This is a genomic window from Streptosporangiales bacterium (genome assembly GCA_009379825.1).
Lineage (GTDB): Bacteria > Actinomycetota > Actinomycetes > Streptosporangiales > WHST01 > WHST01.
Genome location: WHTA01000006.1, coordinates 1 through 54,865, shown reverse-complemented (window position 1 = coordinate 54,865; position 54,865 = coordinate 1). Strand labels below are relative to the sequence as shown.

General features: G+C 70.5%; 58 protein-coding genes, 3 tRNA genes, 1 other RNA gene and 2 pseudogenes (1 of these 64 cut by a window edge). 35 read left to right on the top strand and 29 right to left on the bottom strand.

Annotated elements, in window-relative coordinates:
- The 6 genes from GEV07_04840 to GEV07_04815 all read left to right on the top strand — a co-directional run.
- Positions 1-237, top strand: partial view of a CDP-diacylglycerol--glycerol-3-phosphate 3-phosphatidyltransferase gene (locus GEV07_04840; protein ID MQA02062.1) — the 3' end only. The gene continues 372 nt to the left of window position 1, outside the view; 237 of the gene's 609 nt are visible here — the last part of the coding sequence; the start codon falls outside the window, past its left edge; it ends in the stop codon at positions 235-237.
- A gap of 8 nt (positions 238-245) precedes the next feature.
- Positions 246-725 carry a nicotinamide-nucleotide amidohydrolase family protein gene (locus GEV07_04835; protein MQA02061.1) on the top strand — a complete coding sequence of 160 codons (480 nt, stop codon included), beginning with the start codon at positions 246-248 and terminating at the stop codon, positions 723-725.
- A 90-nt stretch (positions 726-815) separates the two neighbouring features.
- Entirely contained in the window at positions 816-1,136 is a 321-nt protein-coding gene (locus tag GEV07_04830; protein MQA02060.1) for a helix-turn-helix domain-containing protein, read from the top strand.
- 29 nt (positions 1,137-1,165) lie between these two features.
- Complete coding sequence (locus GEV07_04825) at positions 1,166-2,035, top strand: ferritin-like domain-containing protein (GenBank protein MQA02059.1); 870 nt, start codon at positions 1,166-1,168, stop codon at positions 2,033-2,035.
- A 5-nt stretch (positions 2,036-2,040) separates the two neighbouring features.
- Positions 2,041-2,223: a hypothetical protein gene (locus tag GEV07_04820; protein ID MQA02058.1), complete on the top strand. Its 183-nt coding sequence runs from the start codon at positions 2,041-2,043 to the stop codon at positions 2,221-2,223.
- Entirely contained in the window at positions 2,220-3,035 is an 816-nt protein-coding gene (locus GEV07_04815; protein MQA02057.1) for a hypothetical protein, read from the top strand. The genes GEV07_04820 and GEV07_04815 overlap by 4 nt, the downstream gene beginning before the upstream one ends.
- Before the next feature lie 4 nt (positions 3,036-3,039).
- Here the strand turns inward: GEV07_04815 and GEV07_04810 are convergent, their stop codons facing one another.
- On the bottom strand, positions 3,040-3,837 hold the full coding sequence (locus tag GEV07_04810) for a hypothetical protein (GenBank protein MQA02056.1): 798 nt from the start codon (positions 3,835-3,837) through the stop codon (positions 3,040-3,042).
- Between the two features lie 46 nt (positions 3,838-3,883).
- On the opposite strand from GEV07_04810, the gene GEV07_04805 reads away from it, so the two are divergent.
- Both GEV07_04805 and GEV07_04800 read left to right on the top strand, forming a co-directional pair.
- The gene (locus GEV07_04805; protein ID MQA02055.1) at positions 3,884-4,648 is read left to right on the top strand and encodes an SDR family oxidoreductase; all 765 of its coding nucleotides are present in this window, start codon (positions 3,884-3,886) and stop codon (positions 4,646-4,648) included.
- Between the two features lie 52 nt (positions 4,649-4,700).
- Positions 4,701-6,659 (top strand): MFS transporter, encoded by a 1,959-nt coding sequence (locus tag GEV07_04800; protein MQA02054.1) that lies wholly within the window; start codon positions 4,701-4,703, stop codon positions 6,657-6,659.
- Positions 6,660-6,661: 2 nt separating this feature from the next.
- Here GEV07_04800 and GEV07_04795 read toward each other — a convergent pair whose 3' ends face one another.
- From GEV07_04795 to GEV07_04770, 6 genes are all read right to left on the bottom strand, one after another.
- Positions 6,662-7,009: a DUF202 domain-containing protein gene (locus GEV07_04795; protein ID MQA02053.1), complete on the bottom strand. Its 348-nt coding sequence runs from the start codon at positions 7,007-7,009 to the stop codon at positions 6,662-6,664.
- Positions 7,009-7,377: a DUF202 domain-containing protein gene (locus GEV07_04790; protein ID MQA02052.1), complete on the bottom strand. Its 369-nt coding sequence runs from the start codon at positions 7,375-7,377 to the stop codon at positions 7,009-7,011. The genes GEV07_04795 and GEV07_04790 overlap by 1 nt, the downstream gene beginning before the upstream one ends.
- Before the next feature lie 59 nt (positions 7,378-7,436).
- Positions 7,437-8,708, bottom strand: coding sequence for a hypothetical protein (locus GEV07_04785; GenBank protein ID MQA02051.1), 1,272 nt, complete (start codon positions 8,706-8,708; stop codon positions 7,437-7,439).
- A 2-nt stretch (positions 8,709-8,710) separates the two neighbouring features.
- Positions 8,711-9,175: a SigE family RNA polymerase sigma factor gene (locus GEV07_04780; protein MQA02050.1), complete on the bottom strand. Its 465-nt coding sequence runs from the start codon at positions 9,173-9,175 to the stop codon at positions 8,711-8,713.
- Positions 9,176-9,380: 205 nt separating this feature from the next.
- Positions 9,381-10,088, bottom strand: a complete 708-nt coding sequence (locus GEV07_04775) for a hypothetical protein (GenBank protein ID MQA02049.1) — start codon at positions 10,086-10,088, stop codon at positions 9,381-9,383.
- Between the two features lie 85 nt (positions 10,089-10,173).
- On the bottom strand, positions 10,174-10,854 hold the full coding sequence (locus tag GEV07_04770) for a hypothetical protein (GenBank protein MQA02048.1): 681 nt from the start codon (positions 10,852-10,854) through the stop codon (positions 10,174-10,176).
- Here GEV07_04770 and GEV07_04765 point away from each other — a divergent pair.
- Positions 10,829-11,473 carry a GNAT family N-acetyltransferase gene (locus GEV07_04765; protein MQA02047.1) on the top strand — a complete coding sequence of 215 codons (645 nt, stop codon included), beginning with the start codon at positions 10,829-10,831 and terminating at the stop codon, positions 11,471-11,473. The genes GEV07_04770 and GEV07_04765 overlap by 26 nt on opposite strands.
- A gap of 69 nt (positions 11,474-11,542) precedes the next feature.
- On the opposite strand, the gene GEV07_04760 is transcribed toward GEV07_04765, so the two are convergent.
- The 3 genes from GEV07_04760 to GEV07_04750 all read right to left on the bottom strand — a co-directional run bounded on the left by GEV07_04760 (position 11,543) and on the right by GEV07_04750 (position 13,739).
- Positions 11,543-11,746 (bottom strand): cold-shock protein, encoded by a 204-nt coding sequence (locus GEV07_04760; protein MQA02046.1) that lies wholly within the window; start codon positions 11,744-11,746, stop codon positions 11,543-11,545.
- A 150-nt stretch (positions 11,747-11,896) separates the two neighbouring features.
- A complete protein-coding gene (locus tag GEV07_04755) occupies positions 11,897-12,856 on the bottom strand; it encodes a hypothetical protein (GenBank protein MQA02045.1) in 960 nt (319 codons plus the stop codon).
- Positions 12,857-12,878: 22 nt separating this feature from the next.
- The gene (locus GEV07_04750; GenBank protein ID MQA02044.1) at positions 12,879-13,739 is read right to left on the bottom strand and encodes an SMP-30/gluconolactonase/LRE family protein; all 861 of its coding nucleotides are present in this window, start codon (positions 13,737-13,739) and stop codon (positions 12,879-12,881) included.
- A gap of 65 nt (positions 13,740-13,804) precedes the next feature.
- Between GEV07_04750 and GEV07_04745 the strand changes: the two genes are divergently transcribed.
- The 3 genes from GEV07_04745 to GEV07_04735 all read left to right on the top strand — a co-directional run bounded on the left by GEV07_04745 (position 13,805) and on the right by GEV07_04735 (position 18,123).
- Entirely contained in the window at positions 13,805-15,457 is a 1,653-nt protein-coding gene (locus GEV07_04745) for an FAD-binding protein (protein MQA02043.1), read from the top strand.
- Positions 15,458-15,548: 91 nt separating this feature from the next.
- Positions 15,549-16,763, top strand: a complete 1,215-nt coding sequence (locus GEV07_04740; GenBank protein MQA02042.1) for an FAD-binding protein — start codon at positions 15,549-15,551, stop codon at positions 16,761-16,763.
- Between the two features lie 40 nt (positions 16,764-16,803).
- Positions 16,804-18,123 carry a 4Fe-4S dicluster domain-containing protein gene (locus GEV07_04735; GenBank protein ID MQA02041.1) on the top strand — a complete coding sequence of 440 codons (1,320 nt, stop codon included), beginning with the start codon at positions 16,804-16,806 and terminating at the stop codon, positions 18,121-18,123.
- A gap of 3 nt (positions 18,124-18,126) precedes the next feature.
- Here the strand turns inward: GEV07_04735 and GEV07_04730 are convergent, their stop codons facing one another.
- From GEV07_04730 to GEV07_04720, 3 genes are all read right to left on the bottom strand, one after another.
- Positions 18,127-18,858 (bottom strand): MgtC/SapB family protein, encoded by a 732-nt coding sequence (locus tag GEV07_04730; protein MQA02040.1) that lies wholly within the window; start codon positions 18,856-18,858, stop codon positions 18,127-18,129.
- Positions 18,859-18,896: 38 nt separating this feature from the next.
- Complete coding sequence (locus tag GEV07_04725) at positions 18,897-19,475, bottom strand: PH domain-containing protein (GenBank protein MQA02039.1); 579 nt, start codon at positions 19,473-19,475, stop codon at positions 18,897-18,899.
- A 334-nt stretch (positions 19,476-19,809) separates the two neighbouring features.
- Positions 19,810-20,445 carry a uracil phosphoribosyltransferase gene (locus GEV07_04720; GenBank protein MQA02038.1) on the bottom strand — a complete coding sequence of 212 codons (636 nt, stop codon included), beginning with the start codon at positions 20,443-20,445 and terminating at the stop codon, positions 19,810-19,812.
- A 115-nt stretch (positions 20,446-20,560) separates the two neighbouring features.
- Here GEV07_04720 and GEV07_04715 point away from each other — a divergent pair, with 115 nt between their 5' ends.
- Positions 20,561-20,992 (top strand): nucleoside deaminase, encoded by a 432-nt coding sequence (locus GEV07_04715; protein MQA02037.1) that lies wholly within the window; start codon positions 20,561-20,563, stop codon positions 20,990-20,992.
- A gap of 81 nt (positions 20,993-21,073) precedes the next feature.
- Here the strand turns inward: GEV07_04715 and GEV07_04710 are convergent.
- From GEV07_04710 to GEV07_04695, 4 genes are all read right to left on the bottom strand, one after another.
- Positions 21,074-21,161 (bottom strand) — tRNA-Ser (locus GEV07_04710).
- A gap of 67 nt (positions 21,162-21,228) precedes the next feature.
- Entirely contained in the window at positions 21,229-22,491 is a 1,263-nt protein-coding gene (locus tag GEV07_04705; protein MQA02036.1) for a VWA domain-containing protein, read from the bottom strand.
- A 112-nt stretch (positions 22,492-22,603) separates the two neighbouring features.
- A complete protein-coding gene (locus GEV07_04700; GenBank protein MQA02035.1) occupies positions 22,604-22,900 on the bottom strand; it encodes a type II toxin-antitoxin system VapB family antitoxin in 297 nt (98 codons plus the stop codon).
- A gap of 337 nt (positions 22,901-23,237) precedes the next feature.
- The gene (locus tag GEV07_04695) at positions 23,238-23,510 is read right to left on the bottom strand and encodes a DUF2306 domain-containing protein (protein ID MQA02034.1); all 273 of its coding nucleotides are present in this window, start codon (positions 23,508-23,510) and stop codon (positions 23,238-23,240) included.
- 293 nt (positions 23,511-23,803) lie between these two features.
- Here GEV07_04695 and GEV07_04690 point away from each other — a divergent pair, with 293 nt between their 5' ends.
- On the top strand, positions 23,804-24,625 hold the full coding sequence (locus GEV07_04690; GenBank protein MQA02033.1) for an alpha/beta fold hydrolase: 822 nt from the start codon (positions 23,804-23,806) through the stop codon (positions 24,623-24,625).
- A gap of 16 nt (positions 24,626-24,641) precedes the next feature.
- Here GEV07_04690 and GEV07_04685 read toward each other — a convergent pair.
- Positions 24,642-25,003: pseudogene (locus GEV07_04685) on the bottom strand (hypothetical protein).
- A 131-nt stretch (positions 25,004-25,134) separates the two neighbouring features.
- Positions 25,135-25,740: a hypothetical protein gene (locus GEV07_04680; protein MQA02032.1), complete on the bottom strand. Its 606-nt coding sequence runs from the start codon at positions 25,738-25,740 to the stop codon at positions 25,135-25,137.
- 56 nt (positions 25,741-25,796) lie between these two features.
- Here GEV07_04680 and GEV07_04675 point away from each other — a divergent pair, with 56 nt between their 5' ends.
- From GEV07_04675 to GEV07_04660, 4 genes are all read left to right on the top strand, one after another.
- Positions 25,797-26,519 (top strand): branched-chain amino acid ABC transporter permease, encoded by a 723-nt coding sequence (locus tag GEV07_04675; GenBank protein MQA02031.1) that lies wholly within the window; start codon positions 25,797-25,799, stop codon positions 26,517-26,519.
- Positions 26,516-26,818, top strand: a complete 303-nt coding sequence (locus GEV07_04670; protein MQA02030.1) for a branched-chain amino acid ABC transporter — start codon at positions 26,516-26,518, stop codon at positions 26,816-26,818. The genes GEV07_04675 and GEV07_04670 overlap by 4 nt, the downstream gene beginning before the upstream one ends.
- 73 nt (positions 26,819-26,891) lie before the next feature.
- Positions 26,892-27,551 carry a TetR family transcriptional regulator gene (locus GEV07_04665; GenBank protein MQA02029.1) on the top strand — a complete coding sequence of 220 codons (660 nt, stop codon included), beginning with the start codon at positions 26,892-26,894 and terminating at the stop codon, positions 27,549-27,551.
- Complete coding sequence (locus tag GEV07_04660) at positions 27,548-28,411, top strand: hypothetical protein (GenBank protein ID MQA02028.1); 864 nt, start codon at positions 27,548-27,550, stop codon at positions 28,409-28,411. Before GEV07_04665 ends, GEV07_04660 begins: the two co-directional genes overlap by 4 nt.
- On the opposite strand, the gene GEV07_04655 is transcribed toward GEV07_04660, so the two are convergent.
- The 4 genes from GEV07_04655 to GEV07_04640 all read right to left on the bottom strand — a co-directional run bounded on the left by GEV07_04655 (position 28,353) and on the right by GEV07_04640 (position 30,820).
- A complete protein-coding gene (locus GEV07_04655) occupies positions 28,353-28,877 on the bottom strand; it encodes a hypothetical protein (GenBank protein MQA02027.1) in 525 nt (174 codons plus the stop codon). The genes GEV07_04660 and GEV07_04655 overlap by 59 nt on opposite strands.
- Positions 28,878-28,887: 10 nt before the next feature.
- Positions 28,888-30,183 (bottom strand): hypothetical protein, encoded by a 1,296-nt coding sequence (locus tag GEV07_04650; protein ID MQA02026.1) that lies wholly within the window; start codon positions 30,181-30,183, stop codon positions 28,888-28,890.
- On the bottom strand, positions 30,180-30,467 hold the full coding sequence (locus GEV07_04645; GenBank protein MQA02025.1) for a hypothetical protein: 288 nt from the start codon (positions 30,465-30,467) through the stop codon (positions 30,180-30,182). Before GEV07_04645 ends, GEV07_04650 begins: the two co-directional genes overlap by 4 nt.
- A gap of 268 nt (positions 30,468-30,735) precedes the next feature.
- Positions 30,736-30,820 (bottom strand) — tRNA-Ser (locus GEV07_04640).
- Between the two features lie 41 nt (positions 30,821-30,861).
- On the opposite strand from GEV07_04640, the gene ffs reads away from it, so the two are divergent.
- The 8 genes from ffs (at position 30,862) to GEV07_04600 (ending at position 38,495) form a co-directional block, all read left to right on the top strand.
- Positions 30,862-30,959: signal recognition particle sRNA small type (gene ffs, locus GEV07_04635), an RNA gene on the top strand.
- Positions 30,960-31,180: 221 nt separating this feature from the next.
- Positions 31,181-33,205, top strand: coding sequence for a DNA polymerase III subunit gamma and tau (locus tag GEV07_04630; protein MQA02024.1), 2,025 nt, complete (start codon positions 31,181-31,183; stop codon positions 33,203-33,205).
- A 130-nt stretch (positions 33,206-33,335) separates the two neighbouring features.
- Positions 33,336-33,674, top strand: a complete 339-nt coding sequence (locus tag GEV07_04625) for a YbaB/EbfC family nucleoid-associated protein (protein ID MQA02023.1) — start codon at positions 33,336-33,338, stop codon at positions 33,672-33,674.
- A 10-nt stretch (positions 33,675-33,684) separates the two neighbouring features.
- Positions 33,685-34,290: a recombination protein RecR gene (recR, locus tag GEV07_04620; GenBank protein MQA02022.1), complete on the top strand. Its 606-nt coding sequence runs from the start codon at positions 33,685-33,687 to the stop codon at positions 34,288-34,290.
- A 33-nt stretch (positions 34,291-34,323) separates the two neighbouring features.
- Positions 34,324-34,881 carry a DUF5063 domain-containing protein gene (locus tag GEV07_04615; GenBank protein MQA02021.1) on the top strand — a complete coding sequence of 186 codons (558 nt, stop codon included), beginning with the start codon at positions 34,324-34,326 and terminating at the stop codon, positions 34,879-34,881.
- Positions 34,882-34,952: 71 nt separating this feature from the next.
- The gene (locus tag GEV07_04610; protein ID MQA02020.1) at positions 34,953-36,341 is read left to right on the top strand and encodes an aspartate kinase; all 1,389 of its coding nucleotides are present in this window, start codon (positions 34,953-34,955) and stop codon (positions 36,339-36,341) included.
- A complete protein-coding gene (locus GEV07_04605; GenBank protein MQA02019.1) occupies positions 36,338-37,390 on the top strand; it encodes an aspartate-semialdehyde dehydrogenase in 1,053 nt (350 codons plus the stop codon). The genes GEV07_04610 and GEV07_04605 overlap by 4 nt, the downstream gene beginning before the upstream one ends.
- A gap of 220 nt (positions 37,391-37,610) precedes the next feature.
- Positions 37,611-38,495, top strand: coding sequence for a 5,10-methylenetetrahydrofolate reductase (locus GEV07_04600; GenBank protein ID MQA02018.1), 885 nt, complete (start codon positions 37,611-37,613; stop codon positions 38,493-38,495).
- Between the two features lie 52 nt (positions 38,496-38,547).
- Here the strand turns inward: GEV07_04600 and GEV07_04595 are convergent, their stop codons facing one another.
- Positions 38,548-39,375 carry a helix-turn-helix domain-containing protein gene (locus tag GEV07_04595; protein MQA02017.1) on the bottom strand — a complete coding sequence of 276 codons (828 nt, stop codon included), beginning with the start codon at positions 39,373-39,375 and terminating at the stop codon, positions 38,548-38,550.
- 140 nt (positions 39,376-39,515) lie between these two features.
- Between GEV07_04595 and GEV07_04590 the strand changes: the two genes are divergently transcribed.
- The 3 genes and pseudogenes from GEV07_04590 to GEV07_04580 all read left to right on the top strand — a co-directional run bounded on the left by GEV07_04590 (position 39,516) and on the right by GEV07_04580 (position 43,091).
- Positions 39,516-40,706 (top strand): glycine cleavage system protein T, encoded by a 1,191-nt coding sequence (locus GEV07_04590; GenBank protein ID MQA02016.1) that lies wholly within the window; start codon positions 39,516-39,518, stop codon positions 40,704-40,706.
- A 102-nt stretch (positions 40,707-40,808) separates the two neighbouring features.
- Positions 40,809-41,588, top strand: coding sequence for a helix-turn-helix domain-containing protein (locus GEV07_04585; GenBank protein MQA02015.1), 780 nt, complete (start codon positions 40,809-40,811; stop codon positions 41,586-41,588).
- Positions 41,589-41,605: 17 nt separating this feature from the next.
- A pseudogene (locus tag GEV07_04580) lies at positions 41,606-43,091 on the top strand (aldehyde dehydrogenase family protein).
- A gap of 109 nt (positions 43,092-43,200) precedes the next feature.
- On the opposite strand, the gene GEV07_04575 reads toward GEV07_04580, so the two are convergent.
- The 3 genes from GEV07_04575 to GEV07_04565 form a co-directional block, all read right to left on the bottom strand.
- Positions 43,201-43,815, bottom strand: coding sequence for a DUF305 domain-containing protein (locus GEV07_04575; GenBank protein MQA02014.1), 615 nt, complete (start codon positions 43,813-43,815; stop codon positions 43,201-43,203).
- A gap of 83 nt (positions 43,816-43,898) precedes the next feature.
- Positions 43,899-44,297: a hypothetical protein gene (locus tag GEV07_04570; protein MQA02013.1), complete on the bottom strand. Its 399-nt coding sequence runs from the start codon at positions 44,295-44,297 to the stop codon at positions 43,899-43,901.
- Between the two features lie 31 nt (positions 44,298-44,328).
- Positions 44,329-45,225 (bottom strand): LysR family transcriptional regulator, encoded by an 897-nt coding sequence (locus tag GEV07_04565; protein ID MQA02012.1) that lies wholly within the window; start codon positions 45,223-45,225, stop codon positions 44,329-44,331.
- A gap of 306 nt (positions 45,226-45,531) precedes the next feature.
- Here GEV07_04565 and GEV07_04560 point away from each other — a divergent pair, with 306 nt between their 5' ends.
- The 6 genes from GEV07_04560 to GEV07_04535 are packed head-to-tail and all read left to right on the top strand — an operon-like array spanning position 45,532 to position 53,772.
- The gene (locus tag GEV07_04560) at positions 45,532-47,967 is read left to right on the top strand and encodes an FAD-dependent oxidoreductase (protein ID MQA02011.1); all 2,436 of its coding nucleotides are present in this window, start codon (positions 45,532-45,534) and stop codon (positions 47,965-47,967) included.
- Between the two features lie 14 nt (positions 47,968-47,981).
- On the top strand, positions 47,982-48,914 hold the full coding sequence (locus tag GEV07_04555; GenBank protein MQA02010.1) for a pyridoxal-phosphate dependent enzyme: 933 nt from the start codon (positions 47,982-47,984) through the stop codon (positions 48,912-48,914).
- The gene (locus GEV07_04550; GenBank protein MQA02009.1) at positions 48,911-50,155 is read left to right on the top strand and encodes a sarcosine oxidase subunit beta family protein; all 1,245 of its coding nucleotides are present in this window, start codon (positions 48,911-48,913) and stop codon (positions 50,153-50,155) included. The genes GEV07_04555 and GEV07_04550 overlap by 4 nt, the downstream gene beginning before the upstream one ends.
- Before the next feature lie 13 nt (positions 50,156-50,168).
- Positions 50,169-50,438: a sarcosine oxidase subunit delta family protein gene (locus GEV07_04545; GenBank protein MQA02008.1), complete on the top strand. Its 270-nt coding sequence runs from the start codon at positions 50,169-50,171 to the stop codon at positions 50,436-50,438.
- The gene (locus GEV07_04540) at positions 50,435-53,179 is read left to right on the top strand and encodes a ferredoxin (GenBank protein MQA02007.1); all 2,745 of its coding nucleotides are present in this window, start codon (positions 50,435-50,437) and stop codon (positions 53,177-53,179) included. Before GEV07_04545 ends, GEV07_04540 begins: the two co-directional genes overlap by 4 nt.
- Positions 53,176-53,772, top strand: a complete 597-nt coding sequence (locus GEV07_04535; protein MQA02006.1) for a sarcosine oxidase subunit gamma — start codon at positions 53,176-53,178, stop codon at positions 53,770-53,772. Before GEV07_04540 ends, GEV07_04535 begins: the two co-directional genes overlap by 4 nt.
- A gap of 6 nt (positions 53,773-53,778) precedes the next feature.
- Here GEV07_04535 and GEV07_04530 read toward each other — a convergent pair whose 3' ends face one another.
- Together GEV07_04530 and GEV07_04525 are read right to left on the bottom strand one after the other, a co-directional pair.
- Positions 53,779-54,273: a hypothetical protein gene (locus GEV07_04530; GenBank protein ID MQA02005.1), complete on the bottom strand. Its 495-nt coding sequence runs from the start codon at positions 54,271-54,273 to the stop codon at positions 53,779-53,781.
- 453 nt (positions 54,274-54,726) lie between these two features.
- A tRNA-Pro gene (locus GEV07_04525) sits at positions 54,727-54,800 on the bottom strand.
- Between the last annotated feature and the right edge of the window lie 65 nt (positions 54,801-54,865).

Below are 54,865 nucleotides of genomic sequence, written 5' to 3'. Positions count from 1 at the left end.
GTCACGTTGCTGCGGTTCTGGGTGATCAAGCACGGCGTGATCGCGGCGAGCAAGGGCGGCAAGCTGAAGACCGTCCTGCAGATCACCGCCATCGCCTTGTACATCCTGCCGCTCGGCTGGCTCGCGCTCGACATCACGGAGGCGGTGGTGATGGGCGGGGCCGTCCTGGTCACCGTGGCCACCGGCGTCGACTACCTGTGGCGTGCGCTGCGGCTGCGCCGGCAGGCGGCCAGCTGACGCAGCCGATGGCCGAGCTGTTCGAGGACGCCCTGGCCGAGCTACGGGCCGCGGGCGCGACGCTCGCCGTCGCGGAGTCGTTGACCGGTGGTCTGGTGGGCGCGACCGTGACCGACGTACCGGGCGCGTCCGCGGTGTTCCGTGGCGGCGTGATCGCGTACGCGACCGACGTGAAGGCGTCGGTGCTCGGCGTCGACCGCGAGCTGCTCGCCACCCACGGCGCCGTGCACCCGGAGGTCGCGCGCCAGCTGGCCACCGGCGTACGCGAGCTGCTCCAGGCGACCTACGGGCTTGCGCTGACCGGCGTCGCCGGCCCCGACCCGCAGGACGGCCAACCGCCCGGCACGGTCTACGTCGCGGTCGCTGGACCGGCAGGGACGACGGTGACGGCACTGTCGCCCGAGGGACAGCCGACGCGGCCGCAGGTCAGGCAGGCGGCGACCGAAGCGGCCTGCCGACTGCTGCTGGACGCCGCTGTTCGCTCTTAGAAGAGAGCAGGTACTGGGACGCCAAGCGGCGCGGTGTGCGTATACGGTGGAGAGATGCATGGCCACCACGGTCCGAGGGGAGGGACGCCCATGCTCAGGCAGACACTCGGTGACGTGCTGCGGCAGCACCGGATGCGTCAAGGGCGCACCCTCCGCGAGGTGTCCGGCTTGGCTCGAGTCTCGCTCGGTTACCTGTCCGAGGTCGAACGCGGTCACAAGGAAGCGTCGTCCGAACTGCTCGCTGCAATCTGCGAGGCGCTTGGCGTACGGATGTCCGAGGTGCTCAGGGACGTGAGCGACCTGGTCGCGCTCGAGGAGATGAGCGTGGCGGAGGTGTCCGGCGCGATCACCGGTGCCGGCAGCGGCGGCGAGGACTCCGCGCAGTCGCCGTTGGCAAGCGTCGCAGCCTGACCGCACGCCGTCGATGGTACGAATGAGGGGTGGTCCTCGACATCGATCCGCGCGTGCACGCGTTCACCAAGGTGGAGTACAACGACCTCGACTACGGGTCGTTCCACGCCCGTCCACTGCGTAACCCCACCCTGCGCGCGCTGCGGTACATGTTCGACGTCGAGCGGCACACCATCTGCTTCCTGCGCGACCTGCTGGTCACGCCCACGCACAAGGACGCCACCGCCACCGCGTTCCTCACCCGGTGGGCGTTCGAGGACTTCTGGCACAGCGAGGCCGTCTCCCGGGTGTTGACCACGCACGGCATCGTCATCGACAACGCGCTGATCCAGCGGATGCGGAACGCGCTTGGCCGGCGCGACAGCTTCGCCCCCGTCTACCGCTCGGTGATCGCCAACGTGATCGGCGACGACATCACGGCCGTCCAGATGACCTGGGGAGCGGTCAACGAGTGGTCGGCGCAGCTCGCGTACGACCGGATCGGCGAGCTGGACGACCATCCCGAGCTGCTGAAACTGCTCGATCGGATTCGTACCCAGCGGGTGCGGCACGCCAGGTTCTACGCCGACGAGGCGCGTGCCCGGCTGGCGACGTCACGTCGCGCACGGGCGATCACCCGGACCGCGCTCGACCGGCTGTGGGGCCCGTTGGGGTCGACGATCCACCCCAGGCACGAGACCGCCCTGGTCTTCCGCTACCTGCTCGGTGGCACGGACGCCTGGGAGCGCGTCGACGAGATCGACCGCGCGGTCGGCGACCTGCCGGGTCTCGGCCGGCAGGTGGTCAGGGCCGCCCTGGGCAGGTACGGCATCGGCCCTGAGGCCGGTCGGCGCCCGACGGTGGCGGAGCGGCTGCGGGTGGCCCCGTCGCCGCGCCGCTGGCGGCAGCTGAGCCTCTGACGTCCGTGCCCGGTTCGGCGGAGGAGCGGTGGCAGCTCGCGCAGCAGCTGCTGCACGCGGCCAGGCTCGGCGCGGCGGAGGTCCTCGCTCGGCGCGACCGCGGTGAGATCGCCGTCGAGGTGAAGCAGTACGCCGCGGCCGGCAGGACGCCGGTCGACTTCGTGACCGACGCCGACAACGCCGCCTGATCAACGACTACCTGGCGCAGACCAGGCCGGCCGACGGTTTCCAGGGCGAGGAGAAGGGCAACGACCGGCGCGATACATCCGGCGTAACGCATGTCGTGGACCCGCTGGACGGCACGTTCAACTTCGTGGAGCGCCAGGCACCCGACCTGATCCCGGGCGGGCTCAGGTACGGCAACACGACGGACTACGCGGTGGCGCTCGCCGCCAGGGAGGTGCCCGGCGACTACCTCGCGGCGGCGATCATCAAGCCGGAGACCGGCGAGTTCGCGGTCGGCACCGGCCACCGGGTGCAGACCGGTGCGGTGCTCGACGCCCGCGACCCGGCGAGCGACCTGCAGCACGTCGCGGCCGCGGCGATGGCGCGTCCGCAGGACCTGACCACGACGACGAACATCTCGCGCAAGGTCACGTCCAAGGCGGAGGGCCTACGTGGCTCGCAGGACTGCATCGACATCCTCGAGGGCCTTTCGACGTTCCGTGCGGCCGCCGACACCGGCTCGTCCGCCTGCAACACGCTGAACCTGCTCACCCCCGGCCGCGGCGCGGACGCGTTGTGGTTGCGGGTCAAGGGCGAGCACGACCGGGCTCCGGTGCTTGCCCTCGTGCCAGGTGCGGGCGGAGCGGTCGTCCCGCTCGACCACGGCCCGTACGGGTCGGTGCTCCTCGGGCCCGCGGGCGTCACCCAGCAGCTCGGCCGTCAGGTCCAGGCACGCCTGGACCAGCAGCGCCGGCAGCGCCCCGCCGCCGACCGCACCCGCCTCCGCCGCGATCACGGCGACCGCCGCCGGGACCCCGGCGGCCGCGCCCTCTGACCAGTCACGGGGCGGGCTGGCAGCGCGGGCACCAGTACGTCACGCGGTCCTGCGGTGTGGTGCCCTGGCGTGCGGTGCGGACGGCGGTGCCGCAGCGGTGGCAGGGCCGCCCGGCGCGTTCGAACACCCAGTGCTGCCGGCCGCGACGCGGGTCGCCGGTGGTGACCTGCGGCCAGTCGTCCTTGTTCGCGTGCAGCAGCCGTTGTGCGCGCTCCACGAGCTTCGGCAGGTCGTCGACGTCGCCGACCGGCGTCCACGGTGAGGTGCTGTGCAGGAACAGCACCTCGGTGCGGTACAGGTTGCCGATCCCGGCGAGGTTGCGCTGGTCGAGCAGGGCGAGACCGATCTCGTGGTCGGGCGCGGCACTCAACCGGCGCACGGCCTCCGCGGCGTCACAGTCCTGGCCGAGCAGGTCGGGGCCGAGATGGCCGACGAGCTGCTGCTCGTCCTCGGTAGCAACGACGCGTACGTCGTGGAGTAGGAAGCCGACGGCTTGCCAGGTCTGCGTGTCGAGGACGAGCCTGGCCTGGTGGCCGGGCCGGCGCCAGCGCTCGCCGCGGTGGTAGAGCTGCCAGGAGCCGTCCATGCGGAAGTGGGTGTGGATCGTCAGCGCCCGGGAGCCGGTTGCCTTGATCCGGGTGAGCATGTGCTTGCCCCGGGCGGTGACCTCGCCCACGGTGAAGCCGGCCAGGTCGACGGTCGCCAGGCTCGGTACCCGGAAGTCGGAGCGGGTCAGCTCCTGGCCGGCGAGTGCATCGTGCATGCGTCGCGCGGACAGCCAGACCGTGTCACCCTCGGGCACGCCTCCAGGCTACGGAACCCTGCGACCGGGCCAATAGCCTTCTCCGGTGACCTTTCTGGATGAGCTGTTCGGGTTGGCTGGCCGGCGCGCGGTTGTGACGGGAGGTAGTTCCGGCATCGGCCGTGGCATTGCCGAGGCGCTCGGCCGGGCGGGGGCGAGCGTGCATCTGGTGGCCAGGGACGCGGGCCGGCTGGCCGACACCGCTGGAGCGTTCGTTGCCGAAGGCATCACGGTCGACACCTCGTCGGTCGATATGGCCGATCGCGACGCAGTGGACGCTCTGTGCGCCAGCGAGTCGGTGCGGGAGGCGGACATCCTGGTGACCGCCGCCGGGGTGAACCACCGGCCGCCGCTCGACGAGCTCTCCCACCCGGTGTGGGACGAGACCATTGCGGTCAACCTCGCTGCGCCGTATCTCCTTGGACAGGCGTGCGGCCCTCGGATGGCCGATCGGGGCTGGGGCCGAATCGTCAACATCGGTTCGCAGCAGTCGTGGAGCGCGTTCGGCAACTCCGGCGTCTACGGCGTCAGCAAGGCCGCGGTCGGTGGCCTGTCCCGCTCCCAGGCCGAAGCGTGGTCCAGCCGCGGCGTTACCGCGAACACGATCATCCCGGGATTCGTCGTCACGCCGATGACGCTGCCGACGCTCGAGACGCCCGGACGCGAGGAGGCACTCGCGGCCCGCACGATGGTTGGCCGCAACGGCGTCCCGCACGACTTCGCGGGAATGGCGGTCTTCCTCGCGTCGGACGCGAGCGGCTTCGTGACCGGCCAGATGCTGGCGGTCGACGGTGGGTTCAACGTGCACTGACTTTCCCTCGGGAGGTCACACCCGCCGCCGAGCAGCGGCCCGGTCCGGGACAATGGGCGTAGCCGGGGGAGTTCCAGCCGAACCCGGCGGACCGTCGACGCGTCGTACGGGACAGACATTCCGGAGGAGGCCTGCACGCGTGCCGTACCCACCCGATCCCCAAGCACCGGACCCGCAGGACGGTTCTGGTGGCGACTCCGGGCCGGGCGGGCAGGCGCCGCGGTGGAGGCCCGGGCAGGGCGGTGGACCGCCCATCCCGCCGCCGCCGATGTGGCGCCCGCCGCCACCACCGGCAGGGCCGCCGCCGCACCAGCAAGGCCCGGACGACACCACGCGGGGTCCGCTACCCCCGGACGAGCAGCCGACGACGGCGCAACCGCCACCGGGGGACGAGCGCACCGAGCGGCTCGACCTGAACGGTCAGCCCGGCGACGAGGAGGAGCCGCCGACGGAGAAGCGCGGCCGGTTCGCGCGCGGCGCGCACAAGGCCGTCCGGCTGGGCGGCAAGGGGTTGCACGCGGGCGCGGTGGTCACCGCCCGGCTGACCAAGAAGGCGGGCGTCGCCGCGGACCGCAAGGTCACCGACATGGTCGGCGGGCCGGAGCGCAAGCGGGTCATCGTGGTGCTCGCCGGCGTCCTCGCGCTCGCGGGTGCGGACATCGGAGCCATCGGGGCCGCGTCGCAGTCGCTGCGCACCGACTTCGGGCTGAGCAACGGCCAGATCGGCTCGCTGGTCTCCGTGGTGGCGCTGGCCGGTGGGCTCGCGACGATCCCCCTCGGCATGCTCACCGACCGGATCAACCGGGTGCGCATGCTGGCCATCTCCGTGGTGCTGTGGGGCCTCGGGATGCTGGGCTGCGCGTTCGCGCCCGACTACTGGTCGTTGCTGCTGATCAGGGTCGGCCTCGGCGTCGTGGTCGCGGTGGCCGGGCCGGCGATCGCCTCGCTCGCCGGTGACTTCTTCTTCCCGCACGAGCGCGGGAAGGTACTCGGGTTCATCCTCGCCGGCGAGTTCATCGGTACGGGCATCGGCTACGCGGTCGCCGGGCTGGTCACCGCGGTGTTCCCCTGGCGCGCCGTGTTCGTCGTCTTCGCCATCCCCGGGCTGCTGCTGACGATCGCCGTCTGGCGCATCAGGGAGCCCAAGCGCGGCGGCCAGGACCGGATGGAGCCGGTGGAGCCGGACGGCCCGAAGCACCGGGCGAAGAAGAGGGAAGTCGACGAGCGGTCGGTGCACGAGCGGGTGCGCGACGCCGGCATCACGCCCACGCGGGCGGCGCTGCTCGACGAGGACCCGGCGAAGGTGCCGATCCACCGCGCCATCAAGTACCTGCTGAAGATCCCGTCGAACGTCGCGCTCGTGGTGTCGTCGGCGCTCGGCTACTTCTTCTTCGCCGGGCTGAAGCTCTACGCCACCAGGTTCATCGGGCTGCAGTTCGACCTCGCCAACGCCGTCGTCTCGGTGATCTTCCCGCTGCTGGGGGTCGGCGCGATCCTCGGCATGCTGTTCGGCGGCCGGATCGGCGACTGGCTGGTGAGCAAGGGCAAGTTCTCCGGCCGGATGGTGGTCGGCGCGTCCGGCTACCTGCTGGTGCCGTTGCTCCTGCCGATCGTACTGATCTCGCAGAGCTTCCTGCTGGCCTTCCCGGTGCTGATCCTGGTCTCCGCCGGCCTCGCCTGGCCGAACCCGGCACTCGACGCGGCCCGGCTGGACGTGGTGGAGAACCGGCTCTGGGGCCGCGCGGAGTCGCTGCGTACGGTGCTCAAGACCGGCGCTGAAGCGCTCGCGCCGTGGCTGTTCGGCTTCCTCGTCGACGTGATCGGCGACGCCGCGGGCGCGGAGGCCCTCGGCTTCAGGTGGACGTTCGCCATCATGCTGTTGCCGCTGCTGGCCAGCGGGATCGTGCTGCTGCGGGCACGGAAGCACTACGTGGGCGACGTCGCGGCGGCGGCGCTGACCGAGGAGCGGTTCGTCGACCCGGAGCGGCAGCAGCAGGCCGCCGGTCCCTGACGTCAGGTGAACGGCATCGCCAGCACGGCGCCCACGGCCGCGAGGCAGGAGATCGCGACGGTCAGCGCGGTGATCGCGTGCACGGCGTAGCGGTGGCCGACCAACAGGTGCCTGGTCGGCTGCGTCCGCCGCCTCGTATAGCGGGACGCGGCGAGCAGCCAGACGGCTGCGCTGGCGGCGAGCGCGAGACAGCCGAGCACGACGAGCGCCGCGGCCTCGTCGACCAGCCCTTGCCGCACGAGGAGGGCGCCGCAAGCGGCCATCGAGAACGCGGTACGGCTCCACGCCAGGCTGGTGCGCTCCAGCTGCGCGCCGCGGTCGGTGAGCCGGTGCCCGGGATCGGTGGCCATCAGCGGCCCGCGACGATGATCAGCAGGGTGGCCAGCCCGACGATCACCAGCCCGACGGCCACGACCAGCGGTATCCGCAGCGGCGGCAGCGGCTCGCCGCGGTGTACCGACCGCTCCGACCCGCGCCAGCGCAGGTAGCCGAGGACGGCCACCGCAAGGCCGAGCAGCGTCAGCACCACCGAGAGGCCGAGGCTCAGCGCCGCGACGCTTGGGTGCCGGATGAACTGCGCCACCGCCAGCCCGGCGGCGTCCATCGCCAGCGCCGTCCGTACGTAGGCGAGGAAGGTGCGCTCGTTCGCAAGGGTGAAGCGGTAGTCGGGAAACTCTGCTCCGGTACCTTGCTGGTCGTGCTGTGCGGCGTCGCCCATCGTGCTCCTGCGTCGGTGAGGTCTGACCACCTCATCATCGCGGACCCGGCGTGGCGTGGTCAGTGGGGTCGGACGACGCTCCAGGTGCGGCCGCCGTCCGTGGTGCGCCAGAGCGCGGACCTGGCCGGCCGGTCGAGGACGGCGTACCCGACGGTCGGGGTGGTGAAGCCGATGAAGTCGAAGCCGCCCGCCGCGCCGCTCGGCGTGCCGGCCTGGCGCACCTCGTCGTCGTCGACCATGTACAGGTGCCGGCCGGCGCCGAGTACGGCGGAGTCGGCGCTGCGCGCGCCGGCGACCGTCGAGTTCGGCCAGCCGCCTGCCGGCGTGGCGTCGGTCGGTTGCCAGGAGCGTCCGGCGTCGGTTGACACGTACGGCCGCCCCTGAGTGCCGGTGGGGCAGAACAGCCACAACGCCTTGTCGCTGGCGGAGATGCGGGCCCCGAACGCCGGGTCGCAGGGGCTGTCGCCGGTGCGGAACCGCTGCCCGCCGTCGGACGAGGCGGCGGACACCGCACGGCCATTCGTCGCCCCAGTGACCGTGACGGTGTCCGCCTGGACTGCGAGGTCGGCGGCGGAGTCGTCGAGCTGTACCGGCAGGCGCACCCGCTGCCAGCTGTCGCGGTCCGCCGGCGACCGGTAGAGCTCGTGCGCGCCGCCGGCCCGGACGAGCGCCCAGACGGTGCTGCGGGCGGCCTCCAGGCGCACGACGTTGCCGGGTAGCCGCTGCGGCGACCACGACGCGCCGCCGTCGTGCGTGCTCCACAGCGCGCCGCCGAACGCGAAGCCGTCCATCGCGCTGGCGAAGCGCAGGTCACGTACCGTCCGGGCGGAGCCGTCGCCAGCGGCTACCGGCGCCGTCGGCGCGGACGGCAGCGCGTCGAACGTCCGGCCGCCGTCGGTGGTCCTTGCGACGGTCGTGCACCGGCCGTCGTCGCACTTCGCGGAGCCGAGCGCCCAGAACATGCTGGGGCTCAGCGCGGTGATCGACGCGCTCCTGAAGCCGGCGGGCACCGGGACGGTGCGGTCCGGCTCACCGGTCCTGCGCTGGTTCCCAGGCTCGCTGGTCGCCGACTTCAGCGCCTGCGGCGACCCGGCGCTCTCTGGGGACGCGTCGTCCGCGACCGGCTCGCCGCCGGTCTGCAGCACCGAAGAGACGCCGACCACCGCCACGGCCACCACGGACACGGCGCTGAGGGTGCCGGCCGTCGCCCGTCGCCTGCGGCTGCGGCGGGCCGCGCCGCTGTGCACCCGGTCGAGGGCGTCCGGCTCGGGTTCCAGCCGCCACTTGTCGTCGCGGAGCAGGCGCTCCAGGTCCCTCTCCAGCTCGTCCATGCTCACCCCGCCCCGTCGAGGCGCCGGGTGGCCTCGCTGTCGGCGAACCCGTCGACGTGCTTGCGGAGGTTGGCGATCGCCTTGGCCGCCTGGCTCTTCACCGTGCCGACCGAGCACCCGATGATGTCGGCGGTCTGCTGCTCGGTGAGGTCTTCGTAGTAGCGGAGGACGAGTACGGCGCGCTGTTTCGGCGGCAGCTTGCCGAGCTGCTCCCAGAGGGCGAGGTCACGGCCGGCAGGCGGCTCGGACTGCTCGGGCAGCTCGTCGACGAGCCGTTCCCTGCGCAGCTTGCGCCAGATGCTGATGTTCCTGTTGACCATCGTCCGCCGTACGTATCCCTCCGGGTCACCGCGCCGCGAGACTCGGGGCCAGGCGAGCATCGTGCGTTCCAGTGCGTCCTGCACCAGGTCGGCCGCGGCATGCGGATCGCCGGTCAGTACGTGGGCGAAGCGCAGCAGATGCGGCATCCGGGTACGCGCGAACTCGTCGAACGCACGCCGGGTCTGCTCGTCCACCTCGTCTTGACCATCCCGGTTCTCGTCAACCCTGGACACGTCTGGGCGGCCAGGAAGGTTGCCCGTACTTCGGGGCCGATCATTCCACTGCGGAAACGGAACGGCCGGGGTGGTCGCCACCCCGGCCGTCGCAGGTACTGCTGTTAACGCGGCTGACTCACTCCTGCACGACGATGGTCTTGGCAGCCATGTCGCCGAGCCGCTGCTTCCGCTCGGTCGCGCCCACCAGGATCAAGCCGACGATGCCGGCGTCGATCACGATGTACAGCAGCCACCTGATGGCCAGGTCGCCGCCGCTGAGCGGGCTGCCGTCGAGCTTGACGACGCGCAGGTTCTTCTTGGTCATACCGATGGTCTGGCCATTGTGTGACTTCGCGTAGAACACCTGGTTGATCAGGTTGATCACGAACATGGCCAGGAAGCCGAGGAAGTACAGGAGTCCCCCGACGACTGCGAGGCCGGCGCTCTGGTTCGCGCCGCCGACACCGGCGAGGATCGCGCCCAGGAAGATGAGCACCATGCCCACGCCGTACGAGAGCAGGACGTCCAGGATGCCCTGCACGACACGCGGACCGAGCTCGGCCAGTTGCCCATGCGGCTGGCCGTAGCCCTGCTGCGCGTACTGCTGCATCTGCCCGTACTGCTGCTGCTGTGCGTAAGGGTTCTGCGCCTGCTGCTGCGGGTATCCCTGCTGCGGCTGTTGTGGTTGTTGGCCGTATCCAGGCTGCTGCCCATGCTGTTGCGCGGCGCCCGGGTGGCCGTACGCAGGCTGGCCGGGCTGAGGCTGCTGGTATGGGTTCTGGCCCGGGGGCGGCCCCGGTTGCTGGCCATATGGCCCCTGCGGTGTTGACATGCCGAAAAGCATGCCATGGTGGCCTGCCGCAGTTGTATCCCGCTCCCGGAAATGTCGTCTTCGTGTTCCGACCGCAACCTGGAACCAGGCGATCCCGTCAATTCGGGCGCTGGGTACCCGGCGGTAGTTGAACGACGACGGTCTTGGCGACCATGTCGCCGATCCGCTGCTTGTACCGGGTGGACGCGACGAGGATCAGCGCGAGCAGGCCGCCGTCGACCAGTGCGTACATCAACCAGCGGAGTGCGTGGTCGCCCAGCGTCATGGGGGCGCCTGTGGTCTTGATGACGCGCAGGTCCTTGCGTTCCATGCCGAACGTCTGGTCGCCCTTCTTGTAGGGCCGGTACGCCTGGTGGTAGAAGCTCAGGCCCCAGGTGCCGAACAGCGCGAGGATCACCATGGCGGCGCCGGCGGCACCGAACGCGCCGCTGCCGTACGTGCCGGCGAGCACGAAGAACGTGATGGCGAGGGCGAGCGCCACCCAGTACGGCACCAGCACGAGCAGCAGGTCGATGATGCCCTGGACGACGCGGGCGCCGGTCTCCGCGAGCGGGTAGGGCAGCACGAGCCCGGGCTGTGGCTGCGGCGGATACGGCGGGGCGTAGGGCTGCGGCGGCGGTGCGTACGGCTGGCTGGCCCGACCCGGCCAGCCGGCGCCCGGCTGGTCGGGCGCCTGCCACGGCGACTGCGACATGTCGGCAAGGATGCCACGTCGCCGTCCGCCGCGGGGCGTACCGCGGGACCATGAGTGCGTGTACGAGCAGCTGACGCAGATCATCGCCGACGTCGAACAGGGCCGGTTCCCCGCGGCCGACGCGGGCGTCACCGTGGTCGGGCAGCCGCCGCCGCGGGACGCGGCCGTGCTCGCCTTCACGGCGCACTCCGTGGTTGCCGCGGACGTGGAGCCGGAGTGGGTCACCCGCGTGCTGCCTGACGGCGACCTGTCCGCCCCGTTGTGCCCGCCGTTCCTCGGCGCGCTCACCGTGCGGCTGGGCCGGCGGGTGAGCAACATCGACCTGGTCTGCCTGGCCGAGCCGCTACCGGCCGGTGCGGCGGCGGAGAGCGGTCTGGAGCTGCAGGAGCTGACCGGAAGCAGCCACCCGCGGGTGCTGCGGTCGCGCCGCCACCGCGACGACGTCGCCGTCTGGGGCACCGCGGGCGGCTGGGTGAGCGTCGGCCGCGGCCTCGCCGGGCGCTACGAGGTCACCGTCGAGGTGGACGAGAACCACCGCGGCCTGGGCCTCGGCCGCCGCCTGGCCGCGGCCGGGCGGGCGCTGGCGGGCACGGAACGGCCGGTGTGGGCGCAGATCACACCTGGCAACGCCGCGTCGGTGCGCGCATTCCTGGCCGCGGGCTACCGACCGGTCGGCGCCGAGGCGTTGCTGGTGCCGGAATAGCGAGAGGGGCGCCGTATCGTGGCTACGGCGCCCCTCGGCCAAGTCACCTACTACTAAGAATCGCGATTCTTACAGGGGTGTCACCTGGTCAGCCTGCAGCCCCTTGGGGCCCTGAACGGTCTCGAACTCCACCCGCTGATCCTGTTCCAGCGTGCGGTACCCGCGTGTGGTGATCGCCGAGTAGTGCACGAAGACATCGTTGCCGCCCTCGTCCGGGGTGATGAATCCGTAGCCCTTCTCGGCATTGAACCACTTGACGGTTCCCTGGACCATGTTTCTCTACTTCCTAATGCAACGTGCGGCGCACCTGGTGATGCACCGCGCAGGACTATACGGGGCGGACGCGGGTCTGGCACGTCGGGGCGGCTAGTGCGTGTCGCCGGGCGACCCCCGTGACCCGGCTGTCACCTGGCCTTATGCGTCTCATTCCGGTCGCCAGGAGGTGGCCAGGAAACGATCGACTGCGGCCGGTTCCGGGTACGCGTGACCACCGCGCCGGGTCGAGAACAGGGCCACTGCGACATTTCCGCGCAACGCCGCGCGGCTGGCCGGCCGGCCCTGCGCCAGGTTCGCCAGCAGTACGCCGGTATGCAGGCCGTCCGCGACCGGCCCGGTGACCGGGTCGACGGGAGGCGCGGGCACCTCCACCGGCGGTTGGTCCGTGTCCGTGCCGACCCAGCAGCCGTCCGGCCCGTGCCGGAACACGGCCGTGCTCAACCGGGGCGCGTACTCCCGCAGCGCCCGCCAGGCGGCGGCCGGCCGGCTGGTGCCGACCAGGCCCTTGACGGCCGCCGCCGACAGCGTCAGCACGTCGCAGCGGCGCAGTACGCGCTCCTGCACCGGCCAGGTGATCTCGTCCAGCCGGCCGCCGGGGTCGAAGACAAGCAGGGTCTGCTGCGGCAGGGACTGCAGCCACCGCCCCACGGCGCTGCCGAGCCGGGCGTCGACGAGGTCGCCGCCGTCCAGGTAGACGGCGTCGCCGGCGTCGATGCGCAGCCCGCGGAGCGTGTCGGCGTCGAGCGCGCCCTCGACGCCGCCGCTGGTCACCGACATCCGTGCGCCGCCTGGGCCGGTAAACGCGGTGCGGAAACCGCTGTCGCCGGTGGTGACCTGCGGCAGCAGCGCGTCGACGTGCTCGGTGTCGAGCGCGGTGCGGACTGCGGTGCCGAACGGACCGTTGCCGTACAACCCGCCGTACGCCGCGGGCAGGCCGTGCCTGCGCGCCGCAGCGAGCACGGCGAAGCCGCCGCCGACCTCCGCATGCGCCCGCTCGGCCCGTACGTCGTCGCCGCTGCGCGGCAGCTCCTCTACCCGCAGCACGAGGTCGACGACCAGGCCGCCGACGAGGACGAGCCGGTGGAACCTGGGCGTGGCCGCGGTCATCGCCTCATCATGCCCGGTCGCGTCAGCCGGCGAACGGGCTCACCGGCACGCCGCGGGCGCCCGGCTTGATCGCGAAGATGGCGCCGGCCGCCGTCTGCGTGTGGTGCCTCGGCAGGTTGTAGCTGGACGTCGTGATGTACAGGGTGTCCAGGTCCGGCCCGCCGAACGTACAGGCGGTCACTTGCGTGACCGGCAGGTCGACCTCCGCGTCGAGCTCGCCGTCCGGCCGGTACCTGCGTACGCAGCTGCCGCCGAACATCGCCACCCACAGCCCACCTTCGCTGTCGATCGTCATCCCGTCCGGCCGGCCCTGGCCTTCCGGCACCGTGACCACCGGGCGGCGGTCGCTGAACGTGCCGGTCTCCGGGTGGAACGTGAACGCGTCCACGCGCAGCGTCGGGGTGTCGATGTAGTAGACGACCGAGCCGTCGAGGCTCCACACCAGCCCGTTGGAGATGGTGACGGAGTCGAGCACGGCTGTGGTGTGCCCGTCCGGGTCGAGCCGCCAGAGGGTGCCCTTGCCCGGCCGCTTGTCGTAGGCCATCGACCCGCAGTAGAAGCGGCCCTGTGGGTCGCAGCCGCCCTCGTTCATCCGGACGTTCCTGTCCACCCACAGCTCGGGCAGGGGCGTGTTCTCCTTGGTCTCCAGGTCGAGGAGTGCGAAGCCGCGTTCCACCGCGACCACGTAGCCGCCGGAGACCCGGGGGCGCACGCAGGCGGCCACGCTGTGCACGTGGGTGCATGTCGTATCGCCGGACTCCGGGTCCAGCGTCAACACGTCACCGTCCAGCATGTCCACCGACAGCAACCGGTTCGTCGTCGGATCCCAGACCGGCCCTTCGCCGTGGTGCGCGATCGGGTCGGTCGCCTGCTCTGCATGCAAGGTCCGCTCTCCTCGTCTCCTCAGGTCGAGCCCAACACCCTAGTTCCGGCGGGTACGGAAGTCGGATGCGCTGCAGGGCAGCTACCAGCCGACCGCCCGCGTGGGCGGATCGGGTAATTTCGCCCCGTAGGTCCGACTACCGCTCCGGGTACGTCGGGTACCACCTACTATGCCGCCAACCTTCGCTGCCGTGGGTCCACCGACCCATTGAACTGCGGCCGCGGAAGCGTGAGGATCGATACGTGAGAGCTGAACGAGCGCTGTCCGGTCCGCTGGCCGCTGTCTGCGCCGACATCAGGGCACGAATCGGCGCCGTCAAGGTCATCGACGACCCGACCGAGCTGGGCACCTACGCCTGTGACGGGCTCGCCCACTACCGGGTGCAGCCGGGCCTCGCCGTGCTCGCGGAGAACGCGGCCGACGTGCAGGCGGCGGTGCAGGCCTGCGTGGCCGCCGAGGTGCCGTTCGTCGCCCGCGGGTCAGGCACCGGCCTCTCCGGCGGTGCCCTGCCGCGCGCCGATGGGGTGCTGATCGTCATGGCGAAGATGCGCGCCATCAAGGGGATGTACCCGGACGACACCTGCGCCGTCGTAGAGCCAGGGGTCATCAACCTCGCGGTGACGAAGGAGGCGACCCCGCACGGGCTGCACTACGCGCCCGACCCGTCGAGCCAGCAGATCTGCTCGATCGGCGGGAACGTCGCGGAGAACTCCGGCGGTGCGCACTGCCTGAAGTACGGGTTCACCACGAACCACGTGCTCGGCTGTGAGGTCGTCACGCCGGCGGGCGAGCGGGTGCAGATCGGCGGGCGGGCGGCCGAGTACCCCGGCTACGACCTGCTCGGCGCGTTCGTCGGCTCGGAGGGCACGCTCGGTGTCGCCACCGAGGTGACCGTGCGGTTGACGCCGAACCCGGAGGTCGTACGTACGCTGCTGGCCGGCTTCGACAGTACCGACGAGGCGGGCGCGGCGGTGAGCGCCATCATCGGCTCCGGCGTGGTGCCGGCCGCCATCGAGATGATGGACGCGCTCTCCATCGAGGCCGCCGAGGTCGCCGTCGGCTGCGGCTACCCGGCCGGTGCGGGCGCCGTGCTGCTCGTCGAGATCGACGGGCCGCGGGCCGAGGTGGACCACACCTTCGCGGAGGTGCAGCGGCACTGCACGGAGGCAGGCGCGTTCGAGATCCGGATCGCGGCGACCGACGAGGAACGCACGCTGCTGTGGAAGGGCAGGAAGTCCGCGTTCGCCGCGGTCGGCAGGATCAGCCCGAACTACATCATCCAGGACGGCGTGGTGCCGCGTACGGCACTGCCCAAGGTGCTGCACGCCATGGGTGAGCTCGCCGACAAGGCCGGCGTGCGGGTGGCGAACGTCTTCCATGCCGGTGACGGCAACCTGCACCCGCTCGTCCTGTTCGACGCGAGGAACGACGGCGAGGCGGAGCGCGCGGAGAAGGTGTCCGGCGCGATCCTCGACCTCTGCATCGACCACGGTGGTTCCATCACCGGGGAGCACGGTGTCGGCGTGGACAAGGCGAAGAACATGCCGCGGATGTTCAGTGCGGACGACCTCGACACCATGCAGCGGCTGCGTTGTGCGTTCGATCCGCAGGGTCTCGCCAACCCGGGTAAGGTCTTCCCGACCCCGCGGATGTGTGGTGAGGTACCACGGGTGCACAGTGCCGACGAGACTGCGCCCGAGGGCGCGGAGGTGTTCTGATGCGGGCGTCGTGGACACGGGGTTCCGACTAGTGGGTGCGGACGCCGTGCGGCTGGTCGATGCCGCTGCCGTCGTGGACACCGTCGCCGACGTGCAGGCGCGCTACGTCGCCACGCCGGAGAGCACCGAAGAGGTCGCCGCGATCATGCAGGCGGCGACCGAGCGCGGCATGAAGGTGGTGCCACGGGGCACCGCCACCAAGCTCGAGTGGGGCCGGCCGCCGGAGCACGTCGACCTGTTGCTGGACACCAGCAGGTTGGTCGGCGTGGTCGAGCACAACGCCGGTGACCTGGTCGCGCGGGTCCGGGCAGGCACGCCGCTGAGCCGGCTGGCCGCCACGCTGTTCCCGCGCCGGCAGCGGCTCGCGCTCGCCACCCGCCTCGCCGTGCAGGACGGGTACCTGGGCGGCACCGTGGGCGGGACGATCGCCGCGAACCCGTCCGGGCCGCTGCGCCACGCGTACGGCACCGTACGCGACCTGCTGATCGGCATCACCGTGGTGCTCGCCGACGGCACTGTCGCGCGTGCCGGCGGCAACGTGGTGAAGAACGTCGCCGGGTACGACCTCGGCAAGCTGTTCGTCGGCTCGCTCGGCACGCTCGGGGTGATCACCGAGGCGGTGTTCCGCCTGCACCCGGTGCCCGAGGCCGCCAAGCTGGTGACGGTAGGGGTCGACCAGGGCGAGATCGCCGGCTGGTTCTCCAGCGCGTTGCGGCGCGCGCAGGTCGTGCCGTCCGCCGTCGAGATCGACTGCAGCTCCGACGTGCACTCGCTGACCGTCGGCGTGCTCGTCGAAGGCACCGCCGTCGGCGTGGAACAGCGGACGCGGGCGGTCGCTCGGGTGCTCGGCGTGGACGCGGAGGTCACCGACATCGAGGGACCGTCGCAGCTGCCGTCGTGGTGGCTGCAGCCGGCCGCGGACTCCGCTGGCACCTCGCTGCGGGTCGCCGTACCGGCGTCGATGACCGGCTCGGTGATCGACGCGGTGCGGGCCATCGCGGCGCGCACCGGTCTGCACGTCACCTGCCGCGGCGCGCTCGGCGTCGGGGTCTTCCACGCCGGCATCTCCGGCGAGTACGACGCCGAGCCCGTGGTCGCCGCGATCGAGGAGCTGCGGTCGGTCACCGCAAAGCACGACGGCTCGGTCTTCGTGGAGAGCGCGCCACGCGACATCCACCTCGGCTTGGCCAAGCGCGGTACGGACGCGTTCGGCCCCATCCCGGCCCTCGGCCTGATGGAGCGGGTCAAGAAGGAGTTCGACCCGGGGCGGGTACTCGCGCCCGGCCGGTTCGCCGGAGGGATATGAGATGAGCGACGGCGGGGCAGACACCGAGACTGCGGAGGTACTGGGCATGACGGCGTTCGACGAGCAGAAGCCGCCGTCCGCGCAGCTCGTCGCGGACTGTGTGCACTGCGGCTTCTGCCTGCCCACCTGCCCGACGTACGAGTTGTGGGGGCACGAGTCCGACTCCCCCCGCGGCCGTATCGACCTGGTGAACGCGGGGCTCTCCGGCGCCGAGATGACCGACTCCATGGTGACGCACATGGACCGCTGCCTCGGCTGCATGGCGTGCGTCACCGCCTGCCCGTCCGGGGTGCAGTACGACAAGATCGTCACGGCGACGCGTGCGCAGATCGAGCGCAACCACAAGCGGCCGCTGTTCCAGCGGATGTTGCGTGGGCTGATCTTCGCGACCTTCCCGCACCCCGGCCGACTCCGGGTGATGCGCAACATGCTGCGCGCGTACCGGGGGCTGCGCCTGGACCGGCTGATCAGGAAGGTCCGGCTGCACAGCAAGCTGCCCAGCTCCGTGCGTGCGATGGAGGCGATCGCGCCGCCGCTGTCCGGCTACGAGGGGGTGCCGGCAAGGACACCTGCAGTCGGCACCCGCAGAGCGGTCGTCGGCGTGCTCACCGGGTGCGTGCAGGACGTGTTCTTCTCCTCCGTGAACGCCGCGACGGTCCGCGTGCTCGCCGCCGAGGGCTGCGACGTCATCGTCCCGCCGCGGCAGGGCTGTTGCGGCGCGCTTTCGCTGCACAACGGCCGCTCACCCGAGGCGGAGCGCTACGCCAAGGCGGTGATCGACATGTTCACCGCGGAGAACGTCGATGCGGTGGTCGTGAACGCCGCCGGCTGTGGCTCGGCGATGAAGGAGTACGTCGATCTCCTCGAGGACGACGTCGAGTACGCCGAGAAGGTCGCCGCGTTCCACGCCAAGGTGTACGACCTCAGCGAGTACCTGATCCAGCTCGGCACCGTCGCGCCGCGGCACGAGCTGCCGCTGCGGGTGGCGTACCACGACGCCTGCCACCTGGCCCATGCGCAGGGCATCCGGGCGCAGCCGCGCCGGCTGCTGCAGGGGGTGCCAGGGGTCACCGTCGCGGAGATCCCGGACGCGGCGCTGTGCTGCGGCTCGGCGGGCGTCTACAACCTGCTCGAGCCGGAGGCGGCCGCGGAGCTGGGGGAGCGCAAGGCCACCGCCGTCGCGAGCGTGCGCCCGGACATCCTGGTGACCGCGAACCCGGGGTGCATGATGCAGATCGCCACCAGCCTGCGCGAGCGCGGCACCCCGCTGCCGATGCTGCACACCGCGCAGTTCCTCGACGCCGCGATCAGCGGCACTCCCGCGGCGGAGCTCACCGAGCACGGCTCGTCGGCCGGCTGACGGTCAGTCGCCGTCCGCGCCGCCGCCGGTGATGACGCTCGCGACGCCGGGCACCTCGCCGATGTCGGCCGCCAGCTCGGCCAGGTCGCCCTTGCCGCGGAGGCGCAGGAGCACCGACACGCCGCGCGGTCCGCGCCCGCCTGCCTCGTGCTCCTGCTGCACGCTCTGCACTTCCTCGACGACGAAGCTGCGCCCCGTACAGAGGGTGAGTACCCGGCGCAGTGTGCCCTCGCCGATGTCGTAGTCGATCCGCACGTCGCGCACCGCGTAGCTGCTCTGCGGCAGCTTCCTGGCCACCGGGGATACGCCGTACACGACGAGGAAGTGGCCCGCGGTGACCGCGGCCGCAAGCAGCGGGAGGCCGGCGCCCGCGGCCGCGCCGACGGCGGCCGACAGCCAGACGACCGCGGCCGTGGTGAGGCCGCGTACGGCGTTCCTGCGGACGAAGATCAGGCCGGCGCCGATGAACCCGACCCCGGAGACGATCTGCGCCGCGACCCGCGACGGGTCCAGCATGATGTCGTCGCCGAGTACGTCACCGAAGCCGTACTTGGACAGCAGCGTGAACAGCGCCGAGCCGAGCCCGACGAGGGTCTGCGTACGCAGACCCGCGTCCCGGTAGCGCAGCTCGCGTTCCAGTCCGATGGTCAAGCAGAGTACGGCGGCGACGAGCAGGTTGAGCAGCTGCCACCAACCCTGACCGCCCACCTGCCATGCCGGGTTCGCCCATGTCATGGGCGCACTACTACCCCGGGCGGGGGAGAACTACCGCCTTACGAGCTGGCTGCCGTGTCCTCGGCTTCCTGCTCCTCTTCCTCCACTTCCTCGGGGGTCACGTCCTCGACCCGCTCGGGGAAGATCCACAGGCAGACGCGGCGGTACATCTGCTCCGGGTACGGCAGGTAGGGCACGGACCGCAGCGCCTGGTCCTGACCCGCGGACTCCAGGACGAACTCGCCGTAGCCCAGGATCCGGCCCGCCGGCGACCGCCGGAAGCTCATGTCCGTGACACGCGTGAGCGGCATCATCGCGACCTTCTTCGTGATGATGCCGGTGGTGAGGATGAAGCGCTTCTCCGTGATGGTGAACCAGTCCACCCACCACTGGACGGCGCGGACGACGAACCACCCGACAACCGCCAGCCCGGGGAGCCAGACGAGTGCCTGGACCGGAGACTCCGAGGGCAGCCGGCTGCTCACCGCCGCACCGAGGATGAGCACGCCGATCGTGATGAAGAACGACTTCGCCAGCACCACGGGATGCATGCGCACCGAGATGACCTGCTTCTCGGCAGGGAGCAGGTACCGGCTCACGGACGCCGGCGCGTAGTTACGCGGCGTCAGTACGTTCATCCGAGGCTACTCAGGAATCTGCCGACGCCTTCGAACCCGCCGGCGATGCCACCGGCGATACCGCTGACGATTCCCGCGGCCTGCGTCGGCTGCGTGACCAGGTAGAAGACGAGGAAGGCTATGAGCGCCCAGATGGCAATCTTTTTAGGCATGGTCTTGGGGGCACCTCCTCCAGCGGCCCTGCCTGGTGACTCCGGGTAAATGACACACTACAGCAACTCTATGTCCGGCACCTATGACTTCGGGAATCTCCCTGCCGCACCCGGTGCACTCTAACTTGTTCCGCTCGGGCGCGGGGGGATCCGCACTACGCCGCACCACGGCGTGCGGCGCTCTACCGTACCGCGCCGTAGAGCCGATCGCCCGCGTCACCCAGCCCGGGCACGATGAAGCCGTGCTCGTTCAACCGCTCGTCCACCGCGGCGGTGACCACGGCGACGTCCGCGTCGCCGAGGTCGTCGGCCATCCGGGCGAGCCCCTCGGGCGCGGCCAGCAGGCAGACGCAGGTGATCTGGCTCGCGCCCCGCTCGAGCAGCAGCTGGCAGGTGGCGGCGAGCGTGCCGCCGGTCGCGAGCATCGGGTCGAGCACGTAGCACTGCTTGCCGTCGATCCGGTCCGGCAGCCGCTGCGCGTACGTGGACGCGGTGAGCGTCTGCTCGTCCCTGATCATGCCGAGGAAGCCGACCTTGGCCATCGGCAGCAGCCGGATCATCCCGTCCAGCATGCCCGCGCCGGCACGGAGCACGGGCACCACGAGCGGCGACGGCCGGCACACCCGCTGTCCCGTGGTCGGCGCCACTGGGGTGACGATCTCGGTCTGCTCGGTGCGTACGTCCCTGGTCGCCTCGTAGGCGAGCAGCGTGACGAGTTCGTCGGTGAGGCGGCGGAAGGCCGGCGTCTCCGTGGTCTCGTCGCGCAACGCGGTGAGCTTGTGGGCGACGAGCGGGTGATCTACGACGTGCGTGCGCATGGCGGTCACCGTACCGGTTTCGCATGCCGCGGCCGGTCCGGCAAGACTGTGCGTCATGACACCGCAGCTGCCGCCGAGCCCGCCGCCGGCGCGGGTGGAGGAGTACGAGCCCGGCATGCGCGCCGCGTTGGCCGAGGCGGACCGGGCGGCCGCCGCCGGCGAGGTGCCGGTCGGGGCGGCCGTGTACGCCGCCGAGGGGGAGCTGCTCGCCACCGGCCGTAACGCCAGGGAGGCCGACCAGGACCCGACCGCACACGCCGAGCTGATGGCGTTGCGCGCCGCCAGCGCCCGGGCCGGCAGCTGGCGGCTGGACGGCTGCGTGCTCGTGGTCACGCTGGAGCCGTGCACCATGTGTGCGGGCGCCACGGTGCTCGCCCGGATCGCCACCGTCGTGTACGGCGCCGTCGACCCGAAGGCCGGCGCGGCCGGCTCGCTGTGGGACGTGATCAGGGACCCGCGGCTGAACCACCGGCCCGAGGTGCTCGGCGGCGTGCTCGCCGACGAGTGCGGCCGGCGACTACGCGACTTCTTCGCCGACCGGCGCTGACGGGGCCTCTTACATCGAGATCGCCCGCGTCTCCGGGGAGACCGTGAGGTCTTCGACCAGCGGAGACGCGGGCGACCGCCATGGCGGTGGCGGTGGGATTTGAACCCACGGAGGGCGGACCCTCACACGCTTTCGAGGCGTGCTCCTTCGGCCGCTCGGACACGCCACCGTGCGGCAGCCTACCTGAGACCAGTAGGCCGGTGCGCGCAGGTTTCCGGTAGCCGCGCGCGGTCGGTTCAGTCGGCCGAGCAGGGCACGTTGTTGGCCTTCAGCACGGCCCGCCCGTTCTCCGTCTTCTCCAGATAGCTCATGATCTGCTTGACCTCGGCCGAGTTCGGCGTGAAGTTCTTCGCGGCGCCGAGACCCCTGCTGGTCAGCGTCTTCAGGTAGTAGTTCGCGGTCTGGTTCATCTGCCGCTGCAGCTGGTCGGCCTCGGTGTCCTTGCCGGCCGAGCGCAGCCGCTTCACCTCGGCGTCGAGCCTCGACTTGGCCTTCTGCCACCGCACCGCCTGGCAGCTGGCGTAGTCCATGAACTGCTTCGCGACGCACTCGCTGAGCTGCGCGGTGGCCACCCAGTCGCCCAGCCGGCCGTTGAAGTACGACTCCAGCCCGGCGGTGTCGCTCACCGGGGTGTACGTGCCGCCGGTGGCGTGCGCGACCCCGCCCAGCTGCTTGCCGGTCGGGTTGCCGCCGCCCTTCACCCCGATGCCGACGACGTCGATCTCGACGTTGAACCCGGAGCGGCGGAGCTTGCGGGCCTCGGCCTGCGGGTTGCCGCCGCACTCGTCGATGCCGTCGCTGACCACGACGATCTTGTTGACCCGGTTGCGCTCGCTCGCGAACCCCTTCGTCGCGGCCCGGATCGACGCGCCGAGCGGGGTCCACCCGGTCGGCTCGAACTGGTTGAGCGTGCCGCCGACGTTGTCCTTCGTCAGGCTGCCGACCGACTCCAGCGTGTCGATGCCGCGGCAGCTCATCCGCCGGTCGGACCGCTGGTTGCTGCCCTCGTGCCCGAACACCATGAGGCCGAGCCGTTCGGTGGACTGCGGCGCGTTGTCGACGTAGTTACGGATGGCCTTCTTGGCCGCGGCCATCCGCGTGGTGCCGTCCTTTGTCTTGCTGACCATGGAGCCCGAGCTGTCCAGGATGATCATCGTGCTCGTGCCCCGCACGATCTTCGCCATGTTGGTGGCTCTGGCCTTCTCCTCGGCCTTGCAGACCTGGGAGGCGCACTTGTCGCCGGCCGGGTCCTCGCCCATCTCCTGCTGCACGCGGTCGGGGATGCCGTCACTGTCCGAGTCGGCGAACAGGTCGTCGAGCTCGTCGGCTTTCGTCGTGGCCTTCTTGGTCGGCTTCGAGGACTTCGACTTCGTCGGCTCGGTCGGTTTCGTCACGGGCTCGCCGGTGCCGCAGGCGCCGAGCAACAGGCTGGCCAGCAGCACGAACGTCACGGGAACGAGCGATGCGCGGCGGTGCGATCCAGGCGGCAGTACGGGCACGTGAAGACTCCTCGTTGGCACTCGACAACACTGTAGGAGACGAGCAAGGTGCGTGGTTGGCTCCAGGACGCCCGGATTGTGACCGGCTCGCTACCTGGCCGGCTCGGGCCGGTCAGCTCTCCAGGACCAGCACCCTGGCGTGCAGCACGTTGCGCTGATGCAACGCGCTGCGCAGGGCCCGATGCAGTCCGTCCTCCAGGTAGAGCTCGCCCTGCCACTCCACGACGTGCGCGAACAGGTCACCGTAGAAGGTGGAGTCGTCGGCGAGCAGCTGGCCCAGGTCGAGGTTGTTCTTCGTGGTGATCAGCTGATCGAGGCGAATCTGGCGTGGCGGTATCTCGGCCCACTGCCGATGGCTGTAGCCGTGGTCGGGGTAGGGGCGCCTGTCGCCCACCGCCTTGAAAATCATCGCTGGTCAGTGTATGGGAGATACCGGCACCAACTGGATACCGGCGTACGGGAACCGGGTTGCCGGCAGCGCCGTCCAGGGGCGGACAGCGAGAGAGAGGACTGTGCGTGCAGCCGAACGAAGCCGCGAGCGCGCCCGCCGGGGCCGAGTCGCAGCCGTCCCGCCCGCCGGCCATGACGACGGTGCCGGCGCCGGTCTTCAAGTCGCTGATCAGGTCCACCGCCGTCGCGGCGAGCCGGATGATGTCGCACTCCCTGTTCAAGGACGCGAAGTAGCGCGGCGCCGCAGCACGTACCATTCGGCGAAAAGCACGTGCACGAACAACGCCAGCCACGTGCTACCGCTCGCCACGTCGTGCAGCAGCGCCGCCGCGGCGTCGCCCGCGTACATCGTGTCCATCTGCGGCACCGCGGCCAGCATGAGTGGCGGTATCAGCAGCCGGGTGGTGATCACGCTCGCCGCTCCACCGGTGCACGGTCGGGTACCGGCTGCGCAGCCACGGCCAGAACTGCAGCGGGCCGGTGAGCGTCGCGACCGACGCGGTGAACACGTGCGCCGCAAGCACGGCGAGGTGGAACTCGCTGCGCGGTTCGATCCGGCTGGGCTGCATGTCCGGCGGCAGGTAGGCGGGCAGCGAGAGCACGACCTTGGCGAGGCAGGCGACCCCGAGAGCGACCAGCCATCACTGCCGGCGTCGGCTGCCTTGGTTGGGTGCCCGGGTGGTCGGGGTGGTGCTCGTCGCGGTGGTCATGGCAGCTCCTCGCCTGTGGTCGGTTCGACCTTGGCAGGGCGGGTGAGCGGGCACACGGTGGTCAGGTCCCGTTCTGTGGTGGTGATGTGTCCGCGGGTGTGGTGGGTGACGTCCACCGAAAAGTGGTTGCGATGTCTGGCACGATCCCCGGCATGGAGTTGCGCGAAGAGTTCGGCTGGCGCGGACGGCGGGTGCGGTGGGGTCGACAGGGCAGTGGTGAGCCCGTGGTGATGTGCCACGGCACGCCCTGGTCGTCGGTGCTGTGGCGGCCGTACGCCGAGGCGCTCAGCCGCGAGTACACCGTCTACCTGTGGGACATGCCCGGTTACGGCACATCGTCGAAGGACGCCGGGCACCCCGTGTCGCTGGACGTACAAGGCGAGCTGTTCGCCGCACTGCTCGAGCACTGGGAGCTGGACCGGCCGCACGTCGTCGCGCACGACTACGGCGGCGCCGTGACGCTGCGCGCCCACCTGCTGCACTCCGCCGAGTACGCGTCGCTGGCCCTCGTCGACGTGGTCGCTCTCGCGCCCTGGGGTTCGGACTACTTCCGGCTGGTGAAGGAGAACGCGGACGTCTTCACCGCGCTGCCCGCAGCGATCCACGAACCGGCCGTACGTGCGTACATCGCGGGCGCGAGCCACCGCGGCCTCACCGACGACCAGCTGGACGAGCTGGTGCAACCGTGGCTGGGGGCGGAGGGGCAGGCGGCGTTCTACCGGCAGATCGCGGCGGCCGACCAGCGGTACACCGACGACGTCCAGCCGCGGTACGGCTCGCTCGACCTGCCGGTGTGCGTGCTCTGGGGCACCGAGGACACCTGGATCCCCGTGGACCGCGCACACCGCCTCGCCGAGACGATCCCCGGGGCGGAGCTCGAGCTGATCGAAGCCGCCGGCCACCTGATCCAGCTGGACGCGCCGGTGGCCCTGACGAGCGCCCTGCACCGCTGGCTCGCGCGCCAGACCAACTGACCCCGCCGGCAGCCTGCTAGCCCTGGTCGCCGAGCCCGACCAGGAGTTTGCGCAGCAGCCGGGTGAGCTGTTCCTGCTCCCGGGGAGCGAGGCCGGCAAGCAGCCGGTCCTCGTTCTCCAGGTGGGTCGCCACGAGCTGGCCGGCGGTGAGCCGGTAGGGCGGGCCTGCCCGGCGTAGCGAGGCGAGCACGTCGTACTCCGCGACGGCTGCAGGTCGTGCGCGGCGAAGTGCTCGCGGGTGCCGCGTTAGAGCAGCCGCGACGCCCGGGAGATGCGCCCGACCACCTCCATCGGGCGGGTGTCGACGTCAGGGCGTTCGACCTGCCATTGCTCCCGAAAGCTCTGGCAGCGGATGCGCGCGCTGCCGTACGTGTACATGGCGCCCACGCTCGTCTCGGTGTCGCACGCGCGTGCGGTCTTCCTGCCGGAAGGGGGACGACGTCGAGCTCGAGACCTGTGGCACCTCGTCCAGGAGTCGTACCGGCACGCGGCGGGGTAGCCGGCGTCGGTCAGGGCTGCTTGCGTGCGTAGTGCCGCCGCGCGCGCTCCCGGTTGCCGCAGTCCGCCGAGCTGCACCAGCGGCGGGTACGGCTCCTGGTGCGGTCGAGGAACAGCCAGCCGCAGCCGTCGTCGGCGCACTGCCCGAGTCGGTCCAGCTCCGTCGAGCGCAGCAGCTCGTCCGCCTGCAACGCCATCAGGTCCACCAGGTCGGCCGGTTGTCGTGCGTCGACCGTCCAGCGCAGCGGCAACTCCGCTGCCGGCTCGGCGCGGCCGATCGCGTGGCTCAGGTCGTTGTGCAACGCGGTCAGCGTGTCGAGGTCGGGGGTGCGCTGCGTGGGCACGGCAGCGAGAACGGCGTAGAGGCGGTCGCGCAGCCCGGTCAGCCGGGCGAGAGCGCGCGCGGCGTCGGCCGGGTCGGCCGCGGCGAGCCGCCGGCCGGCGGCGGCGTCCAGCACGCCGGCGGCCGTCGCCCACCGCAGCGCCGCAGGGAAGTCCGCCAGCCGGTCCACGGTCTTCGCGGGTACCGGTCGCCAGGAGACCGTATTCGTCAGGTCGAGCACCGGATGCCCGCCGACCAGCTCGAACTCGTGTTCCTTCACCGTCACCACCGGCATCGTCGCGTAGGTAAACCTAACATGCTATTGGCTCTTTGAGTGTTAGGATCGACGGGATGTCACAGGCCCGAGAAGACACCCCGTCCGGTCCGTCGAGTACGCCGCCGCGCGGCCTGCGCGCGGGCGTGCGGATGGGCGTCGGTTTCGGTGCGGCCGGGTTCCTGTTGGCCGTGGCGTTCGGCGCGACGGCGCTGAGCCACGCCTGGAGCCCGGCGCAGATCATCACGTTCTCCATGCTGACCTTCTCCGGCTCCGCGCAGTCGGCGGCGCTGACCGCGCTGACCAGCGGCAGCGGTGTGGTGATCGCGGTCGCCGCGGCCGCGTCGATCACCGCCCGCTTCGTCCCGCTGGGGATCGCCGTCGGCTCCACCCTGCACGGTGGCCGGCTGCGGAAGGCGCTCGAGGCGCAGGGCATCGTGGACGCCTCCTGGGCCGCCGCCCACCTCGGCAACGGCCGCTTCGACCGCGAGCTGATGATCGGCGCCACCATCCCGCAGTGGCTGGCGTGGATCGCCGGCACCGTCGTCGGCGTGCTCGTCGCGCCCGACCCCGACCTGGTGGAGACCATCGGCCTGGACGTCGCCTTCCCCGCGTTCTTCCTCGTGCTGCTGTTCGACGAGGTACGCAAGGCGCCGCGCGGTCCCGTGGTCGCCGTGCTCGCAGCCGGCTGCGCCGGCGGGCTGCTCTTCGTCGCACCGCCGGGCATCGCGCTCATCGTGCCGTTGCTCGTCGCGTTGATCGGACTCGTTCCCCGGAAAGTGGAGGCAGATCCAGCATGATCTGGTCGACCATCGCAGGCGTCGCCCTGGTGACCATGTTGTCGAAGGCCGTGGGGCCGGTCGCGCTGGGTCAGCGCCTGCTGCCCGACCGCGCCACTTCGGTGATCGGACTGATGGCGCCCGCCCTGCTCGCCGCCCTGGTGCTCGTCCAGGTGGCCGGCCCACACTGGTCCGACTTCGACCCGGCGATGCTCGTCGGTCTGGCCGCCGCTGGCGGTGCCTGGTACCTGCGTGCTCCGCTGCCGCTGGCCGTCGTGGCCGGTATGGCCGCCGCCGCGGCGCTGCGCGCCCTCGGCTGACGCCGGAAAACCCTGGCGCGGGCCCGTCCCGCCGGGCCGAGCAGGGGGGAGCGCAGCCCGACGGGCGGGTGCCTTGAGCGTATGTCGTGATCCCCGTCTGTGGGCTACCCGATGCACATTTCGTTACCCGCGGCAGTTCGCCGTGCACGGTTTCAAGGGCGCGACGGTGCGGGGCATCGCCAAGGACGCCGGGGTCTCGCCCGGCCTCGTGCAGCACCACTTCCCGTCCAAGCAGGCGCTGCGCGACGAGTGCGACGGGTACGTGTTTACGCTCATCCGCGAGGCGAAGGCAGAGGCGGCCACCACGGGTGCGCTCCTGGACCCCGCGTTCATCGGGTACGCGCACGAGGCGTCCGTGGCCGTCACCAGGTACGTGGCGATGGCGCTCGCCACCGACGCGCCGGCCGCGAGCACCTACTTCGACGCGTGCGTCGACATGACGTACGAGACCTTCACCGGCGGCGGCGAGCTCGGTCCGGCCCTGCCGCCGACCGAGGAGACCCGCACTACGGCCGTGGTGCACAGCGCCATGCTCCTCGGTCTCTCGCTGCTGTTCGGACAGGTGCTGCGCGCGCTCGACCTGGACGCGGACGACCCGCAGACGGCCGTCCGCCTCGGCCGCGCCCAGCTGTTCCTCACCACCGACCGCATCGTCGGCGACGAGTTCGCCGACCGCATCCGTGCCGGCCTCGACCGCTACGAGCAGGCGGGCCGCCGAGACGAGGCGACATGACGACTGGCAACGTCGACTTCACCGGCGTCAAGATGACCCTGCTCGCGACCCTCTACGCCCGCGCGGTGGAGAGTCGGGAACCGCGCCCCATCCTGGGTGACCGGATCGCCGCCGAGATCCTCGACAAGGTCGACTACGACTTCACGAAGGTTCGTAAGGCCGCCGGCGACCGCTACACGGTCGCCATCCGGGCGAAGCAGCTCGACGTGTGGACGACCGAGTTCCTGGCCGAGCACCCGGACGCCACGGTCGTGCAGCTCGCCTGCGGCCTGGACAGCCGGGCGTTCCGGCTCGACCTGCTGCCGGCCGTCCGTTGGTTCGACCTGGACTTCCCCGACGTGGTCGAGCTCCGCTGGCAGGTCTACCCGTCGCGGGCCAACTACCAGCTGCTCGGCGGCGTCCGCGACCGACGCCGGATGGCTCGACGACGTGCCGGCCGACCGGCCCACACTGATCATCGCCGAGGGCCTGCTGATGTACCTGCCCGAGGACGACGTCCGGCAGCTGCTGCAGCGGGTCACCGACCGCTTCCCGACCGGCGAGCTCCTGTCCGACGTCGCAGCGCCCTGGCTCGCCCGGCTGGTCCGTATCCAGCACTGGGGGCTGCGCGACCCGCACGAGGTCGAGCGCTGGCTACCGCGCGCCCGGTTCGTCGCGGAGGCCAGCATCGTCGGCTCGCCGTACGCCGCCGCCATACCCACCCCCGCCTACCGGCGGATGTACCGCGTACTGCAGGCGATCTCCCCGCTGCGCGACATACTCCGCCTCGAGCGCTTCAGTTACTGACCGCGGGCGCGGTGGTCAGTCGTCCGCCCGCCAGATCTCGCCCAGTGGGGTGCCGGACATTCGTAGGCGGGTGAGGATGGCTTCGCCGGCTTCGGCGGACTCCTGCAGCACGACGTGGAAAGGGCGGCCCGGCCGGTCCCACCATTCGCCGTCCTGCACAGGTTGGGCCCACTCCTCGCCGGCCTCGTCGAGCAGGCCGAGCAGCTCGTCGAACGCCTGCTGGTCCTCGTCGGCGAGCAGTTGGCTGGTGTGGCGGACGATGACGACGTAGCCGGGTACGTCGTAGCCCAGCCAGTCCAGGTCGGTGAGGCACTCGTCGAACGCGGCCCAGTTCTCGCCGAAGTAGTCGGGGAACTGCAGGGCGGCAGCGAACTCGTCGTAGACGCCCTGCATGACGCGCATCTTCTGGCCCCGCACCGGGCGCACCACTTTGCCGGACCCCAGCAGCGGGTAGACGATCTTCTCCGACGCTTTTGCCGGCTCGTCGGCCAGCAGGTGCAGGTGCGGTCCGGTGAGCTTGTCGAGGCTCGAGAGATCCATCGGTGGCAACCTAGTCCATGGGTACGAACGTCTGGTAGTGGTCCTTCGAGTACCAGGAGGAGACCGGTACCTCCTTGCCGTTGCGCTCGATGTAGCCGATGACGACGCGTTCGTCGTCGCGGCCCACTGACTTCGCGTTGACGTCGTACTCCTTGTACTTCACCGGTTCGCCGTTCTCCCAGTGCCGCCTGGGCAACGTCTCGCCGAGCGGGTTGTTGGGGTGCTCGTCGTGGCGCAACTTCTTCGGGTCGTTCTTGTACGTCTTGCCGCCCTTGATTCCGGGCGGCGGAGAGCCGTTGTGCTTCACGATGTGGTCGCGGATGTCGACCGCGCGTTTCGGTGCCGCGGCCGGGCCGGCCGGGACCTTGGGATACTGCCCTCGCTCGGCGCGAGCGTTGCGACCGGTCGTGCCGAAGGCTCGGCGCGTCCGTGCGGCCACGCGGCCGGCGGTCCTGGTGCCGTTGACCGCCGCCCTGCCGGCCTTGCCCAGCAACTGACCGGCCTTGCCGAACGGAATGAACCACGTTGCGTTGACGCCGAGGAAGCCGAGGACGTCGCCTTCCTTGAGTTGGTCCACGCCCACCAGTGACCCGAGGAAGTCCAGGAGGTCGTTGAGTATCGGCTCGGCGTCGTCGACGGCCTGCTGGTGTCTGGCGGTGGCGTCCTCTTGCAGCCCCCGCAGCAACAGGACCGACTCGCCGAACAGCTCGTACGCGTAGTCGTTGGCCGCGTCTGCCCTGGCGGCGATGGTGGCGTCTGCCCGCACCATGATGTGCAGCTCGGTGTCCAGCCGCTGCAGCAGGTTGGAGCATCGCCGGTCCGCGTTGTTCGCCCGTTCGAGCGCGGCGTCCATGAACGGCTGTAGCCGGTGCTTGCCGAGGATTGCCTGCTGCTGTTCGCGCGCGTGCGTACCGACAGGGTTCGTCGGGTCGTCGTGGATCTCCGGCTTCGGCCACAGCTCGCCGTCCGGCTTGACGTACAGGTAGTAGCCATCCGCCTCGGCGGCGATCTTCTGCGCGGCCTGCTTGGCGGCCGTCAGCTCCACCGCAAGAGTCACCGAGGCCGTCGCCGCGGCGTCCATGATGGTCCCGGCGGTGTCGAACGCGAGGCTCATGGTGCTCAGCACCATGTTGGCTTCGTAATGCCCCGGGCCCTTCCACACCTCGCCAGACCGCGCCGGTGCGACCACCTCGGTGTCGTACGGCGGTCGCCCGCTGAGCTGGTGGTCGGCCGCTTCGTGCAGGTCGGTGCCGACCGAGTTGAACACCTGCGGTTGCAGCGTTCGCAGCTTCTCGTAGGTGATCAAATGCCGGTACTTCCCGGCAGCCGCTCGAACGCGGCAGCACCGTCCTGGTCGGCGTTGCCGTGCAGGTTCGCGGTCGTCACCAGCTTCTCGCCGACGAGCTGTAGTGCCGAGGACTGGGCGGCCAGTTTCCCTTGCCAGGCTTGCCGCCACTGCTGAAGCGCGGCCGACGACTGCAACCCGTCACACGACAGGTTCTCCACCGCGGAGCGCGCCTTCCTGTTCGCCCGCCTGGGGACGTTATCGAAGTCCTGCGCAGTCCCGCCGACCCGCCGCAGTTCGCTCAACCATGCCGTGGCTCCCATGCGTTTCCCCCTAATGCCAACCGCCCTACCGACGCCTGCACCCTGCGCGTGGTTCCTGGTTCCGCCGAGACGGAACTCGTCAGGGGGTCGGCCCTCATTGACGATCTCGCGTAGCGACAGGGCCTGCATGACGCGTCCTGGCAGGCGGACCGCACGGTGATGGACCCGATCGGCTGGGCTACGACAGGAGCGCCAGAACGGGCCGACCCTGCATGGGTCGACCCTCGGCGTTTTGCCTGGTCAGGCGGGGCGGAGGATAAGGGATTCGAACCCTTGAGGGGTTGCCCCCAACACGCTTTCCAAGCGTGCGCCCTAGGCCACTAGGCGAATCCTCCCGTGCGGATCCGAGCGTACCGGCCAATCTGTTAGCGTTGTTTCAGGCCCCTCGCGCGGCGTCACCCAGCTCAACTCCCCCAGGGCCGGAAGGCAGCAAGGGTCGGCAGGCTCTGTCGGGTGCGCGAGGGTGCCGTTACCTTCCCCTGTTCGTCGGTCCTTCGGAACCGACTTTCCGGCGGTCACGATTCCTACCGGGGGCCGAGCCCCCGGACCCCCACGTTCCCTGGTCGTTGTGGAACCGAGTTCCCTCGGGGGGCTTCGCTTCGCTTGGCACCAGGACTGTGGTGGTCGGTGTTGGGGCGGTGACCAGACTTGCGGCTGGGGGTTCGGGTGTCGGGGGTGGGAGGTAGGGTCGGGGCGTGTCGCTCGCGTTGTACCGGAAGTACCGTCCCGGGTCGTTCGCTGAGGTCGTCGGGCAGGAGCACGTCACTGACCCGCTCCAGCAGGCGATCCGCAACGGCCGCGTGCACCACGCCTACCTGTTCAGCGGCCCGCGCGGCTGCGGCAAGACCACCTGCGCGCGGGTGCTCGCCCGGTCGCTGAACTGCGCCGCCGGTCCCACCCCTGAACCGTGCGGCAGCTGTGACTCCTGCGTCGCGCTGGCGCCCAACGGGCCCGGCAGCATCGACGTGATCGAGATCGACGCCGCGTCGCACGGCGGCGTCGACGACGCGCGCGAGCTGCGCGAGCGGGCGTTCTTCGCGCCGGTGTCGTCCCGGTTCAAGGTGTACGTCATCGACGAGGCGCACATGGTGAGCAAGGACGGCTTCAACGCCCTGCTCAAGCTCGTCGAAGAACCGCCGGAACACGTCAAGCTGATCTTCTGCACGACCGAGCCGGAGAAGGTCATCGGCACGATCAGGTCGCGCACCCACCACTACCCGTTCCGGCTCATCGCACCGCAGGTGCTCCGGTCGATGCTCGCCGGCATGTGCGAGCAGGAGGGCATCGAGGTCGAGCCCGCCGTGCTGCCGCTCGTCGTACGCGCCGGCGCCGGCAGCGCGCGCGACGCGCTGTCCGTGCTCGACCAGCTGCTCGCCGGGGCCGGCGCGGGCGGCGTCTCGTACAAGCAGGCCGTGGCGCTGCTCGGGTACACCGACGAGAACCTGCTCGACCAGGTCGTCGACGCGCTCTCCGCGAGCGACGGCGCGACCGTGTTCGAGACGGTCGACCAGGTCATCTCGTCCGGCAACGACCCCCGCCGGTTCGCCGCCGACCTGCTGCAGCGGCTGCGCGACCTGGTCGTGCTCGCCGCCGTGCCCGACGTCGAGCACAAGGGCCTGCTGGACGCGCCCCCGGACCAGCTGGAGCGGATGCGCGGCCAGGCCGACCGCGGCGGCGCGGCCGCGTTGACCAGGGCCGCCGACATCGTCAGCGCCGCCCTCACCGAGATGCGCGGCGCCACCTCGCCGCGGCTGCTGCTCGAGCTGATGTGTGCCCGGCTGCTGCTCCCGGAAGCCGTCGGCGGGGAAGCCGCACTCGCCGCCCGGCTGGACCGGATGGAGCGCAGGCTGCGCTTGGTGAGCGCCTCCAGCACGGACGCGCCCCCGCCGGCCGCCACCGCACCGGCACCCCAGCCGGCGGCCAAGCCCGCCGCATCGGCGCCGCCCGCGGCGACGACCACCACCCCGGCCGCAGCAGCGCCGGCGCCTCGGCCGGAGGTCGAGCCGGCCACCCCGACTGCCGCGGCACCGGCACTCCAGACGGAGGCCGAGCCAGCCACCCCGGTCGCACCGGCACCGCCGGCCGAGCCGACGCCAGCGGCGACCACCGCGCCAACGCCCGCAGCCGAGCCAACGCGGCCGGCCGAGCCGACGCCCGCGGCGGCCACCGAGCCAATACCGCCGGCGCCCAGTCAGCCGGCCGAGCCGGCGCCCGCGACCCCGGCGCGTGGGCTCACCGACGTCAGCGAGCTGCGCCGGATGTGGCCCGAGGTCCTCGAGGCGGTCAAGGCGCGGCGGAAGTTCGCCTGGATGGTGATCAAGGACAACGCGCAGGTCGCGTCGGCCGACGGCAACGTGCTCAAGCTCGCGTTCTCCCGCGAGGGGGACGCGAAGGGGTTCGCGAACAACGGCTGCGAGCCCGTACTCAGGGAGGCGCTGGCCGAGGTGCTCGGCATGGACTGGCGGATCGAGACCACGACCGGCGCCGGTCAGCCGCCGCCGGCGGCGGCTGTCGGCGCGCCGGCCCAGGTGAGCGGGCCGAGCGCCCCGGCCGAGGCACCCGAGCCCGACCTCCCCGAGCCGGTCGACGACGCCGTCGACGACCCCTCCGAGCTCGACGCCGCGCAGCCGGCCGATGATGGCCTCACCGGGCTGCCGCTGCTCGAGCGGGAGCTCGGCGCCAGGGTCATCGACGAGCCGCCGGACTCGCCGACCGGATGACCGCAGGACGAGCCGCCCCGCCCGTCCCGATGCCGACACCACGCTGCCGATATGACGGGCGTCATCGTAGGCTCGATACCCACGACCCGCGTGCGGGAACCGCACGCAACCGCGAGCGTCAGGAGGGCACGTGATCCCAGGCAACCAGAACATGAACGAGCTGCTGGAGCAAGCGCAGCAGATGCAGCAGCAGATGATGGCCGCCCAGGAGGAGCTCGCCGAGTCCGAGGTCGTCGGCGTTGCCGGGGGTGGCCTGGTCCAGGCGACCGTGACCGGCACCGGTGAGCTGAAGTCGCTGGCCATCGACCCGAAGGCGGTCGACCCGGACGACACCGAGACGCTGGCCGACCTCGTGGTCGCCGCGGTACGCGACGCCACGGCCAACGCGCAGGAGCTGCAGACACAGCGGCTTGGCCCGCTGGCGCAGATGCTCGGGGGCGGTGCCGGCCCGGGCATGCTCGGCGGCTGAGCGCCACACGATGTACGAAGGTGCCATCCAGGACCTCATCGAGGAGCTCGGTCGGTTGCCCGGCATCGGGCCGAAGAGTGCGCAGCGCATCGCCTTCCACATGCTCGCCGGCGACCCCGCCGACGTGAAGCGGCTGGCCGAGGTGTTGGTCGCGTTCACCGAGAAGGTGCGCTTCTGCAAGATCTGCGGCAACGTCTCGGAAGAGGACGAGTGCAGGATTTGTCGCGATCCGCGCCGGGACGCCCATTTGATCTGCGTCGTCGAGGAACCGAAGGATGTCCTGGCGATCGAGCGGACCAGAGCGTATCGGGGCAAGTACCACGTGCTCGGTGGCGCGATCAGCCCTATCGACGGTGTCGGCCCGGACGACCTGCGTATCGCGGGGTTGCGCGAACGGCTCAGTGACGGCACCGTTACCGAGGTAGTGCTGGCGACGGATCCGAACTGGGAGGGTGAGGCGACGGCGACGTACCTCTACCGGGAGCTGCTCCAGCCGCTCGGCCTCCGCGTGACGCGGATCGCGAGCGGGCTGCCTGTCGGTGGCGACCTGGAGTATGCGGACGAGGTCACGTTGGGGCGCGCCTTCGAGGGACGGCGTCAGCTCGACAGCGCATGAGCGCGTCGGGGCAGAGGACTTGAGGGGGCAAGGATGAACACCGACTGGGAGAGCGTCGCCGACGAGGTGGCGAAGCACGTGGCGAACTACCTCGACGGCCTGCAACGCGTCGCTTCCGGCGACGGCAACGAGGGCCTGGTGCCGTTCCTGCTGCTTGAGGTCTCGCAGATCTCCTTCACCGGTGCGCAGCTCGGGGCGAGCGAGGACGTCGTACCCGACGGCAACGTGGAGCCGCCGCACGCGCTCGAGGGCGACGTGGACGCGCTGCGCCAGGGCCTGGCGACCCGGCTGAAGGACGTGGACGAGTACGTCGAGGTGTTCGACCCGTACGGCGCTCAGCCGGACCTCGACACCTACCGGCTCTCCGACGACCTGGCCGACATCGCCGCCGACCTGACCCACGGCCTGCGGCACTACGAGGCCGGCAACCGGGTCGAGGCTCTCTGGTGGTGGCAGTACTCGTACTTCAACCACTGGGGCAACCACGCGGGCGCCGCGTTGCGGGCCCTGCAGTCGATCGTCACGCACGCCCGCCTGGACGTGGCGGAGGACGTGACCGTCGGGGTCGCCGACGAGGTCGGGGTTTCCTAGCACCACGTGGCGAGGTGAGTGGCGCCGGTCACCGCGCGTTGGCATCGGCGTGCGATCCCGGCTAACGTCGAATGGGGCCTCGGTGCAGCGTCGCGCCGACGGATATTCCCTGTCTCGACCGCACCGGCGACCGTAGACTGACGGTTCCGCCCATTTCCCTGCTCGGAGGCGTGCGCGTCTTGTTGATAGTGCAGAAGTACGGTGGCTCCTCGGTCGCCGATGCCGAGGGAATCAAACGAGTCACCCGGCGAATCGTGGCGACCCGCAAGGCGGGGCACGACGTCGCCGTCGTGGTGTCGGCGATGGGCGACACCACCGACGAGCTCTCCGACCTCGCGGAGCAGGTGTCGCCGGTGCCGCCCGCGCGGGAGCTGGACATGCTGCTCACCGCGGGGGAGCGGATCTCCATGGCGCTTGTGGCGATGGCGATCGCGAACCTCGGGTTCGAGGCGCGGTCCTACACCGGCAGCCAGGCCGGCGTGATCACCGACGGCAGCCACGGCCGGGCCAGGATCGTCGACGTCACGCCGGGCCGGATCAGGGAGGCCCTGGACGCCGGCGCGATCCCGATCGTCGCCGGGTTCCAGGGGGTCTCGCAGGACACCAAGGACATCACCACGCTCGGCCGCGGCGGCTCGGACACGACCGCGGTCGCGCTGGCCGTCGGGCTCGACGCCGACGTCTGCGAGATCTACACCGACGTCGACGGCGTGTTCACCGCGGACCCCAGGATCGTGCCGACCGCGCGCCGGCTGGAGACCGTGACGTACGAGGAGATGCTCGAGCTGGCCGCGTCCGGCGCCAAGGTGCTGCAGGTACGCTGCGTCGAGTACGCGCGCAGGTACGGCATCCCGGTGCACGTCAGGTCGTCGTTCTCGGACCGGGAAGGTACCAGGGTGGTCGTCAAGCCCGAGCAGGGCGCTGAGGAAAGTGCGGGCATGGAGAACGCAATCATCGCCGGTGTGGCGCACGACAGGAGTCAGGCCAAGCTCACGGTCGTGGGCGTGCCGGACAAGCCGGGCGAGGCCGCCGCGATCTTCCGTATCGTGGCCGGCGCCGCCATCAACGTGGACATGATCGTGCAGAACGTCTCGCAGGCAACGACCGGTCGCACGGACGTCTCGCTGACGCTGCCCGAGGCAGACGGCGAAGCCGCCATGAAGGCGCTCGCCAAGGCGAAGGACGAGATCGGCTACGAGAGCCTGCTCTACGACGACGCGATCGGCAAGGTCTCGCTGGTGGGCGCGGGCATGCGCGCGCACCCGGGCGTCTCTGCGGCGTTCTTCTCCGCACTCGCGGACGCGGGCGTCAACGTCGAGATGATCTCCACCTCGGAGATCCGGATCTCCGTCGTCGTCCGTGGTGAGGACGTGAACGCCGCGGTGAGCGCGGTGCACAGCGCGTTCGACCTGGACGCCGACCAGGTGGAGGCCGTCGTGTACGGAGGTACCGGCCGATGAGCAAGCCGACCCTCGCCCTCGTAGGTGCGACCGGCGCGGTCGGCACCGTCATGGTCGACCTGGTGTCGACGCGGGAGGACGTCTGGGGCGAGGTACGCGTGGTCGCCTCGCCGCGGTCCGCCGGCCGCAGGCTCACCGTCCGCGGTGAGGAGCTGACCGTGCAGGCCCTGTCACCGGAGGTGTTCGACGGCGTCGACGTCGTCGTCTTCGACCTGCCGGACGCCGTGGCCGCCGAGTACGCGCCGATCGCCGCCGCGCGGGGCGCCGTCGTGATCGACAAGTCCGGTGCGTTCCGGATGGACCCACAGGTGCCGCTCGTCGTGCCCGAGGTCAACCCGGAGGCGCTGCGCGACCGGCCGCTCGGCATCGTGAGCACCCCGAACTGCACGACCCTGTCGATGATCGTCGTGATCGGCGCGCTGGAGAAGCAGTACGGCGTCGAGGAGCTGGTGGTCGCCTCGTACCAGGCGGCGTCCGGCGCCGGCCAGGAAGGCATCGACACGCTGTACGCACAGCAGGAGAAGGTCGCCGGTGACCGCACGCTCGGGGTGAACCCCGGCGACGTGCGCCGTGCCGTCGGCGACGACCTCGGCCCGTTCCCCGCGCCGCTGGTGATGAACGTGGTGCCGTGGGCGGGCTCGTTGAAGGACGACGGGTGGAACTCCGAGGAGCTGAAGGTACGCAACGAGTCGCGGAAGATCCTCGGCCGGCCGGACCTCCGGGTCTCCGCGACCTGTGTCCGGGTGCCGGTGATGCGGACCCACTCGCTCGCCATCCACGCGAAGCTGGGCGCGGAGGTCGACGTCCCCGAGGTGCGCAAGGTGCTCGATGAGGCGCCGAGCGTGCTGGTGTGTGACGACCCGGAGCAGGCGCAGTACCCGACGCCGGTCGACGTGACGGGCACCGACCCGACCTGGGTGGGCCGGATCAGGCGTGCGCTCGACGACCCGAAGGCGCTGGACATGTTCTGCTGCGGCGACAACCTGCGCAAGGGCGCCGCCCTCAACGCGGCGCAGATCGCCGAGTTGGTCGCGGCCGAACGCGGCTAGCGCCGAGCAGCTCTCTGCCGCGGAGCCCCACGTCGCGATGCGATGCGGGGCTCTCGCGTACCCGGTGACGGAACTCGCGAACCCCACTATGTGGAACTTCCTCCCATGTTACGGGCACGGTCGGGATTGTGTTGCACCCACTGAAAGCGCCCCATTGTCGACCCGGGTGGCCAGAGCTAGTCTCAAAATCGCTATTGCGTATTGAGAGATTGGTTGACGCATGCGCAACGGTGTTCTGGTGCCTCGCACATCTGCCACAGTGCCGACAACGACCCGTACGGGTATCGCGGGCCTGCTCGCGACGCCCAGGTACGAGATCATCCCCGCCGCTGCCGCCGAGGCGGCCGTGGTGGCGAACGTGCCGACGGACGTGCGCATCTCGATCACCGCGTCGCCGACCAAGGGCCTGGAGCCGACGGTCGACGTCGCGACGCGACTCGCGCGCGCCGGCTACCAGGCGGTGCCGCATCTCTCCGCGCGGCTGATCGCCGACGACGTGCATCTCGCCGAGCTCATCGTGCGGCTGCGCACGGCCGGCGTCACCGAGGTGTTCGTGCCCGCGGGCGACGCCGACCCGCCGGCCGGCGAGTTCGTCGGGGCGCTCGACGTGCTCACCAGGCTCACCGCGATGGGTAGCCCCTTCGAGGAGGTGGGCATCACCGGGTACCCGGAGTCGCATCCGATGATCGCCGACGACGTTACGGTTCAAGCGATGTGGGACAAGCGTGCCCACGCCACGTACATCGTGAGCAACCTCTGCTTCGACCCCGCCGTGCTCGCCCGCTGGGTCGCCCGGGTGCGAGCGCGCGGTATCAACCTGCCCATCCAGGTCGGGGTGACGGGTCCGGTCGAGCGGGCGAAGTTGTTGGCCATGGCGACGAAGATCGGCGTCGGTGAGTCGACCAGGTTCCTCGGCAAGCATCCCGGCATGTTCAAGCGGTTCGCCGGCCCGAACGGCTTCTCGCCCGAGCGCTATCTGCAGCGCGTGGTGGACGCGCTGGATCGGCAAGGGACGCCACCGGCGGGTCTGCACATCTACACGTTCAACCAGGTTGCGGGGACTGAGCGATGGCGACGGCGAATGCTCGGCTCTGCGGATCGTTAGGGCGATCCCGGTGAGCGCACCGCTGCCCGTGCTCCGGCGGGCGGCCGACCGGTCAGGCCGCGCCTTCCTTGCTCCCCTGCTGCGGCCGGAAGCCGAGTTGGCGCGACAGTCGACGGGTCTCGTTCAGCAACAGCTGACCCAGGTTTGTAGTCCGGTCCGCCATCCGGGTGACCGGGCCAGTGATCCCGATGGCGGCGATCGTCGTGCAGTCGCGGGTACGCAACGGCGCGGCGACGGCGGCCAGCCCGGCTTCCAGCTCCTCCACGGAGACCGCGTATCCCTGCCGCCGCACCTGCCTGAGCTCCCGCTGCAGTGCCGCGGGCTCGGTGATGCTCTGCGGGGTGAGCGGTTCCAACGGTTCGTCCGGGGGCGTGAGAGCGCCGTACGCGTACAACACCTTCCCCTGGGCGGAGCAGTGCGCGGGAACGTCGGTGCCGACCCAGTTGGTCGCGCCGAGGAGGTACGTCGAGTCGATCTGCGCGACCTCGATGACGAGTCCGGCTCGCGGTACCGCAAGGTTCACCGTCTCGCCGGTCTCGTCAGCGATACGGCGCAACGTCTTGGAGGTGATATCGACAAGTCCGTCGGTCGGTTCGTGCCGCAACGCGTAGAGCGAGAACAGGGGACCCGGTCGGAACAGGCCGGCGTCGTCGCGCAGCAGCAACCCGTGTCGTTCCAACGCTTGCAGCAACCGCGAGGCGGTCGACTTCGCCAGTCCGGTCTCGTGCGCGAGATCGGTGAAGCTGCGCGCTTGCGTCGATTCCACCACCAAGGAGAGCAGCTCGGCTGCTCGGTCCACGGACTGTGTGCCTGTCGTAGGCGGGACCACGGAGCACCTCCAAGTGCCTGGCGAAGAGAGTTCTACAATATGAGAACACATCCCACATAATGAGGGTAGGCTCCCATCTATAAGAGGTCAAGAAGTCTTCTTCCTCGCATCCCCCCACATTGATTTCACTCACCAGTGGTCTATCGACCTCACATCCACGAAGCAGGAAGGGAGTTACCGCGTTGTCTCAGGTGAACGAGAACCCGGGCGTGCTGCAGTACTCACGGCTCCGGAAGTCCCCGTACTTCTACTCTTCCCGGAAGCACGGGGTGCAGCTCTACAGCGTCTACAACCACACCTACCACCCACGGCACTACGGTGACCCCGTGCAGGAGTACTGGCACCTGCTCAATGGTGTGACGCTCTGGGATGTCGGCGTGGAACGGCAGATCGAGATCAGCGGGCCGGACGCGTTCGACTTCACGAACATGTTGATCCCGCGCGACCTGAGCAAGTGCAAGGTCGGGCAGTGCAAGTACGTCTTCCTGACGCTGCCGGACGGCGGGATCATCAACGACCCCGTCCTGCTGCGGCTGGAGGAGAACCGGTTCCTGCTCTCGCTGGCGGACAGTGACGTCGAGCTGTGGTGCAAGGGTGTCGCCTACAACTCGGACTTCAACGTGGAGATCAAGGAGGTCGACATCGCGCCGGTGCAGGTGCAGGGCCCGAAGTCGATCGACGTAATGCTCGACCTGTTCGGGGAGAGCATTCGCGACGTGCCGTACTACTACGTCCGCGAGTACGAGATCGACGGTCTGCGGGTGCTGGTCTCGCGTACGGGCTACACGAGCGAGCTCGGCTACGAGATCTACCTGTACGACGCCGCGAAGAACGGCAACGCCGACCGGCTGTGGGAGAAGGTGCTCGAAGCCGGCGAGCCGCACGGCATCGAGGTGATCGGCCCGTGCCACATGCGCAGGATCGAAGGCGGCATGCTCTCGTTCGGTGCGGACATCTGGTACGACACCAACCCGTTCGAGGTCGGCATGGGCTACCACTGGATGGTCGACGTCGACCAGGAGGCCGACTTCATCGGCAAGGAGGCGCTCAAGCGGGTCAAGGAAGAGGGCGTGCTCCGCAAGCTGGTCGGCGTCGAGATCGGCGGTGAGCGGCTCGGCTCGTACAACGACGGCTCCATGATCGACGTCTTCCCCGTGTACTCCAACGGGGTGCTCGTCGGCAAGGTGACGTCGGCGTGCTACTCGCCGCAGCTGGAGAAGAACATCGGCCTGGCGATGGTGTCGATCGAGCACACCGAGCTGGGTACCGACCTCGAGGTGGAGGCACCGTCGGCTCGGGTTCCCGCGGTCGTCGTGGAGAAGCCGTTCGTCGACAAGGAGAAGGCCGCGCCGAAGCAGCAGCTGGCGGTCACCACCGCTTGACGAACAGGGGAGCGGACCTCGAGTCCGCCCGAGGCCCGGCCGCCGCGGCGGCCGGGCCTCGCTGTTTGCGAAAGGGCGGTACCCGTGGTCTACGGTTGCTCCATGGGCAACCCCGCCGAGACCACCGGAGTTCAGTCGGTCGACCGGGCCGTGACGATCATGGAGATCATGGCCAGGGAGGGCGACGTCGGCGTCACGGAGATCGCGGCCGAGCTCGGGGTGCACAAGTCGACGGCGTTCCGGCTGGTGGCGACCCTCGAACGACGCGGGCTCGTGGAGCAGGACAGCGACCGCGGCAAGTACCGGCTCGGGGTGGGGCTGCTGCGCCTCGCCGGTGCCACGAAGAAGCAGCTCGACCTGGTCCAGGAGAGCAGGACGGTCATCGAGGAGCTCGCCGGCGTCGTCGGTGAGACGGTCAATATCACCGTGCTCTCCGAGGGTGCGGCGCTGTACATCGACCAGGTCGCCGGTCCGTCCGCGCTGCAGATCCACAACTGGGTGGGCAGGCGCATCCCGTTGCACGCCACGTCGAACGGCAAGGCCCTGCTCGCGTTCCACGCGTACCGCCGGCTCTCCGACCTGGTAAGAACTCCGCTCGACCGGTTCACGGAGTACACGATCACGTCGCTGCGGGAGCTCGAGGCAGCTCTCGGCGAGGTGCGGGAGCGTGGGTACGCGGTCGCGGTCAACGAGCTCGAGCTGGGGCTGACCGCCGTGGCCGCGCCGGTGTACGACTCGCAGGGCCGGGTGACGGCGTCGGTCAGCGCGTCCGGTCCCGGGTTCCGGCTGGAGGGCCGGGTCGAGGAGGTCGGCAAGGCGGTCGTCGACGCGGGTGAGGCGATCTCGCGCCGGCTCGGTTGGCACCCGCCACGCGCCGTCTGATCACTGCGGAGGTAGCTGTGCCCACACTGTTCATCGGCGGTGTCTGGACGTCGGCGGCGGCCGGCGCGAGCCGGGAGATCAGGTGTCCCGCGGACGGCCGGCTGGTCGCCACCGTGGACGAGGCCGGGCCTGCCGATGCGCAGGCCGCGGTCGCCGCCGCACGCCGTGCGTTCGACGGCGGGCCCTGGCGGTCGTGGACGCCGGCGGAGCGCGGTCAGCTGCTGCACCGGGTGGCGGACGCGCTGGAGGCGGAGACGGAGCGGGTCGCGACCGCGGAGTCGCTGGACACCGGCAAGCGGCTGGTGGAGGGCCGGATCGACGTAGCGGACGTGGTGAGCGTGTTCCGTTACTACGCCGAGCTGGCTCCTGGCACCGGGGGAAGGGACGTGGCGATCGGCGTCGAGGGGCGTGCACAGCAGGGTCGTCAGCGAGCCGGTCGGCGTGTGCGCGCTGATCACGCCGTGGAACTTCCCGCTGCTGCAGACGTCGTGGAAGGTGGCGCCGGCCATCGCCGCGGGCGACACGTTCTGCCTGAAGCCGAGCGAGCTCACCCCGTCGACTGCGATCCTGCTGACCGAGATGCTCGACGAAGCTGGCCTGCCCGCCGGCGTCGGCAACCTGCTGCTCGGTACCGGCGCCGCGGTCGGTGCGCCGTTGGTCGACCATCAGGACGTCGACCTGGTCTCGTTCACCGGCGGGCTGGAGACCGGCAGGCGGATCATGGCGAGCGCGGCGGCGACGGTGAAGAAGGTCGCGCTCGAGCTCGGCGGCAAGAACCCCAACGTCGTGTTCGCCGACGCGGACTTCGAAGCCGCCGTCGACTTCGCGCTCACGGCAGTGTTCCTCGACTCCGGGCAGGTGTGCTCCGCCGGCGCGCGGCTGATCGTGGAAGAGAGCCTGCACGACAGGTTAGTCGACGAGGTCGTTCGGCGGGCGGGGCAGATTCGCCTCGGCGGCCCGTTCGACGGCGACGCGGACACCGGAGCGCTCATCTCCGCCGCCCACCTGGCGAAGGTGGAGAAGTACGTCGCCGACGGGCTCGCCGAGGGCGCGGTCCTGCGCTGCGGCGGGCAGCGTCCGGACGATCCAGAACTCGCGGCGGGCTACTTCTTCCCGCCGACCGTCCTGGACGGGTGCCGTAGCGACATGACGGTGGCGCAGGAGGAGTCGTTCGGCCCGGTGCTGACCGTGGAGACCTTCCGCACCGAGGACGAGGCCGTACGGATCGCCAACGACACGAGGTACGGGCTCGCGGGTGCGGTGTGGACGGAGGACGCCGACAAGGCCGACCGCGTCGCCGCGCGGCTGCGGCACGGCACCATCTGGATCAACGACTACCACCCGTACGTACCGCAGGCGGAGTGGGGCGGTTTCAAGCAGTCGGGTGTCGGCCGGGAGCTTGGACCGGCCGGGCTCGCGGAGTACCTGGAGCACAAGCACATCTGGCGGCGGCTGGACACGAAACCGGACTACTGGTTCCCCGACCGCGGATCGGCTCGGTGAACGGGCGCGGGTACTAGGCGGGTGCCGACGGTGAACCCGATGCTCACCGTCCTGATGGTCGGCGAGCGGGCGGCGGACCTCGTACGGGCCGCCGCCCGCTGACCGGACGCTAGTCGTCCAACAGCTTGTTCATCCGCGCGATCTCGGCGCGCTGCGTGGTGATGATGGTGCCGGCCATCTTCTTCGCCGGGCGGTGGGAGCCGGACTTCTGTTCGGTCTTCGCCATCGACACCGCGCCCTCGTGGTGCTCGATCATCATCTCGAGGAACATGGTGTCGAACTTCGCCCCGGACGCCTTACGCAGCTTCTTCATGTCCGCGTCGGACATCATCCCGGACATGTCGTGGCCCTCGTGGCTCGAGCTCTCGCCCTCCTTCGGCACCGGCTGCCCCCAACTCCTCAGCCAGCCGGACATGGTCCTGATCTCCGGCGCTTGTGCCCGCTCGATCTGCGCAGCGAGCTTCTCGACCTTGGGTGACGCGCTGCGGGTCTCGGCGAGCTCGGACATCTCCACGGCCTGCCGGTGGTGCGGGATCATCGACCTGGCGAACGTCACGTCGGCATCGTTGTGGTCGGCCCGTGCCTCGGACGTGCTCGCCGAGCTGGACTCCCCGTCGTGGCCCTCGTGGCCGCTGGAGCCGCCGCAACCGGCGAGCGCGAGCGCGGCGAGGAACGCGGCCGCGGCAGCGGTGGTTCGGCGTACGGGCATGCGGAATGTGGTCATGACTGTTCTACTCCTGCGTGGTGTGACGATGTCTGGACGCGTTCGAGTGGCGGCCGACGCGCGTGCGCCGGCGCCACGGGCATCTAGATCCGCAGGAGTTGCAGCTCGCTGAGCGACGGTGGATCACGGCCGACGGCGGCGGCCGTCGTCACCACACCGGCGGCGGCGCGGTCGGGAACGGCGTGCCGTGGGTCCGCCGGGCGATCGGGCAGGGTCGGTGCGCTGCCGACGCCGCCAGACTTGCAGGACGCGTCATCGTGGTCGAGGTGGCCGCCGTCGTGTGTCGGGAGGTGCTGGCAGCCGTCCGTCACCTGGGCCGCGGCCGACATGTGGTGCTTGGTCGTCAGCGACGCCTCGCGGACGTCGACGACCTGGCCGAGGCCGTGCATGGCGAGCAGACCGGCGAGCACGGAGATCAGCAGTGCGAGCCACCACCACCGGTCGCGGTCAGCCAGGTTCAGCGGACGCGACCCGGGTGCCATGTCGCCAAGCGTAGCGGCGGTCCGCCAGCCGTCAGCCGAGCGCCACGTTCGTCGCAGTGTCCAGGAACTTCGTCACCGCAGGGGCGGCCTCCCGGTCCGGGCGGCAGACCACGGAGATGGTGGAGAGCGCTTCCTTGTCGTCGATGGTCAGGTAGCGCAGGTCGGGCAACCGCAGTGCGCGCAGCGAGTCGGGCACGATGGTGATGCCGAGGTTGGCGGCGACCAGGCTGAGCAGGGTCGGGAACTCGATCGCCTCCTGCGTGGGCTCGAGGTGGAACCCGGCCTGGTGGCACAGCGACGCAATGTGGTCGTAGAGCCGCGACACCTGGCGCCTGGGGAACACCACGAACTGCTCGTCGCCGAGCTCGCGGAGCCTGATGGTCTTGCGCTTGGCGAACTGGTGCGACTTGTGTACGGCGACGACCAGCCGTTCCTTGAGGATCGGCCGCACCACGAGTCCCCGTGCGGTGCTGACTTCCCGGACGATGCCGATGTCGAGGCCGCCGGACTTCACCGCGTCCAGCTGCGGCCCGGTCGTCGACTCCTTCAGCTCCACGTGCAGGTTGGGCCAGGAGCGGTGCAGGGCGAGCACGATGCGCGGCATGATGCCGAGCGCAGCGGTGCTGACGAACCCGATGCGCAGCGTCCCCAGCTCGCCGTGCGCGGCCTGCGAGACGGCATTGGCTGCGTGTTCCGCCCCGGCGAGGACCTGTTTGCCCTCGCTGAGCAACACCGAGCCGGCGTCGGTGAGCTCTACCCCACCCTTCGTGCGATGGAACAGCGGGGTCTCCAACGCACTCTCGAGCTTGGTGACGTGCTGACTCAACGTCTGCTGCGACACGTGCAGCCGCTGTGCTGCACGTCCGAAGCCGGCGTCCTCGGCGACGGCGACGAAGGACCGAAGCTGACGTAACTCGAAGTCAGTCATGTACCTGGCCTATCAGATGCGGGGCGTTACGAACACAGCCGCACCGGGCTGCGCGTCAAGACGTTGTGCATCGGTGACAACGGCCGTTGCCGCCCGCCGCGGTGTCGGTGCACGCGCCGCGGTCCGTCCGTACCGGCCGTTCGTCGGCCAGGCCCGTGCCGTGTGGTGGCCCGTCCGTGCAGTTCAACGCGGCCTTGCAGGTGCTGCAACTGCTCCCTTGACACCGGTCAACGCCAGAGTCACTGTGAGCAGTGTGTTGCGGTATATGCCGCACGTTGCGAATAACGAAACGTTCCGGGAGTCGGTATGAGCTCTCCCAAAGTTGTCATCATCGGTGCCGGCGTGGTTGGCGCAGCGTTGGCCGACGAGCTGACGGCACGCGGTTGTACCGACGTGACGGTGCTCGACCAAGGCCCGCTGTTCGCGACCGGTGGCTCGAGCTCCCATGCGCCTGGGCTGGTGTTCCAGTGCAACGGGTCCAAGGCCATGACCGAGTTCGCCAGCTACACCGTGCGGAAGATCGCCGGCCTGGAGCTGGACGGCAAGCCGTGCTTCCACTCCGTCGGCGGGCTCGAGGTGGCGACGACCCCGGAGCGACTGGCCGAGCTGCACCGCAGGCGCGGCTGGCTCGAGGCGTGGGGTGTGGAGTCCAGGCTGCTCGACCCCGCGGAGTGCGTACAGCACTACGACCTGCTCGACCGCGAGCTGGTCTACGGCGGCCTGCACACCCCGTCCGACGGCATCCTGAAGGCCGTATGGGCGGTCGAGGCGCAGGCCCGCGCCGCGATCGCGCGCGGCGCGCAGTTCATCGAACGGCGCGAGGTGCTCGACGTGCTCACTACAGGCGGGCGCGTCACGGGGGTGCGCACGGACGCCGGTGACGTACCGGCCGACGTCGTGGTGTGCTGCGCAGGCATCTGGGGGCCGAAGGTCGCGCGGATGGTCGGCATGACGCTCCCGCTGACGCCGCTGGCACACCAGTTCGCGTGGACCAGCCAGGTGCCGGCGCTGACCGGCCAGACCGCCGAGGTGATGCGGCCGATCCTGCGGCACCAGGACCACGACCTCTACTACCGCGAGCGCGGCGACCTGATGGGCATCGGCTACTACGGGCACCGGCCGATGCCGCTGACCGCCGACGACCTGGTGCCGTACGACGACGCCGAGATCATGCCGAGCGTGCTGCGCTTCACCGACCAGGACTTCGAACCCGCCTGGACGGAGTCGCAGCGGCTGCTGCCGAGCCTGAGCGAGGCGAAGGTGGACGAGGGCATGAACGGGGTGTTCTCGTTCACTCCCGACAACATGCCGTTGATCGGCGAGTCCACCCAGGCAGCGGGTTTCTGGGTCGCCGAGGCGGTCTGGGTGACGCACTCGGCCGGCGTCGCGAAGGCGGTGGCGGAGTGGCTCGTCGACGGCAAGCCGTCGGCCGACCTGCACGAGTGCGACGTGAACAGGTTCGAGAAGCATCAGCTCGCGCCGGACTACCTGCTGGCGCGGGACTGCCAGAACTTCGTCGAGGTGTACGACATCCTGCACCCGCTGCAGCCGATGGACGACCCGCGGCCGCTACGTACGAGCCCGTTCTACCCGCGGCAACAGGAGCTCGGCGCGGTGTTCCTCGAGGCGAACGGCTGGGAGCGCCCGCACTGGTACGGGGCGAACGCGGACCTGGTCGACGGCCGGACGGTGCCGCAGCCCGACCCGTGGGCGGCGCAGTTCTGGTCGCCGATCGCCGCCGCCGAGGCGCAGGTGACTCGCGAGCGGGTCGCGCTGTACGACATGACGGCGTTGAAGCGGCTCGAGGTGTCCGGGCCCGGCGCGCTGGCGTTCCTCGACCACGTCACCACAGGGAAGATGGACAAGTCCGTCGGCGCGGTCACGTACACCCTGTTGCTGGACGAGACCGGCGGCATCCGCAGCGACGTCACCGTCGCCCGGCTGGGGCACGACGTGTTCCAGGTCGGCGCGAACGGCAACCTCGACCTCGACCGGTTGCACCGGCTGGCACCTACCGACGGCAGCGTGGTCATCCGCGACACGACGCCCGAGACGTGCTGCGTGGGCGTGTGGGGGCCACAGGCCAGGGACCTCGTGCAGGCGCTGTGCCAGGACGACCTGTCGAACGCTTCGTTGAAGTACTTCCGCGCGAAGCAGACCTACGTAGGAATGGTGCCGGTGACGGTGCTGCGCCTCTCGTACGTCGGCGAGCTCGGCTACGAGATCTACGCGTCGGCCGACATGGGCCTGAAGCTGTGGGACACGCTGTGGCAGGCCGGTCAGGAGTACGGCATCGTCGCCGGCGGCCGCGCCGCGTTCAACGGGATGCGGCTGGAGAAGGGCTACCGGTCGTTCGGCACGGACATGACCTGGGAGCACGACCCGTACGAGGCGGGCGTCGGGTTCGCCGTGCGGATGGACAAGGGCGACTTCATCGGCAAGGCGGCGCTCGCCGCGCGCGACCCGGAGCGGATCGAGCGGAAGCTCACCTGCCTGGTGCTCGGCGAGAACGACGTGGTGATGGGCAAGGAGCCTGTCTACGCCGGCGACGAGTGCGTCGGCTACGTCACCAGCTCCGGTTGGGGGTACACCCTCGGCCACGGCATCGCGTACGCCTGGTTGCCGGCCGAGCTGGCGACGACGGGGAACACCGTGCACATCGGGTACTTCGACCGGCGGGTGCCGGCGCGGGTGGCCGACGAGCCGCTGTTCGACCCGGACATGACCCGGCTGCGCGGTTGACGGTGGTGGTCGCGATGACTGAACTGGCGACACCACCGGCGGTCGGTGCGGCGACCAGTGTGCTGGACGTGATCGGCGATACACCGCTGGTGCGGCTGGACGGGGTGTGGGTGAAGCTGGAGTACCTCAACCCGTCCGGCTCGATCAAGGCGCGGCTGGCGAAGTACCTGATCGAGCGCGCCGAGCGCGAGGGCCTGCTGCAGCCAGGCGACACCATCGTCGAGGCGAGCAGTGGCAACACCGGCAACGCGATGAGCATGGTCGCGGCGGTCAAGGGCTACCGGATGCTCGTCGTGATGCCGAACGGGATGAGCAAGGAGCGTACGGCGATCTCGCGCGCGTTCGGCGCCGAGGTGCGTACGGTCGGCGACTTCCACGTCAACGACGCGCTCGCGTTGGCGAAGCAGATGGGCGAGCAGCCCGGCTACTACGCGCCCGCGCAGTTCGACAACGAGTGGAACGTGGACGAGAACCGGGAGTGGCTCGCGCGTGAGGTGCTCGACCAGCTGCCCGCCGGCGTGCTGCCCGACGCCGTGGTCAACGGGGTCGGCACCGGCGGCACGATCGTCGGCGTAGGGCAGGGGTTCCGTGCCGTGAACCCGCAGTGCCTGGTGGTTGCGATGGAGCCGGACGAGTCGTGCACCATCAACTGCGGCGAGGTGTGCAAGCACCTGATCGAGGGCATCGCAGACGGCTTCGTCCCCGGCATCGTCGCCAGGCACCTCGGTGAGATCGATGAGTTCACGGCGGTCAGCAGCGACGCGGCGGTCGCGGAGATGCGCAGGATCGCCCGCGACCACGGCATGTTCGTCGGGCCGAGCTCCGGCGCGCACCTGCTCGCTGCGCGGCGGCTGGTCGAGGAGCGCGGCCTCGACAACGTGGTGACGTTCTTCTGCGACGAGGGCGAGAAGTACATCAACGATCACTTTGTGGGTGGGCACGTATGACTTCAGCGTGGCATGAACCGGCGGGCTCGTTCGAGCTGCCGCGACACGATGTGCCGCACTGGCGGGACGTCGACCCGAAGCGTGCGTACGAGGTGGTGATCGTCGGTGCCGGCGGGCACGGGCTCGCGACGGCGTACTACCTGGCGAAGAACCACGGCATCACCGACGTCGCCGTGGTCGACAAGGGGTGGCTGGCCGGCGGGAACATGGCCAGGAACACCACCATCATCAGGTCGAACTACCTCTGGGACGAGAGCGCGGCGATCTACGAGCATGCGCTGAAGCTGTGGGAGGGCCTGGAGGAGGACCTCGGGTACGAGCTGTTGTTCAGCCAGCGTGGTGTGCTGAACCTGGCGCACAACCTGACCGACGTGCGTGAGGCGAAGCGCAGGGTCAACGCGAATCAGCTCAACGGTGTCGATGCGGAGTGGCTGGAGCCGGAAGAGGTCAAGAAGCTGGTGCCCATCATGGACACCTCCGCCGACGTCCGGTATCCGGTGCACGGCGCGACGTTCCAGCCGCGGGCCGGTATCGCGAAGCACGACTACGTCGCCTGGGGGTTCGCGCGCGCCGCGTACGAGCGCGGGGTGCAGCTGATCCAGAACTGTGAGGTGACCGGCATCTCCGTGCGCGGCGGCCGGGTCACCGGAGTAGAGACGACGCGCGGGAAGATCGCCGCGAAGCAGGTCGCCCTGTGCGCGGCCGGGCACACGACGGTGCTCGGCGACATGGTGGGTCTGCGGTTGCCGATCCAGAGCCATCCGTTGCAGGCGCTGGTATCCGAGCTGCTCGACCAGGTGCTCGACACGGTGGTCATGTCGAACACGGTGCACGTGTACGTGAGCCAGGCGCACAAGGGCGAGCTGGTGCTCGGTGCGGGCATCGACTCGTACAACGGTTACGGGCAACGCGGTTCGTTGCACGTGATCGAGGAGCAGCTGTCCGCGGCGCTCGAGCTCTATCCCGTGTTCGCGCGGGCACACGTGCTGCGTACCTGGGCCGGCATCGTGGACGTCTGCCCGGACGCCTCACCCATCCTCGGGCTCACCCCCGTCGACGGGCTGTACGTCAACGGCGGCTGGGGAACCGGCGGGTTCAAGGTGACCCCGGGCGCCGGCTGGGTCTACGCGGACACGATCGCGAACGGTCGCCCGCACCCGCTCGCGGAGCCGTACGCACTCGACAGGTTCCGTACCGGCGCGCTGATCGACGAGCACGGCGCCGCGGCCGTGGCTCACTAGAGGGGGTCGTGCTGTGCTGTCCATTCCCTGCCCGTGGTGTGGTGACCGCGACGAGACCGAGTTCAGGTACGGCGGCGAGGCCGAGGTGGCGTACCCGGCCGACCCGGACGCGGTCGACGACCCCGCCTGGAGGGAGTACCTGTTCGTGCGTGCGAATCCGAAGGGCTGGTTCAAGGAGCGCTGGGTACACACCGCCGGCTGCCGGCAGTGGTTCACCGTGCACCGGCACACGGTGACGTACGAGATCCGCGATCCGCAACCGATCGGGGAGGGCGCCCGATGACGCGGGCCCGGTTGTCCAGCGGTGGCGGCGGCATCGACAGGATGCAGCCGATCACCGTCAACTTCGACGGTGTCGACTATCCCGCGTACGCGGGTGACACGCTCGCTTCCGCGTTGCTGGCGAACGGAGTGTGGGTGGCCGCGCACGGCATCTACACCGGCCGACCGCGCGGCATCGTGGGCGTCGGCATGGAGGAGCCTGGCGCCTACGTGCAGGTCGAGTCCGGCGCCGGCGAGCCGATGGTGCCGGCGACCACGGTGGAGGCGTACGACGGGTTGCGCGCCCATTCCCTTGCTGGCAAAGGGAAACTGCTCGGCCTCTCGGACAGCGCGCGTTACGACCACGTGCACGCGCACTGCGACGTGCTCGTGGTCGGCGGCGGCATCGCGGGCCGCGGTCATGCGTTGGCGGCCGCACGTGACGGCGAGCGGGTCGTGCTGTGCGATGCAACGCCGCCGGGCGCCCGCGCGGTGGAGCTGGACGCGCTTGCCCGTTACCCGGACACCAGGGTGCTCGCCCGTACGACCGTCGTCGGTGCCTACGACCACAACTACTTCGTCGCGCACGAACGGCGTACGGACCACCTGGGTATTGCGGCGCCGGACATTGCGCGGCAACGGCTGTGGCACATCAGGGCGAAGCGGGTGGTGTTCGCGACCGGTTCGGTGGAGCGGCCGTATGCGTTCCCCGACAACGACCGGCCCGGCGTCATGCTCGCCGGTGCGGCGGCCGCGTACGTCACCAGGTACGCGGTACTGCCCGGCAGTCGCGCCGTGGTCGCGGGCGTGCACGACGGTGCGTTGGAGGCGGCCGTGACGCTCGTCGACGCGGGCGTCGATGTGGCGGCGGTGATCGACGTGCGGCCGCTGGTGGCGGGCCACTGGGTCGAGGAGCTGCGTAGGCGCGGCATCGAAGTGCGTGCGGGAGAGGCCATCTGCGGCACCGAGGCGGACGAGAGCGGAGTGCTCGCCGCCGTGCGGATCGCGAGCGTCGACGGCAACGGTGTCGTGCAGGGGCCGGCGTCGCGGGTGGAGTGCGACCTGCTGGCCGTCTCCGGCGGCGTGGAGCCCTCGGTCGCCTTGTTCAGCCAGCTCGGCGGCGGGCTGGCCTGGTCGGTGAGTGCAGCCGCGTTCGTGCCGTTGGCCGGCGAGCGCGACGGCGTCGAGTGCGTCGGCGCGGCTGCCGGCGGGATCACCGAGGGCGGAGGCACGTCCGCGGGCGCGCTGTTCGCCGTCCGCAACGACGACGCCGACACCGCGGACCGTACGTTCGTCGACCTGCAGCGCGACGTGACGTTGGCCGACGTGGAGCGCGCAGTGCGGGTCGGCATGGTCGGTGCCGAGCACGTGAAGCGCTACACCACCATCGGCACCGGCCCGGACCAGGGACGCACGGTCGGCACGCTCGCGCTCGGTGTGCTCGCCGGCCTGACCGGGCGGTCCATCACGGAGATGCGGCCGACCACGTACCGACCGCCGCTCATGCCGATTCCGTTCGCGCTCATGGCCGGGCGGAACCGGGGCCGGCTGGCGGATCCGGAACGCGTGACGGCCATGCACCCGTGGCACGTGCACGAGGGCGTGCCGTTCGAGGACGTCGGCCAGTGGAAGCGGCTGTGGTACGCGCCGAAACCCGGCGAGGACATGCCGACCGCCGTGCGGCGGGAGTGCCGTGCCGTGCGCGAGTCCGTCGGCATGATGGACGCGTCGACGCTGGGGAAGATCGAGCTGCAGGGCCGTGACGTCGGTACGTTCCTCGACCAGATGTACACGAACACGTTCTCCACCCTGAAGGTCGGCCGGATCAGGTACGGCGTCATGTGCCACGCCGACGGGATGGTGTTCGACGACGGCACCACGGCGCGACTGACCGACGACCGTTGGCTGATGAGCACGACGACGGGCAACGCCGCCGCGGTGCTCGACTGGCTGGAGGAGTGGCTGTTCACCGAATGGCCACACCTCGACGTGCGGTGCACGTCGGTGACCGACCACTGGGCGACGGTGGCGGTCGCCGGGCCGAGGTCGCGGGACGTGCTCGCCGCCGTCGCGCCCTCGCTGGACGTCAGCGCGGGCGGGTTCCCGTTCATGTCGGTGCGGGAGGCGGAGGTCGCCGGCCGGCCCGCACGGGTGATGCGGATCAGCTTCTCCGGCGAGCTCGCGTACGAGGTCAACGTGCCGGCCTGGTACGGCATGGCGCTGTGGGGGGCGCTGCTCGACGCCGGCGCGCCGTACGGCATCACCGTCTACGGCACGGAGACGATGCACGTGCTGCGCGCGGAGAAGGGTTTCCCGATCGTCGGGCAGGACACCGACGGCACGGTCACACCGCAGGACCTCGGCATGAGCTGGGCGGTGTCGAAGAAGAAGTCGTTCGTGGGCAAGCGATCCTACGCACGCGCCGACAACCTCCGCGACGACCGCAAGCAGCTGGTGGGCCTGTTCCCCGAGGGCGACCAGGTGATCGAGGAAGGCGCCCAGCTGGTCGTCGACCCGAACCTGCCGCCGCCGGTGCCGATGGCCGGGCACGTGACGTCGAGCTACTGGTCGGTGCCGCTCGACCGGCCGTACGCGCTCGCGCTGGTGGAGGGCGGCGCGGCCAGGCACGGCGAGCAGCTGTACGCGGTGCACGACGGCCACGCGGTGCCCGTCACCGTGACCTCGCCGTTGGTGTACGACCCGGACAACGAGCGCAGGGACGGTGCGCAGCCGTCCGGTGAGATGAGCGGAGCCGCCCGATGACCACCGCACTCGACCGTAGGCGTAGCCCGCTGGCCGTCGTGAGCGACCGGTTGGCGGCGACCGGGAGCGCGGACACCGTGACGTTCGCCGAGCGCCCGTTCCGGGTGCAGCTGGAGGTTCGCGCCGGCGCGATGCTGCGGCCGGGCGTGCTCGACGACGCGCTCGGCCTGCACCCGCCGGCCGAGGTGGGAACGGTGGCGCGGCGCCGCGAACGGCACGTGCTCTGCCTGGCGCCGAGCTGGTGGCTGGTGACCGACGAGCCGGAACGCGAACCGCGGTTGGAGTGCGCGCTCGCCGAGCTCGTGCGCACGGCCGGCGGCATCGACGTGTCCGCCGTGGACGTCTCCGCCCAACGCACCACGATCGACGTCGCCGGCCCGTCCGCGCGCGACGTGCTCGCCCACGGGTGCTCGCTTGACCTGCACCCGTCCGCGTTCACCGTGGACAGCTGTGCACAGACCACGCTGGCGAAGGCACAGGTGGTGCTACAGCAACTGGACGACGCACCGACCTACCGGGTACACGTACGCGCCTCGTTCGCCGACTACCTCGCGCACTGGCTCCTCGACGCCGCAACGGAGTACGTCCACTGACGGTGCTCACAGCAACTGGAGGGCAAGCCCGATCACGCCGACCGTAGCGCTCACGACGGTGCCTACGGTGCTGATGAGCGTGCACACGACAGCGAGCCCGTCCGTACCCGATTTGTCGATGCTGAGGCCGTCATCCGTGGTCGCCGGCCGGCCGCCCCCCGCCGGGGCGGCTGTCGGCCGCGCGACGCGCCTACCCAGCTGAGCCGCGGCACGCCGGAACCCGATGCGTGCCAACCAGACCGCGCGCTTCTGCCGCTTGTGGTACCGGCACGCCCGGAGCCGGCCACGGACGGCGTTGCCGCAGGGGCTGCCGTCCGTCTTCGTGATCATGTCGCACGTGGTGCGCATGAAGAGGAGCACCCAGATCGCGACGACCGCGACCAGGTAGAGGATGACGAAGGCCACGAGCCAGCCGGTGCGGTTCTGGGCATGCAGCGATCCGGCTACGAGCAACGGTGGCACGACGACCAGGAACGCTCGCGTGCTTCCTCGGCGCGCCATCTCGACCGCTCCCACCCCGACTTGAGAGCAATGGCGGTCATAGCATCACATGTGGGTCGTGGGCCTGTCAGGAGAATGCGGAAATCTGACTGACGGACGAGGAGCGGCGGTCGCGGGCGGGTATCGAGCCGGGGAGGTTCCGTAGTCGCAGGACGGCTGCCTTCGCGATCGTTGCGGGGGCCGTCAGCGCCTGGGCGCCGCGTCCGTACAGCGGAATCGGCATGGTGATCTTGCGGGCCGTGCTGTGCGGCCTGTTCGGGGTCGGCCAATACCTAAACAACAACGACGTCATCGACGTCCAGGCAAAGGTGAGTAGGCAAGTGCCGAGCGAAGCGAAGGCCCCAGGGGAACTCGGTTCCACCAGGACCAGGGAACGTGGGGCTCGGCCCCCGGTGGAATCGCGGCCCGCGGGAAGGTGCCACCGAAGGGGCACCGAACAGGCAGGCCTACACGTCGGGCTGGCGGGATTTGAACCCACGACCTCGTCGACCCGAACGACGCGCGCTCCCAAGCTGCGCCACAGCCCGTGACTACAGGGAGTCTAGCGCCTCGGTTGGCGCCGTCGCGCGCGGGTTTCGCCTGGTGCGCTCGG

What these genes read in the sequence shown, in the direction of transcription:
- GEV07_04835 (MQA02061.1), top strand. Translation starts at nt 246, where the DNA reads ATGGCCGAGCTGTTCGAGGACGCCCTGGCCGAGCTACGGGCCGCGGGC.
- GEV07_04830 (MQA02060.1), top strand. Translation starts at nt 816, where the DNA reads ATGCTCAGGCAGACACTCGGTGACGTGCTGCGGCAGCACCGGATGCGT.
- GEV07_04800 (MQA02054.1), top strand. Translation starts at nt 4,701, where the DNA reads ATGGGCGTAGCCGGGGGAGTTCCAGCCGAACCCGGCGGACCGTCGACG.
- GEV07_04795 (MQA02053.1), bottom strand. Translation starts at nt 7,009, where the DNA reads ATGGCCACCGATCCCGGGCACCGGCTCACCGACCGCGGCGCGCAGCTG.
- GEV07_04790 (MQA02052.1), bottom strand. Translation starts at nt 7,377, where the DNA reads ATGGGCGACGCCGCACAGCACGACCAGCAAGGTACCGGAGCAGAGTTT.
- GEV07_04785 (MQA02051.1), bottom strand. Translation starts at nt 8,708, where the DNA reads ATGGACGAGCTGGAGAGGGACCTGGAGCGCCTGCTCCGCGACGACAAG.
- GEV07_04780 (MQA02050.1), bottom strand. Translation starts at nt 9,175, where the DNA reads ATGCCGCATCTGCTGCGCTTCGCCCACGTACTGACCGGCGATCCGCAT.
- GEV07_04775 (MQA02049.1), bottom strand. Translation starts at nt 10,088, where the DNA reads ATGCTTTTCGGCATGTCAACACCGCAGGGGCCATATGGCCAGCAACCG.
- GEV07_04770 (MQA02048.1), bottom strand. Translation starts at nt 10,854, where the DNA reads ATGATCTGCGTCAGCTGCTCGTACACGCACTCATGGTCCCGCGGTACG.
- GEV07_04760 (MQA02046.1), bottom strand. Translation starts at nt 11,746, where the DNA reads ATGGTCCAGGGAACCGTCAAGTGGTTCAATGCCGAGAAGGGCTACGGA.
- GEV07_04755 (MQA02045.1), bottom strand. Translation starts at nt 12,856, where the DNA reads ATGACCGCGGCCACGCCCAGGTTCCACCGGCTCGTCCTCGTCGGCGGC.
- GEV07_04745 (MQA02043.1), top strand. Translation starts at nt 13,805, where the DNA reads ATGCGCTGCAGGGCAGCTACCAGCCGACCGCCCGCGTGGGCGGATCGG.
- GEV07_04730 (MQA02040.1), bottom strand. Translation starts at nt 18,858, where the DNA reads ATGACATGGGCGAACCCGGCATGGCAGGTGGGCGGTCAGGGTTGGTGG.
- GEV07_04725 (MQA02039.1), bottom strand. Translation starts at nt 19,475, where the DNA reads ATGAACGTACTGACGCCGCGTAACTACGCGCCGGCGTCCGTGAGCCGG.
- GEV07_04720 (MQA02038.1), bottom strand. Translation starts at nt 20,445, where the DNA reads ATGCGCACGCACGTCGTAGATCACCCGCTCGTCGCCCACAAGCTCACC.
- GEV07_04715 (MQA02037.1), top strand. Translation starts at nt 20,561, where the DNA reads ATGCGCGCCGCGTTGGCCGAGGCGGACCGGGCGGCCGCCGCCGGCGAG.
- GEV07_04700 (MQA02035.1), bottom strand. Translation starts at nt 22,900, where the DNA reads ATGATTTTCAAGGCGGTGGGCGACAGGCGCCCCTACCCCGACCACGGC.
- GEV07_04695 (MQA02034.1), bottom strand. Translation starts at nt 23,510, where the DNA reads ATGCAGCCCAGCCGGATCGAACCGCGCAGCGAGTTCCACCTCGCCGTG.
- GEV07_04690 (MQA02033.1), top strand. Translation starts at nt 23,804, where the DNA reads ATGGAGTTGCGCGAAGAGTTCGGCTGGCGCGGACGGCGGGTGCGGTGG.
- GEV07_04680 (MQA02032.1), bottom strand. Translation starts at nt 25,740, where the DNA reads ATGCCGGTGGTGACGGTGAAGGAACACGAGTTCGAGCTGGTCGGCGGG.
- GEV07_04675 (MQA02031.1), top strand. Translation starts at nt 25,797, where the DNA reads ATGTCACAGGCCCGAGAAGACACCCCGTCCGGTCCGTCGAGTACGCCG.
- GEV07_04670 (MQA02030.1), top strand. Translation starts at nt 26,516, where the DNA reads ATGATCTGGTCGACCATCGCAGGCGTCGCCCTGGTGACCATGTTGTCG.
- GEV07_04660 (MQA02028.1), top strand. Translation starts at nt 27,548, where the DNA reads ATGACGACTGGCAACGTCGACTTCACCGGCGTCAAGATGACCCTGCTC.
- GEV07_04655 (MQA02027.1), bottom strand. Translation starts at nt 28,877, where the DNA reads ATGGATCTCTCGAGCCTCGACAAGCTCACCGGACCGCACCTGCACCTG.
- recR (MQA02022.1), top strand. Translation starts at nt 33,685, where the DNA reads ATGTACGAAGGTGCCATCCAGGACCTCATCGAGGAGCTCGGTCGGTTG.
- GEV07_04615 (MQA02021.1), top strand. Translation starts at nt 34,324, where the DNA reads ATGAACACCGACTGGGAGAGCGTCGCCGACGAGGTGGCGAAGCACGTG.
- GEV07_04610 (MQA02020.1), top strand. Translation starts at nt 34,953, where the DNA reads ATGGGGCCTCGGTGCAGCGTCGCGCCGACGGATATTCCCTGTCTCGAC.
- GEV07_04605 (MQA02019.1), top strand. Translation starts at nt 36,338, where the DNA reads ATGAGCAAGCCGACCCTCGCCCTCGTAGGTGCGACCGGCGCGGTCGGC.
- GEV07_04600 (MQA02018.1), top strand. Translation starts at nt 37,611, where the DNA reads ATGCGCAACGGTGTTCTGGTGCCTCGCACATCTGCCACAGTGCCGACA.
- GEV07_04595 (MQA02017.1), bottom strand. Translation starts at nt 39,375, where the DNA reads ATGTGTTCTCATATTGTAGAACTCTCTTCGCCAGGCACTTGGAGGTGC.
- GEV07_04585 (MQA02015.1), top strand. Translation starts at nt 40,809, where the DNA reads ATGGGCAACCCCGCCGAGACCACCGGAGTTCAGTCGGTCGACCGGGCC.
- GEV07_04575 (MQA02014.1), bottom strand. Translation starts at nt 43,815, where the DNA reads ATGACCACATTCCGCATGCCCGTACGCCGAACCACCGCTGCCGCGGCC.
- GEV07_04570 (MQA02013.1), bottom strand. Translation starts at nt 44,297, where the DNA reads ATGGCACCCGGGTCGCGTCCGCTGAACCTGGCTGACCGCGACCGGTGG.
- GEV07_04565 (MQA02012.1), bottom strand. Translation starts at nt 45,225, where the DNA reads ATGACTGACTTCGAGTTACGTCAGCTTCGGTCCTTCGTCGCCGTCGCC.
- GEV07_04560 (MQA02011.1), top strand. Translation starts at nt 45,532, where the DNA reads ATGAGCTCTCCCAAAGTTGTCATCATCGGTGCCGGCGTGGTTGGCGCA.
- GEV07_04555 (MQA02010.1), top strand. Translation starts at nt 47,982, where the DNA reads ATGACTGAACTGGCGACACCACCGGCGGTCGGTGCGGCGACCAGTGTG.
- GEV07_04550 (MQA02009.1), top strand. Translation starts at nt 48,911, where the DNA reads ATGACTTCAGCGTGGCATGAACCGGCGGGCTCGTTCGAGCTGCCGCGA.
- GEV07_04540 (MQA02007.1), top strand. Translation starts at nt 50,435, where the DNA reads ATGACGCGGGCCCGGTTGTCCAGCGGTGGCGGCGGCATCGACAGGATG.
- GEV07_04535 (MQA02006.1), top strand. Translation starts at nt 53,176, where the DNA reads ATGACCACCGCACTCGACCGTAGGCGTAGCCCGCTGGCCGTCGTGAGC.
- GEV07_04530 (MQA02005.1), bottom strand. Translation starts at nt 54,273, where the DNA reads ATGGCGCGCCGAGGAAGCACGCGAGCGTTCCTGGTCGTCGTGCCACCG.